Source organism: Phaeobacter sp. JH20_26, from assembly GCF_048056275.1.
GTDB classification, from domain to species: domain Bacteria; phylum Pseudomonadota; class Alphaproteobacteria; order Rhodobacterales; family Rhodobacteraceae; genus Phaeobacter; species Phaeobacter bryozoorum.
This window is the reverse complement of the sequence record NZ_JAYMWL010000008.1, coordinates 1-57,153: the sequence shown is the minus strand read 5'-3', so window position 1 is coordinate 57,153 and position 57,153 is coordinate 1. Positions and strand designations below refer to the sequence as shown.

Here is a 57,153-nt window from a genome sequence, read left to right as displayed (position 1 = left end):
CTGCTGCACACCGGGTATGCCGGGGCGGATCATCCACAGCTGCCTCAGCTGGCCGAAAGCGGCTATCTGAAGGCCGTGTTCTTCCGGCTCGACTGATCTGTTGCGGTTGATCAGGCCATGAAACTGCTGCTGGACGCCTGTGTCCTCTATCCGACCGTGATGCGTGAGATGCTGCTGGGGGCGGCCCGGATTGGCCATTTCACCCCGCTGTGGTCACAGCGCATCCTTGAGGAATGGGCGCGGGCGGCGCGCAAGATCGGTCCTGAGGGGGAGCCGCAGGCGCGGGCAGAGATCGCGCTGATCTCTGCGGCCTGGCCAAAGGCTGCCGTCACCCCGACAGCGGCGGTTGAAGCACGGCTTTGGCTGCCGGACGTGGCCGATATCCATGTGCTGGCCGCCGCCATTGCCGGCCATGCCGACGGGATCGTGACCGTCAACAACAAGGACTTCCCGCGCCACACGCTTGCCGAGGAGGGGTTGGAACGGATCGGCCCGGACCAGCTGCTTTATGATCTGTGGCGACAGGATCCGGACGGGATTTCGGGCGTGGCTGCGGCTGTGCTCGCCGAAGCAAACCGGCTGTCAGGCGGCGGCTGGGAGCTGCGCCCGCTGCTGAAGAAGGCGCGGCTGCCAAGGGTGGCCAAGGCGCTGTCGGCCTAGCGTGCTCAGCCGCTGAGACCTTGGCGCGGCTCAGATGTCGCCCAGCACCTCAGCGGCGATCTCAAAGGATCGCAGCCGTGCATCGTGGGCATGGATCTGCCCGGTCAGAATGATCTCATCCGGTTGATACCGCTCAAGAATACCAGACAGTTCGGCGGCCACCGTGGCCTTGCTGCCGGTCGCGGAAATCCGCAGCGCCTCATTCACCCCGTGCAGCACCGGCGGGGCGATATGCTGGGTGATATCCTCCACCGGAGCCGGCAGCTTGCCGGGTTTGCCTTCGTGCAGCCGGGCAAAGGCCTGCTGCATGGTGGTTCTCAGCCGCTGCCCTTCGCGGTCGGTATCGGCGGCAAAGACGTTGACCGCGATCATGGCGCGGGGAGCGTCGAGATGCTCTGATGGCTGAAAGCCGCTGCGATAGGCGGCCAGCGCCTGCTCCAGCGCGGCGGGGGCAAAGTGCGAAGCAAAGGCATAGGGCAGCCCCAGCTGTGCCGCAAGCTGCGCCCCATAAAGGCTGGAGCCGAGGATCCACAGCGGCACCCTGGTGCCCTGTCCCGGAAAGGCCCGCACCCGCGCTTCGGGTGTTTCGGGGCCAAGGTAGTTGATCAGCTCGATCACATCATGCGGGAAGGTATCGGGATTGCGCTCACCGGTTTGCAAGCCCCGACGCAGGGCGCGGGCCGTTTGCAGATCGGTGCCGGGCGCGCGTCCCAGCCCAAGATCAATGCGGTTGCCATATAGGCTGGCCAGCGTGCCAAAGGCTTCGGCCACCATATAGGGGGCGTGGTTGGGCAGCATGATTCCCCCGGCACCGACCCGGATCGTTTTGGTCTGTCCGGCGATATGGCCGATCAGAACAGCGGTGGCGGCACTGGCGATCCCCGGCATATTGTGATGCTCCGCCAGCCAGTAGCGGTGATATCCCCAGGCCTCGGCCCGCTGTGCCAGATCAGTGCTGTTGCGCAGCGATTGAGCGATGTCATGGCCTTCGGGTACGGGGGCAAGGTCAAGAACGGAATAGCGCATGGTAGGTCTCCGGGAGCCCGCCCAGGCGGGTTGTTAGGTCTTGTGTCCGCAGGGACATATCTGACTGAAACGCCTGCAACGGGGGATTGGTTGCCCACAGATGGGGATGGCGGCCGCACGGGCCAAGGGGGATGACGCGCCCGGCTGCGCTTGATCTTGTGTAAATTTCAGTGAACCAATGGTTTGCGGCCTGATCTTCAGCTCTTTCCCTTACTCCAGCGCTGTTCGAGCCGGTCCAGCGCGGCAATACGCTCCTCGGTCTTGGGGTGGCTCATCAGCCAAGCGGGTGCCATGCCGCTGCGGGCCTGTGTCAGCTCTTCCAGCTTGCGAAACAGGCTTTTCTGCGGAGCGATGCCGATCCCTGCCTTGGTCAGCAGTGCTGCGGCATATTCATCGGCCTCATATTCATCGCTGCGCGACAGCCGCGCCGCCAGCAGTGAGGTCAGCACATTGGCAATCCAGGGCCCGACAAAAGGCACGAAACGGCCGATGATAAGCATCAGCGCCGTGCGCAGCGCGTTCTGCCCGGAAAAATCAATCATGCGTTTTCGCGCGTGCCCCAGCGCCACATGGCCCAGCTCATGTGCAATCACCGACGCAAGTTCAACATCGCTGACCTCGCCATTGCGGTATTTGCGATAGAACCCACGGGTGATGAAGATCCGCCCATCCGGCGCCGCCAGCCCGTTTACCGGATCGACCTCGTAGATATAGACCGGGATATGGCTGATGCCGAGCGCCGCTGCCATTCGATCCGTCAGCTGGCGCAGGCGGGCATCGGCCAGCTCGGTCGATTGCTGATCAAGGGCCCGATGGGTGCGCCAGACCGACAGGCGGTACATGACCAACCCGTAGATCACGGCGAGAAGGATGGGGGTTAGACGCAACATGCTTTAGGATATGGGGCTGGCGGTGAGAGCGGACAAGGCGCGTGGCCCGACAGGCCGCGCGGTGGGCAGCGCGTCAGTCATCGCAGGATGGCGTGGCCGCGCGCGCCTCTGCCTTTACCTCGTCCCAGAGCGCGTCCATTTCCGCCAGGTTGCTCTCTTCGGGACGTTTGCCGCGGGCGGAGAGTTTGGCCTCGACCCCTTCAAAGCGGCGGGTGAACTTGGCATTGGCGGCCCGCAGGGCGGCTTCCGGCTCCACCCCCAGATGGCGGCCCAGATTGGCCATCACAAACATCAGATCGCCGAATTCCTCCTCCACCTCGGCCTGGCTCAGGCTATCGCGGGCTTCAACCAGCTCTGCGGCCTCTTCAACGATCTTGGCGATCACATTGTCCGCCGACGGCCAGTCAAAGCCGACACGTGCGGCGCGTTTTTGCAGCTTGTAGGCGCGCAGCAGGGCGGGCAGGCCGACCGCCACACCGTCCAGCGTCCCCTGTTGCGCCTTGCCTGCGCGCTCCGCGGCCTTGATCGCCTCCCAGTCAGCGGTCTGCTGGTCGGCGGATTTCTCGCGGCTCTCGTCACCAAAGACGTGCGGATGGCGCGCGACCATCTTGTTGGACATGGTGGTGACCACATCCTGAAAGGTGAAATGCCCGGCCTCCGCCGCCATCTGCGCATGAAACACCGACTGGAACAGCAGATCCCCCAGCTCGCCCTTCAGCTCATCCCAGGCCTCGCGCTCAATTGCATCGGCAACTTCGTAAGCTTCTTCAATGGTATAGGGCGCGATGCTGGCAAAGTCCTGTTCAATATCCCAAGGGCAGCCATGCTGTGGGTCGCGCAAGCACGCCATGATCTGCAGGAGCCGGTCGATACCGGCGGTTTCATCGTGGATCAGGTTGGTATCGGGCATTGCGGCGGCTCTTGTTCCTGTGTCAGATGCATCAATCCCGAGTCTGACCAAGGAGTCCACCCCCATGCCGGTTGTGAACCGAATTGCCGATTACGCCGAGGACATGACAGCCTGGCGGCAGCATCTGCACCAGATCCCCGAGCTGGCGCTGGATCTGCCGAAAACAGCGGCCTTCGTGGCGGAACGGCTGCGGGACTTCGGCGTTGACGAGCTGCATGAAGGGATCGCAAAGACCGGCATCGTGGCCATCATCAACGGTCAGCAGAGCAGCGCGGCGGATGCCCCCTGTATCGGTCTGCGCGCCGACATGGACGCCTTGCCAATCCCGGAGGAGACCGGTGCGGCCTATGCTTCGACCCATGCCGGCAATATGCACGCCTGCGGCCACGATGGGCATACGACGATGCTGCTGGGTGCGGCGAAATATCTGGCGGAAACACGCAACTTCAAGGGCCGGGTGGCGCTGATCTTCCAGCCCGCCGAGGAGGCCATCGGCGGTGCGCGCATCATGGTCGAAGAGGGGATCATGGAACGGTTCAACATCGGTGAGGTCTACGCGCTGCACAATGCGCCGGGTCTGCCAGAGGGGCATTTCATGACAACTCCGGGTCCGCTGATGGCGGCGGTGGATAGTTTCCATATCCATATTCAGGGCGTTGGCGGCCATGGCGCGATGCCCCATGAAACCCGCGACCCGGTGATGGCGGCCTGCGGCATCGCCCAGGCGATCCAGACCATCGTCTCGCGCAACCATTACGCGCTGGATGATCTGGTGGTGTCGGTGACGCAGATCCACACCGGCACGGTGGACAATGTGGTCCCCGATACGGCCTATATCAACGGCACCGTGCGCACCTTTGATCCCAGGGTGCAGGAAATGGTGATACGGCGCATGGGTGAGATCGTGGCCGGGCAGGCGGCCAGCTACGGGGTCGAGGCGGAACTGGACTATGAGATCGGTTATCCCGCGACCATCAATGACGCGGCCAAGACCGATTTTGCGGTCTCCGTCGCGGCCGAGATCGCAGGCGCGGAGCATGTCGAGGCCGAGGCCGGCCGCGAGATGGGGGCGGAAGATTTCTCTTATATGCTACAGGCCCGTCCCGGCGCCTATCTGTTTCTGGGCCAGGGCAATAGTGCCGGGCTGCACCATCCAAAGTACGATTTCAACGACGATATCGCACCGGTCGGTGCCTCGTTTTTTGCCCGTCTGGTCGAGAAAGCACAGCCCGCAAGCTGATCTGGCGACAGCGCGGGGGCTTTCAGATGACAAGGCCACGCGCATTCGCTAGGAGATGGCCACAACCCGAGAAGAGGGAGCAGTCTGCATGGCGCTAGAAGACGCAAAGAAACAGGTCGATCAGGCCTTCACCCGCGACGACCTGAAGGGGTTGAGCTTTGAGAACACCTTTGGCGGGGCGACGTCCTTTCTGCGGCGCCGCTACACCAAGGACCTGACCCATGCGGATATTGCCGTCACAGGCATCCCCTTTGATCAGGCGGTGACGAACCGCCCCGGCACCAGGCTTGGCCCCCGTGCGGTGCGTGAAGCCTCGGCCCTGCAAAGCCCCGATGCCCCCTATGGCTGGGACATTTGCCCGGCAAGCGAGCTGGCGATTGTCGACTACGGCGATCTGGCCTTTGACTACGCCAATGTCGCGGCCTTCCCCGACACGCTGACCGAGCATATCCGCGGCATTCTGGCGACCGATACGGCTTCGGTGGCCATCGGTGGCGACCACTATGTGTCCTTCCCCATCCTCAAGGCCTATGCCGAGAAATACGGCCCGATTTCGCTGCTGCATTTCGATGCCCATAGCGACACCTGGCAGGATGATGATTTCAGCCGCGTCGATCATGGCACGATGTTCTACAAGGCGGTGAAATCCGGCATCATTGACCCCAAGACCTCTGTTCAGGTGGGTATTCGGACCACCAATGAGGACAATCTCGGCGTGCCCACCATCGACGCGCCCACCGTGCATGAGATTGGCCCGGACGAGACCGCGCGCCGTATCCGCGACGTGCTGGGTGACCGGCCGGTTTACCTGACCTTCGATATCGACTGTCTGGATCCGGCCTATGCGCCGGGCACCGGCACGCCGGTCTGGGGTGGTCTGACCTCGGCACAGGCCGAAGCCATCCTGAAAAACCTGCGCGGTATCAACATCCTGGGCGGCGATGTGGTCGAAGTGTCGCCCCCCTTTGACACCACCGGCGCCACCGCCATCGCAGGCGCGCATGTCGCCATGAGCATTATCTGTCTTCTGAGCTGGAGAATTACGGGCCGATGACTGACTTTAATCAGCCGATCAGCGGCAATGATCTGGCGCGGTTCTCCGGGCCGAACACCTTTATGCGGCTGCCGCAGGCGACCTCTCTGGAGGGGCTGGATGTGGCCATTCTGGGTGTGCCGATGGATATCGGCACCTCCTGGCGCTCAGGGACCCGCTTTGGGCCAAAGCAGATCCGCGCCGAAAGCGCGATGATCCGGCCTTATAACATGACCAGCGGTGCGGCGCCCTTTGACAGTCTGAACATTGGCGATATCGGCGATCTGGCGATCAACACGTTCTCGCTGCCCGACAGCCTGCGCATCATTCAGGAAAGCTACAGCGCCATCCTGTCCAGCGACGTGACGCCGGTCGCGATGGGTGGCGATCATTCGATCACCCTGCCGATCCTGCGCGCGATTGCGGAAAAATACGGGCCTGTCGCTTTGGTCCATGTCGATGCCCATGCGGATGTGAACGACGATATGTTCGGTGAGCGCGAGACCCATGGGACGGTCTTCAGGCGCGCCTATGAAGAGGGGCTGATCGTCGCGGACAAGACCTATCAGATCGGCCTGCGCGGCACAGGCTACGGGGCGGATGATTTCAAGGAGGCGCAGCGCTGGGGGTTTCAGCATTTCCCCGCAAGCGAGCTGTGGAACCGCTCCCTGCACGGGATGGGTGCGGAAATTCGTCGCGATATCGGTAATAGGCCGGTCTATGTCTCCTATGATATCGATAGTCTGGACCCGGCCTATGCACCGGGTACCGGCACGCCGGAAATCGGTGGGCTGACCACACCGCAGGCGCTGGAACTGATCCGCGCCCTGCGGGGTTTGAATATTGTGGGCTGCGATATGGTCGAAGTATCGCCGCCTTATGACACGTCGGGCAACACGGCGCTGACAGCGGCCAACCTGCTGTATGAGCTGCTCTGTGTGCTGCCGGGTGTGACAACCAAATAAGGCCGGCTGTCCAGTGGCAGCCGCCACGAGGGAGAGCGGACCATATGGGTCGAGTGATGATATTTGTCTGGCTGAGCATCGCAGCAGTCGTTGTGGTGCTCGGGTTTATCCGGCTGGCGCCCAGCGATCCGCTGGACTGGAACACCCAGCCTGAATTCACCGAAGACAAGACCTTTCGCGGTGGCGTGTTCCGGGTGCTGCGCAGTGGCGAGGACGGGCTGGAGCGGTTCCACAACGTTGCCAGCAACGCTCCGCGCACCCGTGTGCTGGCCGGTTCGGTTGAGGATGAGATGGTCACCTATGTGACGCGTACGCGGTTTCTGGGCTTTCCCGATTACACCACCGCGCGGCAGGATGGCGATCTGCTGAAAGTCTATGCCCGTCTGCGGTTTGGCCGCTCCGATCTGGGCGCCAACAATGACCGGATCAACAGCTGGATCGCGCAGATGGCGCCCACACCGCAATAGCGCCCTGATGCGGATCTCCCGGCCGCGTATGCTGCCCGGTCTGATATGACAGGCCAATCTCAACAAACGCATATCGGTGGGATCAGATCCGTGGCAGCGGCTCCGCCGCCGTCGAGATGGCCGGCGCCGTATCAGCCTCAGCCGCAAGGCAGCCCGCCTGAACTTCGCGCCACATCGGCACATTCAGCGACATCTGACATTGGGCCGTGAACATGCGCCCGTCGACCTGCAGGCAGACAAATTCGCCCAGCTCAACCCGGCCGCCGCTCTTATCGGTGCAATAACAGTCGATCGTGCGCCCATTTGGCGCGACAACATCGGCCTGAATGGGCGACGCGGTTGCGCTCCACGACAGCGCAAACCCCAGCAGATACAGCAAAGAGCGGGGCAGGCCTGGTGTCGCAGGGGGCAGCCACCCAAGCTCAGGCAGGCGGCGCTGCGCATGATCCTTTCCCGCAATATGAGGACTGGCATGTTGCATGACCCTAGCATATCACAAGGGCAGCCTTGCGCAAAAGACAGATCGATACGGATATTGCACGCATGATCCCCGAAGACCGCCTCGAGCAGATTTTACAACGGTTTCAGTATCTTGAGGCCGCAATGGCAGAGGGTGTCGCAGGCGGCGATATTGCGGCTCTGGCCAAGGAATATTCCGATCTGCGCCCGGTTGCCGAGCAGATCAGCGCCTATCGCCGCCTGCTGTCCGATCTTCAGGAGGCAGAAGACATGCTCGCCGATCCCGATATGGCGGCGCTGGCGGAGGAGGAGCTGCCCCAGCTGCGCGCGGCGTTGCCCGAGGCCGAACATGCGCTGCAACTGGCGCTGCTGCCCCGGGATGAGGCCGACAGCCGCCCGGCCATTCTGGAAATCCGCCCCGGCACCGGCGGCGATGAGGCGGCCCTGTTCGCCGGGGATCTGCTGCGCATGTATCAGCGCTACGCCGAGGCGCGGGGCTGGGGGTTTGACATCATCGAGGAACAGACAACCGAACTCGGCGGGCTGAAAGAGGTGGTCGCCCATGTCAAAGGCGAAAACGTCTTTGCCCGGTTGAAATATGAGTCCGGTGTCCACCGCGTGCAACGCGTTCCGGTGACCGAATCCGGCGGGCGCATCCACACCTCTGCCGCCACGGTTGCGGTGCTGCCCGAGGCGGAGGATGTCGATCTTCGCATTGATCCGGCGGATCTGCGGATCGACACCATGCGCGCCTCCGGGGCCGGTGGCCAGCATGTGAACACCACCGATTCCGCTGTGCGGATCACCCATATTCCCACCGGTATTATTGTGGTCAGCTCCGAGAAATCGCAGCACCGCAACCGCGAGATCGCGATGCAGGTCATGCGCACGCGGCTTTACGATCTGGAGCGCCAGCGCATCGACAGTGAACGGTCCGCCGATCGCGCCAGTCAGGTCGGCTCTGGCGACCGGTCGGAGCGGATCCGTACCTACAACTTTCCGCAGGGCCGGATGTCGGATCACCGTATCAACCTGACGCTCTATAAGCTTGATCAGATCATGCAGGGCGATCTGGACGAGATCATCGACGCGCTGACGGCGGACGATCAGGCGCGGCTGCTGGCCGAGATGGGCCAATGAACGCGCCGCAGACAGCCGCTCAGGCGATGGCTGCCGCTGCGGCCCGGCTGCGCGCGGCCGGTGTGCCGGACCCGGCGCGCGATGCGCGGATCCTGCTGGCCCATGCCGCCCGGATCGAGGCCAGCCGCGTGACCCTGATCGCGCCCGAAGATCTGGCGCCTGAAATCGCCGAGCGCTATGAGCAGCTCATCGCCCTGCGCGCCATCCGGGTGCCGGTGTCTCAGCTGATTGGCGAGCGGGAGTTTTATGGCCGCCGCTTCAAGGTCTCCGGCGATGTGCTGGATCCGCGTCCTGAAACCGAAACCCTGATCGAGGCGGCGTTGGCCGAACCGTTCTCGCGGGTGCTGGACCTCGGCCTTGGATCGGGCTGCATTCTGGTCACCCTGCTGGCCGAGCAGCGTGCCGCGACCGGCGTTGGCGTCGATCTGAGCGAAGCTGCCTGCCTTCAGGCGAGCGCCAATGCGGTGCTGCACCGGGTTGAGGCGCGTGCCGAAATCCTGCAGTCGGACTGGTTTTCCGCCGTCGAGGGGAAGTTCGATCTGATTGTCTCCAACCCGCCCTATATCGCGCTTGACGAAATGTCGGAGCTTTCGGATGAGGTGCGCGCCCATGAGCCGGAGATGGCGCTGACGGATGGCGGCGACGGGCTTGGCGCCTATCGGACCATCGCCGCCGATCTCGGCGATCATCTGGCCGCAGGGGGGCGGGTCTTTCTGGAGATCGGCCCGACGCAGGGTACGGCGGTCAGTGATCTTCTGCTGTCGGCCGGGTTGAAAGAGGTCCGCATCCTGCCGGATATGGATGGGCGCGACCGGGTGGTCTGTGGCCGCAGCTGTGGCCAAAACAGCTCCTAAACCCGTGAAAATGGCCTGAATTTGTAGTTTCGTAAGAAAAAGCACCGATAATCGCCTGGACCCCCTTGTCTGAAAGGGCGGAACATGATTACTCAAAGAAGTCGCTTTAGGGTGAGGTAAAGAATACCTCCCGGCGACATCAAGCCCAAAATGGTCGATGATCCGGCGCAGAGGCGCGCTGGTATGGATCCACGACAAATACAATCAAGGCTGACGTTAGGCATATGAGATCGTCCAAATCACGTTCGCGTTCCAAGTCGAACCGGAACCGCCCAGCAGGCGCAAATGTTGTCAACCGCGTGTTCGACAGCTCCGGCCCCGAAGGCAAGGTACGCGGAACGCCGCAACAGATCATCGACAAATACAATCAGCTGGCGCGCGATGCCCAGCTGAGCAATGATCGCGTTGCCACCGAGAATTTCCAACAGCATGCTGAGCATTACCTGCGCATGCTGAACGAAGCGCAACGCGAAATTGATGCGCGTCGCGAAGAGCAGGAACGCCAGAACCGCGAGCGTCAGGCTGAGCGGGACCGTGAACGCGCAGAGCGTCTGGAGCGCCAGGAACGCGAGGCGGACAGCCGCTCCGACGATCCGTCCGCCGCGCCCCAGCCCGACGTGATGGATCCGCGCGATGGCAATGGTGACAGTGGCCTGGTGGAAACACCCGAGAGCCGCGATCAGTCCGCCGCCGACAGCGACGGCGACAGCAAACCGGCAAAGCCAGCAGCGCGCAAACCGCGCAGCCGCAAGCCCAAAGCTGAGGGCGACAAGCCTGACAGTGGCTCGACAGATGAGGCAAACGCGGACGCGCCCAAGGCGGGCGCCGATGCCCCGGCAGCAGATGGGGCCGCGGCACCGGAACGCAAACCAGCACCTCGGCGCAAGCCCAAGCCGAAACCCACGGCTGAAGACGCTCCCGAAGCGGCCGAATAATCCGCAGACCGGCCGTTCGACCGGATCGAAGGATACAGGGATAGATAAAAAGCCCGGTCTCAGCTGAGACCGGGCTTTTCTCTTGTCAGTCACATTGCGGACAGACTGGGATGGATGTCGTTGCCTGTCTGGTGTGGCTGGTCAGGATTCGTTCTTCAGGCTTCGCGCCAGCGCGCAGAAGGCTTCCAGCCCGACCTGTTCCGCCCGCTCGGTTGGTGGAATGCCCACCGCCACAAGGTGATCCTCAATATCGGGGCTCACGCTCTTGAGACTGGCGCGCAGCATCTTGCGGCGCTGGTTGAAGGCGGCGGCCACCACCTTGTTCAGGGTGCCGGCATCTGCCGGATACCGGGGTGCCTCCAGCGCTTTCAGATGCACCACCGCGCTATGGACCTTAGGTGGCGGGCTGAAGGCCTCCGGCGGCAGCGACAGCACGATGCGGGCATCGGCGCGCCACTGCGCCAGCAGCGCCAGTCGTCCATAGGCCTTGCTGCCGGGCTGCGCGACGATCCGTTCGGCGACCTCGCGCTGGAACATCAGCGTCAGGCTCTGCCAGAAGGGCGGCCAGGCCTTTGGTGTCAGCCAGCGCACCAGCAGTTCGGTGCCGACGTTGTAGGGCAGGTTGGCGGCGATACGGATGGGCGGTGTCAGATGGGTGAGCGGGTTCACCTCCAGCGCGTCACCTTCGATGACCTGCAACCGGCCCGGATAGGCCGCGGCCACCTCTGCGAGTGCGGGGATGCAGCGGCTGTCCTTCTCCACCGCCAGCACGCGCCGCGCGCCTTCGGCCAGCAGACCGCGGGTCAGACCGCCGGGACCGGGACCGATTTCCAGCACGTCGCATTCGCTGAGGTCGCCGGCCTGGCGGGCAATTTTTGCCGTCAGGTTCAGATCCAGAAGAAAATTCTGCCCCAGCGATTTGCGCGCCGAGAGCTGGTGGGTCTCGATCACCTCACGCAGGGGAGGAAGGGAGTCGATAGCGCTCATATCATCTGTACCTTGGGACGGGGCGCAGCGGCTGCGCCTTAGATTTTCATGCCTCCGGCGGGGATATTTCCGGCCAGAAGAAGTTTCAAGTGCTGCTGGCCGCGTTCGGGGTCCGGCGCTGCGCCATGGATTGCGCCAGCCGCAGCGCCTCGATCAGGCTGGAGGGGTTGGCGATCCCCTGACCGGCGATATCGCAGGCAGTGCCGTGATCCGGCGAGGTGCGGATGAACGGCAGCCCCAGCGTGACATTGACGCCGCGATCGAAATCGAGCGTCTTGATCGGGATCAGCGCCTGATCGTGATACATGCAGATTGCCGCGTCATAACGCGCGCGTGCGGCGGCATGGAACATCGTGTCGGCAGGGTGCGGCCCAGAGAGTGTATAGGCGCCGCCCTGCATATCGGCAATCAGCCCGCGCATCCAATCCAGCTCTTCGTGGCCCATGGCGCCATCTTCACCGGCATGGGGGTTCAGCCCCGCAACCGCAATCCGGGGGTGGGCCAGGCCAAACTGGTCCCGCAGCCCCTGCGCGGTGATTTCAATCGTGCGGCGCAGGCCGTCGGCCGTCAGCTGCTGCGGGACCTGTGACAGGGGGATATGGATGGTGGCGGGCACCACCCGCAGCTCCGGGCTTGCCAACATCATGACGACATTTGGCGAGCCGCCCAGATGGGCGAGAAACTCGGTATGGCCGGGGTAGGCAAATGCGGCGCCGTCAATCAGCGCCTTCTTGTGGATCGGCGCGGTGCAGAGCGCGCTGGCCTCGCCGGATTGCACCAGCGCGACACCGGCCTCAATGGCGCGGATGACACCGGCGGCATTGTCGGGGTTGAGCTGTCCGGGCACGGTTGGGGCGGCAAAGTCGACCCGCAGCACAGGCATAGCGCTGGCACTGACATCGACGGCCTCAGCGGCATTATCGATCTCTTGCCAGTCTGTTCCCGTGGGCAGGTGTCGCGGATCGCCCAGCCACAGGAACGGGCAACTGTCGCGCAAGTCCTGCCAGGCTTTGACCGCCAGTTCCGGGCCGATGCCCGCCGGTTCCCCACAGCTGAGCGCGATGGGCAAGGGGCGGGCAGGGCGGCTCATTCTCCGCTGATCCGCGCGTCGGCTTTCAGCTGTTCCAGAAGGCTGTCGGCAAAGGCGCCGAGCCGTTGCTGGGTCAGCGCATTGCCGACGCTTTCGCGGCTGGCTTCGGCGTTCACTTCAGCGGTGCGGCCACAGAGCATCAGCAGCATCAGGGTCTGGCCATTGTTGCGGGTCAGCGCCAGCGAGGTCTCATTAGGGTCGAGCTTGGCAAGTTCAATGGCGATATCCTGCGGGATCTCACCCGGCGCCAGGGTTTCGCGGTCCAGTACAGAGGGATCCTGACCCTTGGCCACACCATAGAGATCATCGCAGCTGTCAACCGCATTGACCACCTTGGTGCCAGCGGCCAGCGCCTCGGGGGTGCGGCCTCCGGGCAGATAGTAGGCCGCGTATTCGATGGCGGCGTAGCTGGGTGCGGCGCCGCTGGTTTCGCGCAGATCACGCAGCTGGAACAGGGCAACCGCGCCATCCAGCGGCAGCGGCGCAGTGACTTCACCGGGGCGCAGCGCCAGGACGACCTGTTGCAGCTGGGGGGGCAGGTTGGTCAGCGGCATCCAGGGCAGCCGTCCGCCGCTCTGCCGGGTGGCCGTGGCCGAATATTGTTGCGCGGCCTGCGAAAACGCGCCGGTGGTGGTGATCCGGCTGACCTGTTGGGCGATATCCTCGACCTGGGCGGCATTCTGCGCGTTGATCGGCATGATCAGCTCGGACAGGAGCACCTCGACACCACCGGAACCGGCAAGCCCCATGGCGCGGTCGATCTCTTCCTCGCTGGGGCGGGCCTGTGCAAGGTAGCGCGCAGCGATATATTCGCGCCAGGCAATGCCGACGCGGGTGAAATCGCGCAGGGTTTCAGGCGCCACGCCATTCTGACCCAGCACATTCAGGAATTCCTGCAGGCTGAGATTGGCGCGGCCGGCCAGTTCGGTCATACCTGCGACAATTTCTTCTTCGGTCGGCTCGATCCCGGCCTGGGCCAGAACGTCGAGTTTCAACCGGTCCTCGATGAGGTCTTCGCGGGCTTTTTCCAGCGGATCGCCCGGATCGCGCAGCAGGGTCAGGAACCGGGCGCGCTGTTGCAGCTCGTAATTTGTGACCACTGCGTCATTCACCGTCACCGCCGGGGCAAACAGCCCCTGTGCCAGGGCGGCGGGGGCGGGGGCGAAGATCACCGCCGCTGCCAGCGCCACGGCTGTTGCGGTCTGGGTCAGTCGCTGAACGAAGGGGGCCGCATCTTGGGGCCGGAAACTCAGGTGTTTTTGCATGATCGCCTGTACTTCTTGCTGCCGCTGTCCACGGAAAACCCGTTTAACGCGATGGTAAAGCCGAAATCCGTTGTCGGCTCAACACTTGTTGTCGATGTATAGCGCCGGTTGACCGAAAGATCGACCGTCACGCATTCGTTGGAATAGACCAGCCCGAGGCCTGCGCGGGTGGCCCGGGCGTCAGAGATGTCGTAGCGCAGATTGGCGCTGGCGGTCCAGCCGGGGCTGACCTCATAGGCACCGTCGAACCAGAGTTCGGAGACCTCCTCGGCGCGGCCTTCGGCGGGATCGGTGCCCAGCCACATATAGGTGCCGGTCAGGCGGCTGCGGTCGGTCATCCAGTCGCCGCGCACCTCCGCCTTGGAGAAGTTGAGTGAGCCGTTCAACAGGCCCCGCGTGGTGATCGCCAGATCATCGTTCAGCTTCAGCTGCGCGGCCATCAGGAGGTCGGAGGAGGTGCCGCCGAGGCCGGAGCTCTTGGTGAACCGACCATCGTCGCTGTCGCGGAACACCTGCCCGATGGTGGCAGAGGCCTGCCAGCCACTGGGCGAGAACCGCGCCCAGTTCAGCCCGAAAGCCACCGTCACCCCGTCCTCGCGCGCATCGGTGGCCGGAAACCGCGACAGATCCAGCAGGTTGCCCCGGTCGAACTCCACGAAATTGCTTTCGTCGTTGGGGACAGCGGTATCGCCGGTATCAGTCCAGCCGATCTGCAGGATCGGTTCCAGAAACTGCGTGGCGCCGGATTGCTCCCGCCGGGTCATCGGCAGGCGGAAGGTGAGCGCGCTGCGTGGGCTGAAGCGCGAGGTGTTATTGGCAAAGACATCGTCGTCATAGACCGCAAAGGCATCCGCCGCAGCGCCCAGCGACCAGTCCGCCACCAGCCCGTTGGCAAAGCGCCAGCTGCGGTGCCAGTCCACATCAAATGTCGCCCGGCCAATATCGCGGCCGCCCGGATCGGTCAGGTTGCCCCGGATGTCGGAGGTTCGGTTATGACCGTGGGTTTCCAGTGACAGGCGCAGCTCGCCGCCGATCTGCGTCGGGAAAAACCGTCGTTCATAGTAGAGGTTGCCGACGGAGGACGGGATCAGATCCTGATTTTCGCTATCGCGCAGTGTCTTGTAGGAAATCGCGCTGGCGCGGAACAGGCTGTCGCGCTCGACCTTGGTCACCACAACCTCGGAGCGGAGGCGGTCCAGATCACGCAGGCCGTAGTCGACCAGATAGGCATCATCCGACACCGTCTTGAGATCGAACCGCAGCTTGAACGCATTGGGCAGATCAAAGGTCCCCTCGGCAAAGACATAGCCGCGATCCTCGCCCCGGTAGAGCTCATCCCGGGTATAGGCGCCGTTGATTTCGATCTCGCCACGGCGGAAGGCCTGACGATAGCGCATGTCCAGCGTCCGGGTACGCGACGACAGATAGGGCGACAGCGTCAGGTCGCGATGTGGGCCGATGGTCAGGAAATACGGCAGTTTCACCCCGGTGCCGAGGTTCGAGGTGGTGCGGATCGACGGAATCAGAAATCCATTGGCCCGCTCCAGCGTCGGGTCGGGCAGGCGGATGCCGGGGAAATAGAACACCGGCGTGTCCAAGATCCTCAGCTGGGCGTTCTCCAGATAGAGCTGGCGCTCCTGCTGATCGTGGGTGATCCGTTCGGCCCGGATCTGCCAGAGCGGCGGCCGCCCGTCGGTGCAGACATGGCAGGAGGTGACGGCGGTTTTGTAAAGCTGCGTGTAGCGGCCGCCAACGCGGGTCATCTGCAGGGAGGCCAGTTGCAGCTGCTGCTGAAACACCATGCGCGCGCCGACCAGCAGGCCATTGCGCATATCCCGGTCCAGCTCGGCAGCATCAGCCAGAATGGTGATGTCGCCGCCTTCGTCGATGCGAATGGGGCCTTCGATCTGCAGGGCGCCTTGGGTCTGATCAAAAGTGATCTTCCGCGCCCGGAGCCTGACATCGCCCTGGAACGCTTCGACATTGCCTTCGGCCACTAGGGTACGATCCGGGGTGATGAACAGCTGGTCGGCCACCAGAATTGCGGGCGTATCAGCCGATTGCGCAGCGGCGCCGGGGCGGGCGCTCTGGGCATGGGCGACATCGCTCAGCGCCAGCTGGCCAACCGCCAGCCAGGGCAGAACCGTCGAGAGTAGCAGGGCGCGGCGCATGTTATCCGTCCTCGGCATGTAAGAGTAACCCCATCGTCAGCAGGATCGCCGCCACCGGCGGTGCCCAGCCGGCCAGCGCCACGGGGATCTGGCCGTTTTCCCCCAGGATCTGGGCGAAATTGCGCAGAAAATAAAGCCCGAACCCCAGCAGCACCGCTGTCAGAACCGCCAGACCGGTGCCGCCAAACCGCGTATGGCGCATGGTAAAGGCGGCGCCAACCAGCGCCATGGCGATCAGGAACAGCGGTCGCGCCAGTTCCACCTGCAACCAGACCTCATAGCGCTTGGTGGAGAACCCGGCCTCGGACAGCTCGCGGATCGTGGCGGGCAGATCGTAGACGGAGATCCCGGTCGCAGTGCCCAGCGTGTCGCGAATCCGCTCCGATGTCAGCGTGGTCGAGAGGCGCAGTGTCGGGTGCCGCTCGGCGTTGGTCTCGGGGTTCACACCCACGATGAGCGGCCAGACCTTGGCCTTGGTCAGCACCCAGTCGCCGCCATCCAGCGTCGCCTGTTCCGCAAGCGTCTGGCGGATCGGGCGGCCTTCGGGGCCGTAAGAGAGGATCGTCACATCATGGAGCGTGATATCGCCGGTATCGCCGCTGTAGCCGGTGGCGTGGATGACCGATTGCCCCAACGCGCCGCCCTGCCGCAGCCACAAGCCCTCACCGGTAAGCGACAGCGCCGCCGGGCCGCCGTTGCGGTAGGTCTCCGCCAGATCGCGGTAGCGGTTGGAGGTCGCCGCCACGATCGGGTTCAACGTGCTGACAGCCAGCACCCCGATCAGCGCCGCCAGCAGCACCGGAGCCGCCAGCGCGCGGATGCCCGAACGGCCAATGGCGCGGGTCACCACCAGCTCGCTGCTGCGCGCCAGCCCGATGAATAGCACGATGGTGGTGAGGATCATGATCAACGGCAGAAATTCACTCAGCGCCGCAGGGGTATTGAGCAGCGTCAGGCCGAACAGCTGGCCCAGCGACAGGTCCTGCGCCTCAAACCGGCGGATCTGCTCATTCAGGTCGATCAACATCACAAGCGTTAACAGGACGCCGCAAATCACTGCAAACCATTGCAAAAAGCGGCGCGCGTAATACAGGTCCAGGGTCATGTGGCGCGCTCCCTGCGGGTTTGGCGGCTATGGCGCCGCCGCGCCAGCAGCGGTCCCAGCGGCTTGGCCGCCAATTGCAGAAACGCCAGCCCGACCAGCAGCCCGATCAGCGTCGGCAGGTAGATCAGCGGCCAGAAATCGGCGTTGCGCAGCACCGGCTCGGAGACCACGCCGCGCAGCCCCTCGACAAAGATCAGCAGCACAAAGGCAAGAAGCGCCTGCCGCCAGACTCCAAATCGCGAGAAACCGCCCAGCATCAGGGAGGCAAAGCCGATCAGCACCACAGCGACACAGACCAGGGCACGGGCAAACCGCAGGTGCAGCTCTTCGGCCAGCGCGCCGGCACTATAGGGGCCATCGGCGATCAGCTTCGGCATCTCGCGCAGCAACTCAAGGCTGGGGATGGCGCGGATATTGCGGGTCTTTTCTTCAGCTTTGTTGGCAAGGCTACTGATATCATAGGAAAAATCGGAAAAAATGGTGGAAGACAAGCGCTGGGTCTCAGCGTCGATACGCTGTGACATGCCATCAACCATCACCAGATGGGTCCTGTCGTCGTCGCGCACCAGATAGGCCTTGCCGCCGGTATAGGTGACGCTTTCTGCCGGGTTGCGGCGATCGGACAGGAACACGTCATTGAGCGTCCCATCGGGGTCAATCCGACCAATGTAGAAGGTGACGCCACGCGCCGGATGCAGGAAATCACCCTCGCTCAGCAGCTTGGCTGTCACATTGCGGGCGACCTCGGATTCGCGCTGCTCCAGCGTTGCGATGGAGGCAGGCAGCAGAACATGGGTCAGGATCGACATCATCAGCGCGGTGATCAGGCCAAAGGCCAGCGCCGGTTTCGCCATCTGCCAGGGGCTGGTGCCGGTGGCCCGCAGAACCGTCAGTTCGCTTTCGCTGTTGAGCCGGTTGGTCACCCAGACCGATGCGGCAAAGGCCGCAACCGGCAGCACCATACGCACCAGATTCGGCAGGGCAAGGGCGGTGAATTCCAGGAAAACCAAGGCCGACTGCCCGTCGCCGATCAGCCGGTCAAACAGCACCACCGCGCGGTTGATCCAGAATACGGCCACCAGAATCAAGGCAAAGAACCCGAAAAACAGTAGGTATTGGGACAGCACATATCTGTCGTATCGTGACACGCGATCCCCCCAGATCCTACTGCCCTTGTTTTGAGGAGACCTTAGAGGATTTGTTGGCCGGGGAAAACTGCATTCTGCGGACGCGCGACAGTCGGCCGGTGGCCGCCCGCTAGCCCGTTCTGCGCATCCTTCGACGGCGGTCAAACCATATCTGGCCCTAGTCATTGTCGCACAGGCAGGCTACCTGTTGGGGATTGAGGAATTGACCCTGACAGGAGCCCCGCACATGCGTCCGCTGACCCCTACACGTTTTGTCGAATTTGATCCCAAGACCCTCTCCGAGATTGAGGGCCGTGTGGTGGTTCAGATCACCCCGGAGGGGACATTGGGGCAGGCAGCGCGCACGGCAAACCGGCTGACCAAAGGGGCGCTGGCACGTCTGGTTGAAGCAAAGGGTTTTGAGAAGACCAAGGCGGGCGATGTGATTTCGCTGGCCTGGCCCGCTGGCATGAAAGCCGAGGCGCTGGATATTCTGGTCACCCCGCGCAAGATCAGCGCGATCGAGGCGCGCAAGGCCGGCGCCAAGCTGGCCGCGCGCAGCGATGGAAAATCGGTGACGGTGATGGCAGGCTCCATGCCACGCGCTGCGGATCTGGCGCTGGGGATGGCTCTGCGCGACTATCGCTTTGACGATCACAAGACCGGCGACAAGGCCCCCTCCGACGCTGAGGTGGTGATCGCCCATAAATCCCCCGCCGATGTCGAGGCCGCCTATGGCCCGCTGGCAGCCGTGGCCGAAGGTGTCCACATGACCCGCGATCTGGTCAATGAGCCTGCCAATGTGCTGACCACTACAGAATTTGCCAATCGGCTGGCGGAGATGGAAAGCCTCGGACTGAAGGTTGAGGTGCTCGACGAGGACCAGCTGGAAGAGCTGGGCATGCGGACGCTGCTCTGCGTGGGGCAGGGGTCCGACAGCCCGTCGAAAGTGGTGGTGATGCAGTGGAACGGCGGCGAAACCGACTCCGCACCGCTGGCGCTGGTGGGCAAGGGCGTGGTGTTTGACACTGGCGGCATCTCGCTGAAACCGGGCGCGGGCATGGAAGACATGACCATGGATATGGGCGGTGCCGGCGTTGTTGCGGGCACCATGCGGGCGCTGGCCCTGCGCAAGGCGAAAGCCAATGTGGTCGGTCTTGTCGGGCTGGTCGAGAACATGCCGTCGGGCAATGCGACCCGCCCGGGCGATGTCATCAGATCCATGAAGGGTGACACCGTCGAGGTGATCAATACCGACGCCGAGGGGCGCTTGGTTCTCTGCGACGTGATGTGGTACGCGCAGGAGCGCTTCAAACCGGTGGGCATGATCGACCTCGCCACCCTGACTGGCGCCATTATCATCGGCCTTGGCCATGAAAACGCGGGCGTCTTCTCCAATGACGACACCTTCTGCAACCGCTTCCTGAAAGCCGCCGAAGCCGAGGGCGAGGGCGCCTGGCGGATGCCTCTGGGCAAGGCCTATGACGACATGCTGAAATCGCGCATTGCCGACATGAAGAACATCGGTGGACGCCCGGCCGGGTCGATCACCGCCGCGCAGTTCCTGCAACGTTTCGTCAAGGAAGACACCCCCTGGATCCATCTGGATATCGCAGGCGTCGCCTCGGTCAAGACAGACACCGACTACGCCCCCAAAGGCGCGACCGGCTGGGGCGTCATGGCGTTGAACCGGCTGGTGCAGAATATGTTCGAGACGGACTGAGACAGGCAGAGATACAGACCATGGGGGCGGCCTATTTCTACCATCTGACCCGGCGTTCGCTTGAAGAGACGCTGCCGGTCCTCCTCGACAAGGCGCTTGGCGCCGGGTGGCGCATTGTCGTGCGCGGGGTGGACCTGCCGCGGATCACGCAGCTGGACGAACGGCTGTGGCTTGGGCCGGAGGAGCAGTTTCTTCCGCATGGTATTCTCGGCGGCCCCCATGATGCGCTTCAGCCCGTTCTGCTCAGCCATGAGGCGACGCCGGTGCCCGGTACCAGCTGCCTGATGGCGGTGGATGGCGCCGAGGTCACGGCGGAGGAGGTTGCCGCGCTGGAGCGGGTCTGCATTCTGTTTGACGGCACCAACCCGGACGCGGTGGCCCGCGCACGGGTGCAGTGGAAATCCCTCACCGATGCGGGATGCTCAGCGCAATATTGGTCCGAAGAGAGCGGGCGCTGGGAGAAAAAGGCCGAGAAAACCGCCTAGGTATCAACCCGCGAAAGGGGGGCGGCGCTGGCCTCAGCGCGTCAGGATCAGCGATCCGTTGCGGATCTCGATGCTGGACCAGCGTTGCAGGTAATCCATCCCCAGGAGCGACTGATCCATCTGCCCCTCGTTCACCGAAAGCGTGATATCGCGGTCGGTGATGTCGCCCAGCGACATGCTCTTGACCGTGGCCAGCGCAGTGCGCACCTCGCCATTGGCGGTGCGCGCCCGTCCCAGATAGGCAAGGCTTTCGGGATCAATGCCAACCCGCCGCGCATCCTTTGCATTCAGCACCACGGCGCTGGCGCCGGTATCGACCAGGAAGCGCACCGGCACCTCGTTGACATCGACGGTCAGATAATAATGCCCGTCGCGCGCACGCGGCACATCCACGCGCCCCTCGTCGCGCATCACCACCTGCTGCGGCTGCACCGTGCTGCGGATGTCCTCCCACAGGCCGTAACCGGCTATCACGCCAAGAAAGATGAACGCCCAGATCGCCAGCTGCTGCACGGTTTTGCCCAGCCCCTGCCGGTTCTGCACAAACACCCAGGAGCCAACCGCGACCAGCAGCAACACCAGATAGATCAATCGTGGAGTTTCGATGCCGTCCAACCTGTTTCTCCTGCCTTGCGCCGATCTCTCCCCTCAATATGGGGAGGCACCCGGAAAGTTTCGAGAGGCTCAGCCCCCGGCAAATCCAAAGGCCTGCAACCCGTCCAGCACGAATTGCACCGACAGCGCGGCCAGCAGCATCCCCAGCAGCCGTGTCACAACAGTAATGCCGGTCTTGCCCAGCAGCCGTTCAAACAGGCCGGAGAACAGGCACATCAGCAACAGGATGCTCAGCACTGCAAAGACCACCGCCATCACCATGGCAAATCCGGCAAACCCCGGCTGCTGACCGGTCAGCAGGATCACCGTGGCAATTGAGCCCGGCCCGGCAATCAGCGGGATCGCCAGTGGAAAGACCGAGGGATCGTCAAAGTCATCTTCCTCGCTGCGGTCCTCGCGCCGCTTGTTGCGACGTTCAAACAACATGTCGAGCGCGGTCAGGAACAGCAGAACGCCGCCCGCGATGCGAAAGGCGGCCATGGAAATCCCGGCAAACCCCAGCACCGCCTCGCCAAAGGCCGCAAACACCGCCAGCAGCACTGCAGCGGTGATGGTGGAGCGCAGGGCAATCGCCCGCCGCTGCGCTGGCGTCATGCCCTGGGTCAGCGCCAGAAAGATCGGCGTCAATCCAATCGGATCGACAATCACGAACAGCGTCACAAAGGAGGTGATCAAAAAGGCGGTATCGATCATAGCGCTTCTGCCTTTTCCAGTTTTTCAACCGCCTTCAGCCACAGATCCTCTGCCCGGTCCTGCGCCTCCATCACCTCGGCGTATTTGCGCTGCCAGACCAGCGCCTCATCCTTGCGATCTTCGTCATAGAGGGCAGGATCGGCCAGTTTCTTGGCCAGTTTGTCGCGCATTTCGCTGACCTTCTCCAGCCGTGCCTCGCCTTTGCGCACCTCGGCGCGCAGCGCCTGTAGCGCATCGCGCGACGGGCGTTTGGGCTTTTCCGCCTTGGCCTTGGATTTGCCCGCCGGTTTGTCCCGTGTGAGCAGCAGATCGCGGTAGGAGGGCAGATCGCCTTCATAGGGTTTCACCGTGCCGCCGGAGACCAGCCACAGCCGGTCGGCAACAAGGCTGAGCAGGTGCATATCGTGGCTGACCAGAATGACCGCGCCGGAATAGGCGGTCAGCGCCTCCACCAGCGCCTCCCGGCTTTCGATATCCAGGTGGTTGGTCGGCTCGTCGAGGATCAGCAGATGCGGCGCGGGCAGGGTGGCCAGCAGCAGCGACAGACGCGCCTTTTGCCCACCAGAGAGGCGCCCGACCTCGGTATCCGCCTGATCCGACCCGAGACCAAAGCCTGCCAGCCTTGCGCGCAGACGGGCCTGGCCCTCATTGGGGCGTTCGCGTTGCAGATGCTGCAACGGGGTTTCGTCAATATGCAGCTCATCGACCTGATGCTGGGCAAAGAAGCCGATCCGCAGCTTGCTGGACTGGGTCATCTTGCCCGTCATTACATCCAGCCGGCCCGACAGCATCTTGGAGAGGGTGGATTTGCCCTCACCGTTTTTGCCCAGAAGCGCAATGCGGTCGTCCTGATCAATGCGCAGGTCCAGCCGACTCAGGATCGTGGTGCCGTCATAGCCCACCGATGCGCCCTCGGTGGCGATGATCGGCGGCGACAGTTCTTCGGGTTCGGGAAAGGTGAAGACCGTGCGCGCGGCGTCTTCGGGCGCGCGGATGGTCTCCATCTTCTCCAGCATCTTGACGCGGCTCTGCGCCTGTTTGGCCTTGCTTGCCTTGGCCTTGAACCGATCGACAAAGGCCTGCAAATGCGCCCGGCGGGCGTCCTGCTTCTTGGCCTGTGCCGCCTGATTGGCGCGGTTGGCGGCGCGCTGGCGGGCAAACTGATCATAGTTGCCGGAATAAAACGTCAGCCCGAGATCTTCGAGATGCAGGATGCCATTCACTGAGCGGTTCAGCAGCTCGCGGTCATGGCTGATGATGATCACGGTGTGCGGATACTTGACCAGATAGGCCTCCAGCCACAGCGCGCCTTCCAGGTCCAGATAGTTGGTCGGCTCATCGAGCAGCAGCAGATCGGGTTGCGAAAACAGCACCGCCGCCAGCGCGACCCGCATCCGCCAGCCACCGGAGAAATCCGAACAGGGGCGCTGCTGCGCCTCATAGTCAAACCCCAGCCCCTTCAGGATCGAGGCGGCGCGCGCTTCGGCGGACCAGGCGTCGATATCGGCAAGGCGGGTCTGGATTTCGGCAATCCGGCCCGGATCCTGTGCGGTCTCGGCCTCCGCCAGCAGCTCGGCGCGCTCGGTATCGGCGGCCAGCACCGTATCGATCAGCGACACACCCGAGGCTGGCGCCTCCTGCGCGACACCGCCAATGCGCGACCGGCTGGGCAGCGAGATGCTGCCGGATTCCAGCGAGAGCTCATTGCGGATGAGGCGGAACAGGGTGGTCTTGCCGGTGCCGTTGCGGCCCACCAATCCGACCTTGTGGCCTGTGGGGATCGTGGCGCTGGCGCCATCGAACAATAGACGGCCTTCGACCGCATAGGAGATATCGCTGATACGTAACATGGCAGCGGTGTGACCCAGTGACCCGGTGCTGTCAATTGGCCTCGGGGCGTCCAATGGGCCAAAGCGTGCCGCGATGCGTCCAAACGGACATATATGTCGCGACTCTGGCCTGCTACTTTGGCCCGCCGATGGCCCGCACGGGGCAGCGGCAGTGCAACAACCCCCTTCCCATGGCGCGCAAGCCATGCTAGGCGGCGCGCGAAGTTTCCGGTCCCGGGAGGTCCATCCCGCGACCCAAATTGCAGGAGTATGCCAAATGGCTCTGGAACGTACCTTTTCGATCATCAAACCCGATGCAACCCGTCGCAACCTGACCGGCAAGATCAACGCGAAATTCGAAGACGCAGGTCTGCGCATCGTCGCGCAGAAGCGCATCCACATGACCAAAGAGCAGGCCGGCGTGTTCTACGCTGTCCACGCTGAGCGTCCCTTCTACGACGAACTCTGCGAATTCATGTCCTCCGAGCCGGTTGTTGTGCAGGTTCTGGAAGGTGAAAACGCCATCGCGAAAAACCGCGAAATCATGGGCGCGACCAACCCCGCAGACGCGGCTCCCGGCACCATCCGCGCCGAATTCGCCGAATCCGTCGGCGAAAACTCCGTTCACGGGTCCGACGCACCGGAAACCGCAGCGGTTGAAATCGCCTATTTCTTCTCCGGTCTGGAGCTGGTCGGCTAAGCCACCGCTGTTTCAGCCTGACCAAAATTGGAAAAGGCCGCTCCGGATCATCCGGCGCGGCCTTTTTCTTGCGGTCACGGGTATCAGATGGTCATGATGCCAGTAAGCGGCAGCGATCAGCCGTGGCGCGGCTCTGCGGCCGGGCGCGCGCGGCCCGCGTGCAGCCGACGCGGCAGATCACGGGCGGCCTTCAGTGTTCTGCGGGTTGGGGCGTTGATATGGTCGAACCCCCTGCGGGCCAGCCGTTTGGCCAGAGGCTCGCCCGCCATCGTCTTTTTTTCGAGATGCCGCCTCAGCAGGGCAACATTGCGCAGGTTGGCCTTCCAGCCGATGTCGAAAATGTCACCGATCAGGGGCACGGTGCCGATCAGCGCGTCGATGCCGATGTTGCCGACCATCCGCGCCAGCGTCCCGGATGAGGCCCCCATGCGATAGCCCGAGAGCACGATATACCCCGCAGGCGCCAGCGCCAGCGCGTCGCCGACGCCGGGGACCAGCCCCAGGATACTGTCCCAGCCGATCCGCGTGCCGATCACCGGCAGGCGAAATGCGCGGTCCATCCCATGGGCCAGCCGCTCAAGCGATTGCAGGCGGTCTTCCTGCGGGATCTGCAGGTTAGGCATGCTGCGGCTCCCGCGCGATGACCCAGACGGCATGGACGATACCCGGAATATAGCCAAGCAGGGTCAGCAGGATGTTCAGCCAGAAATGCTTGCCCAGACCGACCTGTAGAAAGACGCCCAGCGGGGGCAGGATGACGGCGGCGATGATACGGATAAGATCCATGAGAATTCTCCCGGATGTGCGGTTGCTGTTGCGAGGACAACGCGCATCATTCGGCAAATGTTCCCGGATTCAGCGCCGTTCGATCACGCCGATCTCGTCCAGCGCCCGCTCCAGAGCCGAGCGATTGGCATCGAAACTGCCCGCCTTCAGCGCATCGAACCGCTTGCGCAGCGCCGCCTTCTCCGCCCCCTTGCAGTCGTTCCAGGGCCGCCCCTGAAGCGCCATCACCAGAACATAATAGCCGATGAAATGCGGTCTGTTGCCAGCCTCCAGCAGGCGGGTGTAGGCGGCATCGGCCCCCAGGGCGCGCAGCGCCTCGGCCGAGGTGATCCCTGCCTTGCGACAGGCCTCTTCAAAGGCGGGGCCGAGATTGCGGATCGACGACACAGGGGTGGAGGCAGGTGCGGACATATCGGGAACATACTCAAGGCATCTCTGCCTGTCACGACCGTATTTTAAGGAAATTTGAAACATTTCTATGGTGAATTGTGCCAAGGCCCAACGCTAAGGTTGTGCGGGTACTATCCTTTTTCGCGCTTCAAAACGCCCACTGGATAGAAGATCGCAAGCACCGACTTCCCTAGTGTGAGATCAACACGTCATCCCTGGTTCAAGCCAGACACGCCACGATACGCCGAAAGGAATGCAGCATGATCTATCCCATCGTTCTCGCCGGAGCCACAGACGCCGATGTCACCAATGGCGCCGACATGGTGCCGATGCACTTTGAGGATGCTGCCGGTGTCCAAAGCCGCTTCCAGACCCTGCTGTCGGCCGTTGCCACTGCCGAGTTCCACGCCCCGACCGTGCTCATCTGCGGCGCTTTTGCCGAGGTGGCGGCCACCCAGATGGAGGCGATGAAGGTCGCGGGCCAGCTGCTGCTGGAGCCGGGCGCCACCAAAACCGCTGCCGGCACAATTGCAGCGCTGCACAGCCTGAAAGCGGCTGCCGACAGCCTGGTGCTGATCCTGCCTGCGGATCAGGATTTTGACGATGCGGATCAGCTTCAGGATGCTCTGGCTCAGGGGATGCAGGCGGCCCAGAACGGCGATATCGTGATGCTCGGCGTGCAAACCGATCGCGCCTGCCGCAGCCACGGCTATATCGAATGTGCACGCAGCCTCAACGCAGAAGGCGCCACCCCGGTCAGCAGCTTCCTCGATCAGCGCAACCCGGCCTTTGATGGCTGGCGTGATCAGCCTGCCGCCAAACTCTGGAGCACTGGTATCTATCTGGCGCGGCTCGACACTTTGATGGCCGCCTACAAGAAACACGCCGCCCGCATTCTGATGCCCGCAAAGGCTGCCGCCACCCGCGGTATGAAGGTCGACGGGATCCTCGCGCTTGATGCCGACAGCTACCGTCGGGCCCGCAGCAGCACCTTCGAAAGCGCGATCCTGTGCCATGCCGCGCGCTTGTCCGTGGTCGAAATGGATGCAGGCTGGGACGAGATGTCGGCCTGGCAGGTGGAACCGGAAGTTGCCAGCGACGCCGAGTGGGAGGCCTGGTTGGCCGGCAGCGTCTCGGGCGAGGCGACCTGGTGCAAGACCATGCCGCACAGCCGCAAGGATGGCGCGCAGGGCCCCGCCGAGTTGACCCAGACCACAACCGGTGTCAGCGACGCTGCGAGCCTGGCCAGCTGGTACGCCGATCAGCTGAGCGAGGGCGCCTCCCGCAACAGCAGCGAAATCGAAACCGAGAGCTGGGGCCGCAGCGAGACCCTCGACACCGGCGCCCATCACATTGTCAAACATCTGACCGTCTTGCCGGGGCAGAGCCTGCCGCTGTCTGTTGCGACCCTTGGCACCTACTGGCGGGTGGTCGAAGGCTCCGCGATGGTGACCTCGGATGAGCGGGTGCGGATGGTCTGGCGTGATCAGAGCCTCACCAGCGGTGGCGAAATCCAGCGAATCGACAATATCGGTATCCGTCCGCTGCGCTTGGTCGAAGTGGCCCCGGCGCGCAGTGCCAAGATGTCGAAGCGCAAGTTTGTCCAGGTGGTTGCCTGACCCGATCAGAGCGGCGCGAAAACCTCTCGCCGGTCGCAATCCGCGCATAGCTAACCGCCGAACAGCAGGCCGCGACAGTCAGCGGCCCGCTGTCTGTGTCCAGCACCAGATTATCCGCCGTGCAGCCCTGGGACTGAGATTCGCATGGCCGCATCTTTCGGGCATAGGGCTTCTATCGCGTCGTGCTGACTGAGGAAGACCTGACCGCTCAGATGCGTCAGAAAATCGCCGCGCCGCAACCGGTCCATCACCGGTCCTTTAACCTCCGACAGATGCAGGGTGACCCCCATCTCCGACAGCCGGTGCATGATCTCCTCCAGCGAGTCCAGCGCGCTCAGGTCAATGTCATTGATTGCTGAGCATTGCAGCACCACATGGTCGATCTGCGGATCATCGGCGACCCGCCGGTGAATGCAGTCCTCCAGAAATCGCGCATTGGCGAAAAACAGGCTCTCATCCACCCGCAGCGTCAGCAGGCTGGGATGGGTTTCCACCTCGTGACGCAGGACATTGCGGAAATGCTCAGTGCCCGGCACCCGCCCGACCTCGGCAATATGCGGGCGCGAGGATTTGTAAAGATGCAGCAGGATCGACAGCAGCACCCCGGCGGTGACCCCGGCCTCAACCCCCAGCAGCAGGGTCAGCGCGATGGTGGCCAGCACTGCGGCAAAATCCGCCTTCGAATAGGCGCAGCTCCGCCGCAGGATGGAGAAATCGACCAATCCAAGAACCGCCGTGATGATGGTCGCCGCCAGGGTCGCTTTTGGCAGGAAGTAGATCAGCGGCGTCAGCGCCACGGCGGCTATGGCCAGCCCGATGGCGGTAAACGCCCCCGCAGCCGGGGTTTCGGCGCCGGCATCAAAATTCACGACGGAGCGGGAAAACCCCCCCGTCACCGGGAAACCGCCGGTAAAGGCCGCGCCGAGATTGGCGCTGCCAAGGCCGATCAGCTCCTGATCCGGGTCAATACGCTGGCGCCGTTTCGCCGCCAGGGTCTGCGCCACGGAGATGGATTCGACAAATCCAATGACCGAGATCAGCACCGCCGGCAGTATGAGCTGCGCCAGCAGCTCATACGACAGATCCGGCAGGGTGAAGGGCGGCAGCGCCTGTGGGACGGCCCCGACAATTCTGACCCCGCGCTCCGCCAGATCCAGCCCCCAGACCGCAAGTGTCGTGGCAATCACGGCGGCGACCGGTCCGGCCTTGGTCAGGAACCCGGCCAGCGGTGCGCCGACCCCAAGCGCACGCAGGGCGGGGTTCAGCCCATGCCGGACCCAGACCAGAAACCCCGTCGCCCCAACCCCGATCAGTGCCGTCGGCCAGTTCAGCTCAGGCAGGTTCTGTGCCAGCGACAGGAGCAGTTCGGGCAGCGTGTGCCCGTCGGCATTCACCCCCAGCACATGTTTGATCTGGCTGGTGGCGATCAACACGCCGGAGGCGGTGATAAAACCGGCAATCACCGGATGTGACAGGAAATTGGCCAGAAACCCAAGCCGCAGCAGCCCCATCGCCAACAGGATCGCGCCGGATAGCGCCGCCAGCGACAGTGCTGCAACCCCGTAGCCGATGCTGCCCTGCGCTGCGATCTCGCTCAGGCTGGCGGCCGTCATCAGCGAGACCACCGCCACAGGTCCGACGGCCAGCGCCCGGCTGGTGCCAAACACCGCATAAAGCAGGATCGGCACGATAGAGGCATATAGCCCGGCCTCGGGCGGCAATCCGGCCAGCAGGGCATAGGCCAGCGATTGCGGGATCAGCATGATCGTCACGATCACCGCAGCGATCAGATCATTGGTGAGGTTCAGGCGGCTATACGCCCGCCCCCAGGTCAGCAGCGGCACATAGCGGATCAGCAGAGGAGGCATTCAGGTCTTTCTTCGCGTGACACCGGACCGGGGGGCGGTTCGGTAGCGTTTGGCGCTCAGGGCGCTTGGCATGATGTTGAACAGTGATCATCACGTCGGGTCAAGGGCGCGCTAGACGCGACAGGCCCGCGCGCCGCAACCGGTCAGCGCCGACAGCTGCGCAGGCCAAGAATCGTATAGATCGGGCAGCTCCGCGTCAGCGCCACCAGCAGCATGACACTGCCAAGCGCCACCGACAGCAGTTTCGCCCAGCCTGCGGCAAAGATGGCATAATCACTGAGAAAGGGGGCGGCGATCAGCCCAACACCGAGCATCAGCCGAATGGCCCGGTCAAGCGTACCTATGTTTCTGGTCATCTGGTCACTCCTTTGCGATGTCTCGCACCAGAAAACGCCGGTTCTGCGCAGATGTCTGTGACTAAGTCACCCTTGCTGCGCGCCACCCGCAGCCAGCCGCCAGCCTTGGGTTCTGAAGGGACGCCCCACCGGGGCGCGACGCTGATCCGTCCAAGGATCAGTGCCGGGTCAGCGCCGGATCAGCCGCTGCAATGCCGCGCGGTCGAGGATATCGACACGGCCGCGTGCCAGTTGCACCCAGCCGCGACGCTGGAACTCCTGGATCTGCCGCGAGACCACCTCGCGCGCGGTGCCCAGATCGACCGCCAGCTGTTGATGGGTCACGGCGAGGTGATCGCCAGCCGCGGCCAGATCCAGCAGCGCCTGTGCCAGTCGCACATCGACGCGCTGAAACGCGACCTCGTCGATCACCAGAAACAGATCGGTAATCCGTTTGGAGAAGGCCGAAAACACAAAGCTGCGAAAATCCGCAGAGGCGGCGACCAGCGCGTCAAACACTGCACGGGGCAGGATGGCTGCGGTTACTGCGGTTTCGGCAATACCCTCTGCTGCATAGTCCTCATAGGCCAGCAGGCAGGCGGTGGTCAGCACGCAGCTTTCGCCCGCGTTGATCCGATACAGCAGGATCTCGCGGCCCGTCTCGGAAACCTGCTGCACCCGTACGGTGCCATCCAGCAGGAACAGCATGTTTTCCGGGGATTTGCCGGGGCCAAAGATCACCGTGCCGCGGGGCAGGCTCAATTGAGACGACTGCGCAAGAATATGCGCCTTGGTCTTGTCATCCAGTCGGGCCAAGCCGGGAAAGCGCTCTATCCAGGGGGTCTGTGCCTCGGTCATATCTGCATCTCCGTTTCTGCCTGCGCCATTGTGCCGCCGCCCGCGCTCCGCAGGTCCGGTCTGGTGGGGGCGGGGGAACCGGCAGGTAAATCCGCCCCTGATGGTCCTGAACCCGAGCTTGCCGCGTGGCTGCGCGAGGCCTAGCATAGCGGAATAGGCTTGGAATAACTGAGACCTGTCGCCGCGCTGCGGCTTTCTGCCACCTGCAACTTCTCCACCGCGTACTAACTTCTGTGCCAATGGATCGCTCGCTCCGGCACTGTCCGGCAGGCCAGACCGAGGCGGGCGGCGCAGTTTCTAGGAAAGTGACCAGATATGTTCGATGGGCTGACAGCCGAGACACTGGCACGCATGCAATTTGCGTTCACCGTCTCGTTTCACATCATCTTCCCGGCGTTTTCCATCGGGCTTGCCAGCTACCTCGCGGTGCTGAACGCGCTGTGGCTGCGGACCCGGGACGACACCTATTACACGCTGTTCGAATACTGGAAAAAGATCTTCGCCGTTGCCTTTGGCATGGGGGTCGTCTCGGGCATCGTGATGTCTTACCAGTTTGGCACCAACTGGTCGGTGTTCTCGGACAAGACCGGCCCGGTGCTCGGGCCGCTGATGGCCTATGAGGTGCTTTCGGCGTTTTTCCTGGAGGCCGGGTTTCTCGGGATCATGCTGTTTGGCCGTGCCCGCGTCGGCGATGGGCTGCATATGTTTGCAACCGCCATGGTGGCCTTTGGCACGCTGATGTCGGCCACTTGGATCCTGAGCGTGAACAGCTGGATGCAGACGCCGGCGGGCTATGCCATCAACGAGGTGGGCCAATTCGTACCGCAGGACTGGTGGCAGATCGTCTTCAATCCGTCCTTCCCCTATCGTCTGGTGCATATGGTGCTGGCGGCCTTCCTGACCACGGCACTGGTGGTGGGCGGTGTCGGCAGTCTGCACCTGTTGCGCGACAAGACCGATGTGGCGGCGCGGCGGATGTTCTCCATGGCGATGTGGATGCTGGTTCTGGTGGCGCCGATGCAGATCGTGGCCGGCGATATGCACGGGCTGAACACATTGGAACACCAGCCCGCCAAGGTGATGGCCATGGAAGGCCATTTTGACAGCCATCCCGACGGCGCCCCGCTCATCCTCTTTGGTCTGCCCAATGCCGAGACCAAGACAGTCGACTATGCCATTGAAATCCCCAAACTCTCCAGCCTGATCCTGAAACATGACCTGAACGCACCGCTGGCAGGGCTCGATACGATCCCCGATGAAGATGAGCCGCCGGTAGCCATCGTCTTCTGGAGCTTCCGGGTCATGGTCGGCCTTGGCTTTGCCATGCTCGGCCTTGCGCTCTGGTCGCTCTGGGGGCGTCTGCGCGGGCAGCTCTATGAAAACCGCGGGCTCCAGCGGGCCTCGATCCTGATGGCACCGATGGGCTTTGTTGCGGTTCTGGCCGGCTGGATCACCACAGAGGTCGGGCGGCAGCCCTTCACCGTCTACGGGCTGCTGCGCACGTCCGACAGTCTGGCACCGGTGGCAGCGCCGGCAGTCGCCGCCTCACTCACGGCCTTCATCGTGGTCTATTTCTTCATCTTCGGCGCCGGAACTTTCTACATCCTGCGGATGATGAACAAGGTGCCTGCCACCCGGAACCTGGGGCTGCGCGACGGGCCGATCCGGGCCGCAGGGATCACCCCGGCGCAGCAGGTTGATCCCGATGTCACCGATGAACCCACCCCACAAGGCAACTGACAGAGGTCCTCGCTATGCTGTTTGAACTCTCCTTTATCTGGGCCGGAATCATTGCCTTTGCGGTGCTGACCTATGTTGTGCTCGATGGGTTTGACCTTGGCGTCGGGATCCTGTTCCCCTTCGCCGGTTCCGAACGCGATCGGGCCACCATGATGAACTCCATCGCCCCGGTCTGGGATGGCAATGAAACCTGGCTGGTGCTGGGCGGCGGCGGGCTGTTTGCGGTGTTCCCGCTGGCCTATGCGGTGATCATGCCGGCGCTCTACGTGCCGATCACCCTGATGTTGCTGGCGCTGGTGTTCCGCGGTGTCGCCTTTGAATACCGCTGGCGCACCACCCGCTGGCGTGGCGTCTGGGACGTCGCGTTCTTTGGCGGCTCTGTTGTGGCGGCGATCATGCAGGGCATCGCGCTGGGCGCGCTGGTACAGGGGATCGAGATCGAGGGCCGCGCCTACGCAGGCGGCTGGTGGGACTGGCTGACCCCGTTTTCGCTGATCACCGGCCTGGCAGTGCTGACCGGCTATGCGCTGCTTGGTGCGACCTGGCTCTACATGAAGACCGAGGGTGATCTACAGCATCAGATGCGCGGCTACGCGCGCTGGCTCGGCGTCGTCACATTGGCGGCAATTGCGCTGGTCAGCCTGCTCACCCCGTTTCAGGACCCGGAGTATTTCCGCCGCTGGTTCAACCTGCCGGGCAGCCTGTTCAGCCTGTTGGTACCGGGGCTGGTTGTGGCGTGCAGCTACGCGCTGTTTCAGGGGCTGAAGGGCGCGCGCGACGCCCAGCCTTTTCTGGCAGCACTTGGGCTCTTTGTGCTGGGTTTCATCGGCATCGGCATCAGCTTCTACCCGTTCATCGTGCCGCCGGGTCTGACCATCGCCGAGGCCGCCGCCCCGGATGAAAGCCTGATGTTCACGCTGGTCGGCGCGGTGGTGCTGGTGCCTCTGATCCTGGCCTATACCGCCTATGCCTATTGGGTATTTCGCGGCAAGATCAACCCGGAGGAGGGCTATCATTGAGCACCTCCGAACAGCCTCCTGAGCGGGCAACCACACCCCGCGGCAGCGCCAGTCCCGAAGCAAAGGTCAGGCATCACCCACTGGGGCGGCTGCTGTGGTTTGCGGTCATCTGGTGTGTCAGCGTCGGGGTGCTGGCCTGTGTCGCGGCGCTGATCCGCTGGGCCATCACACCTTAGGCGCGCGCCGGTTTTCTGAGTGCAAAGGCCAGCCGCGATGCAGCCAGGTCACGTCAAGTGGTCGGCCACGTCATGTAATCGACCACCGCATAGGTGGCCACCGGCTGAGGTTGCAACTGTATCGGGGCCGTCGCAGGCGCCTACTCGCAGGATGGGCGCCGCAACAAGTGGCAGCTGCCGAAGGCGGCTTTCCACCTCCTGGCAGATCGGGCGGACACGATTCGTCGCATCGGTTTCGGGATCAACAGCCCTGCGACACAGACCTACGGCTCAGACCCGGCGTCTGGTCCTGACCCGGAGACTGGTCCCGACCCGGACACCGATCCATAGCCGGACACCGATCCAGCTCCGACATAGACGCGGACCCAGACACAGCTCTGCACGCCTGCGGCGTCTCACGACAGGCCGACCTCGCTGGGCAGAGCCAACAGTTTTTACCGGATACGTTTCACCAACCACAGGCCCCACCCATCGCAGCCCCTTCAAGATGGATCCAGCGATCATGCCCCCCATAAAGGCGCAGTCATTTGTGGCGCCGAGAGCTGCCCGTCAACGCAGCCCTTAGAACAGGCCTGCTTCCTTCGCGGTGAGAGCGGCCTGGGTGCGGTTCTTGGCCTCCAGCTTGCGGCACAGCGTGCGCACATGCAGCTTGATCGTCACCTCCTGCAACTCAAGCTCGCGGGCGATTTCCTTGTTCGACAGGCCGCGGCACAGCCCGTCCAGAACCTCGATCTCGCGCGGGCTGAGTTTTTCGGCAAGCGGATGGGCCGGGGCCTCGGCCTCCTTGCGCATCAATTCGACGGGCACATAGATTTCGCCGGCGCTCATGAAGCGGACCGCGTTCAGCAGCGATTGGGCGCCCATGGTTTTGGGAATGAAGCCAATCGCCCCGGCATCCAGAGCCTCCTGAGCAGTCCGGGTCGGCGCGCTGCCGGAGATGATCGCAACCCCCTTGCCGCCATTGGCCTTCAGCGCCGTTCCCAAACCATCCAGCCCCTGCATTCCTGGCATATTGTAATCCAGCAGGACCAGATCATAGGGGCCGTTCTCTTCGATCTCGCTCAGCGCGCCGGGCAGATCGACGGTCGAGGTTACTGCCGCGCCGCCTTCTGATGTCAGATAAGCGGAAATGGTTTCACGCACCATGTCGTGGTCGTCCGCCAATAGAATACGCATGTAAGCTCCTGCAAAGTACCGGCCTGAACGTCAGCATACCCTCAATTTGGTTGATAAAAAGTCAATTCCACGCAACCGCAGCGCGTGCAGGGGCGCCTTTTGAGGTTACCGGAACATTGTACAGGCAGGTATTCCCCGCATCATTGCGGCCGTGGAGGCATAAAATCGGCCGGAATTGCCAAAAAAATGCAGCGCTGGTTACGAATCCTATACCAAAGAATAGCAGTCTATCCGCAGGAACAGATGCTCTGGACGGCGGTTTGTGACAGGTTCGACCCAGATCAAGAATGTGCATCACCCGGTAGCGGGGCCGCAATCGGCGGAATGGCACAGGCAAAAGGATAGACGCGATGAAATACTGGCACCTCCACATTGTAGCCCTGCTTGCAGCGGTCACATTGCTCTGCGGTCTGGCCCCTCAGAACGCCCGGGCGTCCCAATCCGGCGAGACGGTTCTGACCGTTGCCGTCAAACCCCAGAACGGCGGCGATACGCAGCAGTTCGTATTCTCGATGGATGAATTGCGCAGCCTGCCGGTCGCCCAGTTCGATACCCGCACCATCTGGACCTCCGGCGAACAGGCCTTTACCGGTGTCAGCCTGGCAGCGTTGCTGGCCCATGTCGGTGTGGATCAACATCAGGCCGGTGTCGTCGTGGCACGGGCAATCAACGATTATGCCGTGGAGATTCCGGTTTCAGACGCCACCAATGGCGGGCCAATGGTCGCCTATGAGCGCAATGGCGCAACAATGTCGGTCCGCGACAAGGGCCCGTTGTGGATTGTCTACCCCTACGACAGCGATCCGACCTACCGTACTGAGGCGGTTTATTCCCGCAGCATCTGGCAGCTTGAGGAGATCACGATAGGCGAATGACCCGAACAGGCATAGGCACAGGTCTTTCATAGGTGCGGCTCAGGGAAAACCCTCTGCTGTCGCGCAGCGTCCTCATCACCGTGGGCTTGGTTCTCGCCTTGCTCGCGGTGCAGTCCGTTCGGCTGGGGCGCGAGGTGCTGGTGCGTCTGGATGGCCTGTCAACCGCCGCTACCGACAGCCTGCAATGGACCCTGTCACAGGCCGAAATCGAACAGCTGAAACTGGAAAACGCGGTGCTCTCCGCCCGGAGTGAGCAGGATCTGTCTCAGGTCCGCCGCGAATTCGACATCCTCTACAGCCGGGTCGCCACCATCCGCGAAAGCCGCACCTTCAAACCGGTGCGGGACGAACCCGAAAACGCCCGGGTTCTGGCGCGGGTCATGTCGCGGATCGACCGGCTGATCACCTATATCGACGGCCCGGATGAGGCGCTCCTGTTCGGGCTGCCCCAGGTGCGGGACATGCTGCGGGACAATCGCGCCGATCTGCGTGTCCTGGCGCTGGCCGGGTTGACGGAACATGCCCGCACAACCGAGGAAAAACGCCTCAACCTCTTTGCGATCCTGTCCCGGCTGGCGTGGGTGGTCCTCGCGCTCTGTGTGGCGCTGGGGCTGACGGCATTGATGATGGGGCGGCTTTACCAGCGCGGCAAGCGGCTGGCGGAGCGCACACGCTTTGCCGTCAGCCGGATGCGCGCCATGATCACATCATCGCTGGATGCCATTCTGGTGGTTGGTGACGACGGGCGCATTCAGGAGGTCAACGGCGCCGCCGAGACGATCTTTGGCTATTCGCGGGGCGAGGCGACGGGCGCCGATATGGCGGATCTGATTGTCCCCGATCACCTGCGCGACGCCCATGAGCAGGGCATGCAGGCCTATCGGTCCGGGGCGACGCCCAAGGTCATCGGGCAGGGGCGTATCCAGCTGGAAGCAAAGCGTAAATCCGGCGAGGTCTTTCCGGTGGAGCTGTCGATTACGGCCAGCCAGTCGGCAGAAGAAACCGTCTTTGTCAGCTACCTGCGCGATATTTCTGACCGCATCGCCGCGGAGGAGGCGCTGACGCGCGCCCGCGATGAGGCGCTGGCCGGTGAACGGGCAAAGGCGGATCTCCTCACGGTGATGAGCCACGAAATGCGGACGCCGCTTACCGGTGTTCTGGGCGCGGTTGAGCTGCTGGACGGCACGCCGCTCACCGCTGATCAGCGTGAATACCTGTCGGCGATCCGCGACTCCGGCGATCGCCTGATGGCCCATGTCAACGACGTCCTGCAGCTGTCACATCTGGAAACCGGCGTCGAATATGAACATCAGCGCATCTTCGATCTTTGCGATCTGGTGCAGGAACTGGTCGATTCCCATCAGGCCGTGGCGCGCCGCGGCCGCAACGATCTCAGCCTGCATTGCAGCCTTGGCCCCTGTGACGAAGTCCTCGGCCGCCCCGTCGCTCTGAAGAAGGTGCTGGTCAACCTTGTTGAAAACGCGTTGCAGTTCACCACCGATGGCGCGGTGTCAATCGACGTGCTGCGGGTGAGGGGCAGCGATACCGTGGAGATCTGCATTGCCGACACCGGGGCTGGCATCGCTGAGCATGATCTGGACCGGATCTTTGAAGATTTCATCCGGCTGGACGCCAGCTATGCGCGCAGCAGCGAAGGCACTGGTCTGGGTCTTGCGATCACCCGTCGTATCGTGGTGTCGATGGGGGGCGAGATCACCTGCGAAAGTGAGCTGGGGGAGGGCAGCCTGTTCACCATTTCGCTGCCACTGCCGGCCTCGGACGGGCGCGGGCGGATCGGTCAGGCGACCCCCGATACGCCGCTGATTGCGAATGCGGCACAGACGTCTCCGCAGCCCGGCGATACAGCCGCGGATGAGGCACTGTGCGCGCGGATCCTTGTGGTCGAAGACAATGAAATCAATCGCATTCTTGTCGAACGGATGCTGATCACGCTTGGGCATGAGGTGGTGCTGGCCGAGGGGGGCGCCGAAGGGGTGGAGGCCGCACGGCGCGAGGATTTTGATCTGATCCTGATGGACATCAGCATGCCTGAAGTGGACGGGATCGAGGCTACCCGCCGCATCCGCGCCGAGGCGCTGGCGGAGGGCACGCAGATTGTCGCGCTGACGGCCCATGTCGGGCAGCAGGATCACGCACGGATCCTGGCAGGCGGGCTTGCCGAAGTGGTCACCAAGCCGGTGAGCAAGCAGGCATTGGCAGAGGTGATTTCACGCCGCGCCAGAATGCAACGCAGCGCCGCAAAAGAGGTCGCCGGACAGCCGCCCGCACAGCTGCCTGCCGCGCCTCCCAGCCCAATGCCCATGGCGCAGCCTGCACCGCAGCCAGCCGAGGGGCAATCGGACATAACGCAATTTTTTCATGCACTTGGTGCTGAACGTGGGGCGCAGTTCCTGCACAGCTACAGTGACGAGGTCGATCAGTTCCTGACCGATCTGCGCGCGGCAGATGAGCTGGGGCAGGCGCACCGGCAGGAGGCACACAGGCTCGCTGGTTCCGCCGCGGTGCTGGGCTTTACCGCGCTGCGGGAGGCCCTGCTGACGCTTGAACATTCGGAGATGGACGCCATGCCCGATCTGATGCCCCTCATGGCCGAGTGGGAACAGGCGAGCGCGGAAATCGGTGGATATCTCCCCGGCAAGGCGGTCGGCTGAGCAACCGCGTGTAAAAGCAAAAACGGCGCGCCGCTGACCCAGAAGGGGCATTGGCGCGCCGGGACATGTAACACCGGCTATCAGGTCATGAGATGCCAGCCCATGCGGGGCGTAAACCGGCGGCATTTGGCCAGACGGCGTTTAGACCGGCGGCTTACCCTTGAGTGCGCGCATGACCATGGCCACGACGAACAGCACCAGGAATATGAAGAACAGGATCTTGGCGATGCCTGCCGATGCCCCGGCGATGCCGCCAAATCCGAGTAGGGCCGCGATCAGCGCCACGACCAGAAATGTAATTGCCCAACCAAGCATTCTATCTCTCCTCCAAAAGGTTAGTCCACGATCCGCAGATGAGGGGACAACGTTTCAGCTTGCGAATTGTTCCCGGCAGGTTTCCTGGCCCCCTTGCGCCGCGGCGTCAGCCAGCTCTTGATCATTGACGCCGAAAACGGGCGAAACAGCACGGGCCAGGGGTAGGTGCCTATGTCGGCAAGCTCCAGTTCAGCCTCGGCCCGGGTGCCCATCAGAACCAATGTGCCAGACCGCGCCGCAATGATCTGGTCCAGTTTCAGCTGGTCGATCTGTGCACTGCCGACCTCGGCAAAGACCACGGCCAGGGTGTGGCTCTTGCAGATATCCGGCATGGCCACGTCGATCGACGGATGGCACAGCACCTCGGCGTTGGTCTCGCATTCATGAATTGTATCTGAGATATCGCAGGTGGTCAGATGATCCTGTGTTGCAATGATATAAATTGGGGTTTCCGCAGCGGTCGTATTGACCGGAACATCGTCTTGCATAAGCTGATAGACCTTCGTTTCGTGCATTCTGCGCCGAATTCAGCCTGCTCGCATTAATCTGTGACATACCATTTAGGGAATAATCCAGTGTCGACCACCGATTGCAAAGATTGTCCCCTGCGGCATCGTGATGTGTTCACGCCGATGACGGAGCAGGAGCTGGCGTTTACCCAAGGGTTCAAGACCGGCGAACTGGTTGTCGATCCGGGCACCACGATCCTGCTGGAAGGGTCAAACAGCCCGCAGCTCTACACCGTGCTAAAAGGGATGGGGACCCGCTACACCACGTTGGAGAATGGCCGTCGGCAGGTGATCAACTTTATTTTTCCTGGTGATTTCATTGGTTTGCAGGCCGGTCTTATGGGGGAGATGAAACATTCGGTCGAGGCGACAACAGCAATGACGCTCTGCGTGTTTCGCCGGTCCGAGACCTTTCGCCTGTTTGAACAGAACCCGGCGCGGGCCTATGATCTGACCTGGATCGCCGCCGTGGAGGAGCATTTCCTCGGCGAGACCATCGCTTCGCTCGGGCAGCGCGACGCTTCGCAGCGGATTGCCTGGGCGCTGGTGAAAATCTACCTGCGGCTGCGCGCTGTCGGTCTTGAGGTCGGCAATACGGTTCCGCTGGCCTATCGTCAGCAGGATCTGGCGGATGCCCTTGGTCTGTCGCTGGTCCACACCAACAAGCGGCTTAAGGTGCTGCGGGATGCGGGCCTTGCCGAATGGCAGAACGGGCTCTTGTCGATCACGGATCTTCAGGCGCTGGCAGACCTGGCGCTTGTCGATCTGGAAAAACCCGAAACGCGCCCGCTGATCTGACCGATCAGCCGCCTGGACGCAGGCAGGGTGCGGCGCCTACCGCGACCGCAGCAGCTTTCGAACCCTGCCTGCCATTATCCCGATCAGAAGATGAAGTCTTCTTCCTCAAGCTCCTGATCGGACTGGATCGTCACCAGTCTGGTTCCCTCATCAAGCTCAATATTGAAACTGGTCTGCCCGTCAGAATGGCTCAAGGCTGCCATCAGGGCTTGGGGATCGGCGAAGAAAGATGTCAGAGCAGAGACATCAATCTGATCAGCGTCGCCGTTTTGCCCAAAGTCGGTGATCTGCACTGACCCGGTATCCGCCGTCACGGCAAAGACGTCGTTCCCTGCGCCGCCGGTCAGAACATCATCACCCGCGCGGCCATTGAGGATATCATCGCCGTCGCCGCCATTCAGGTAGTTGTCCGCATCGTCGCCACGCAATGTGTCATCGGCGCTGCCGCCCAGAATGTTTTCAATGCGGGTGTAGCTGTTGTGGTACTGATCCGTTCCCGTGTTGAGATCAATGTTGAAGCCATAGCCGCGAACATCTGAATTCGCGATGTCATAGGTATCGCTCCCCGCACCACCATCAAACACGTCGCCGGTTCCGTCGTCAAAACCCGCGCGCAACGTGTCGTTGCCGTGGCCGCCACGCAGGATGTCCTTGCCGTTGCCGCCGTCGAGCACATCGGCGCCATACCGCCCGGAAAGCGTGTCATTGCCATCGCCGCCATGCAGATAGTTGCGCGAGCCGTTGCCAAGCAACCGATCATTCGTATCGCTGCCCAGAATGTTCTCGATACCGGAGTAGGTATTGCCGTATTGATCCGTGCCATCCCGGAGATCGATATTGAACCCATAAACGCTGACATCGGAATTTGCGATGTCATAGGTATCTCTGCCCGCGCCACCGATAAAGACATCGCCGGTGCCATCGTCAAAACCGGCACGCAGGGTGTCATCGCCAGTGCCGCCGTCCAGGGTATCCTTGCCGCCCTGGCCGTCCAGCAGATCATCGCCCGCCCCTCCGGAAAGCAGATCATTGTCATTGCCGCCGATCAGGATATCTGCACCATCGCCGCCGGCGCCGGGCACCCAGTCATCAATCTGCGTGGTCAGGCTGCCATCCGGGTCAGCCACCGGCAGCTGCGTCGGCAGGTCGGCTGCAAAAGACGCGAAGTTCGGCAGCCAATGGCCAGGCCCGATGTTGGCGCCCATTTCCGCAGCATAAGTTTCGGTCCATTCCACAACATTCGAATAGGCATGATAAAAGGCCGGGTTCTCTGTTTCGGCAAACATCGCCCAATAGCCATAGGCCGAAGAGATCGCGATACCAGCCGAATGCGAAAACCCGACCCCCGCATCCAGACGTGCACCTTCGGTATCGAGCAGCTCTTGAAGCGAACCATCGGTGACGCTCTGCAACATCTGGGCATGGATGTCGTCAAACAGCGCCGTATCTGTTTCTCCCGCAATCACATGGGCATAGGCCGAGAGCGAAAGCGACGAAAAGAAATCGCCCTCATCAATTTCCGTCTCCCCGGATACATTCGTATCCGACTGAATTTGCTCAAATATCTGCATGTAACGCGCTTCAGCCGGTGCATCGTTCTGATGCTGGGCGTATTGGATCAGATTTGCGATCTGCCAGTTTGCATCGCCGTAGGAGCCCGTACCCGCATCGGATGTTCCGGCTTCAATGCGCTGGGACAGACGGGCCTCCAGTTCGGCGGCAAAATGATCACCGGCAGGTGCCAGGTTGTCGATGCCATTGTCCTGAAGCTTGGTGTCCAGTTTCAGCAGCCACGCCCAGCCATAAGGGTCGTTATGGGTAAGGTCGATTTCGCCCTGCACGTCCTCGGCGGAAAAACGGTCATCGGCAAAGGCCTGCAACCCGGCTTGATCACCTGTGGCCTCGTAGGCCGCAACATTGGCCAGATGGGCATGCACGCTGGAATGCCAGTCAACCGAGCCATTGAAAATCGGCGCTGTGGCATGACCCCGTGCGTCAAGATACCGCTCGGCCAACGCATCGAAGGTGGTCAACAGCTCATCATCGGCATCGCCATTGAGGTAATCCGTCTCCAGCACAGGATCACCCGGATCGGTAACACCGTCGTCAGGATCGGAGGTGTCTCCTCCGACTTCCTGCCAGGTGGCACCGGTTTCGCTGACAACCAGTTCCAGGTCCTGCTGGCTGACTTCGGCACCATTTGCATCGGTCCCGATGACGGAGATTTCATAGATATGGTCCCGGTCCAGATCCCAGACCTCTTCGTAATTTGGCGTGAACCAGCTCTGATAGGAGACATCGCCGCTGTCAGGATCAACCAGGAATATCGCGGCGTCCTGCTCCGTCAGCGTGTAGGTTACACCGGCAGCGTTATCTCCCTCCCAGACGCCTGCACCGGGGTCTTGCTGATCCGAGCCGCCGTTGCCAGGATTGGGGATGTCGCCAGTGGCGTCCTGCCAGGTGGCACCGGTTTCGCTGACAACCAGTTCCAGGTTCTGCTGGCTGACCTCGGCACCATTCGCATCCGTCCCGATGACAGAGATTTCATAGATATGGTCCCGGTCCAGGTCCCAGACCTCTTCGTAATTTGGCGTGAACCAATCCTGATAGGAGACATCGCCAGTGTCAGGATCAACCACGAATATCGCAGCGTCCTGCCCGGCCAGCGTATAGGTGACGCCAGTTCCGCCTGTGCCGGTGCCTGTGCCTGTGTCGACATCAGGCGGAGGTGTGTCGGGGCCTGTGCCACCGCTGCCGGTATCACCGCCGCCGAATTCGGTCGGACCTTCGCCGGTGTCGGTACCGGTCAAGGCGCCAGACAGCCCAAGATCCGCCGCCGTCAGGGGTGTTTGATGCTGGATCGTGATCACCAGCTCCCCACCGGTGACATTGAGGTTCAACGTGGTCTGATAGGGACCGAAGGTCATGCCGGACGACACCGCCTCCGCTGAACCATAGCCAGTCAGCTCCGACAGATCGATCATATCCGCAGCGCCATTTGCGCCGAAATCGGTGATCAACAGGCGGCCCGGCACGTCTTGGATCAGAAAGATATCGTCGCCATCCCCGCCGGAAATTGTATCGCTGTCGCCGCCACCGGAAAGCAGGTCATTGCCGCTGCCGCCGCTCAGCAGGTCATCACCGCTGCCGCCCAGCAGCGTGTCGTTGCCAACACCTGCGGTCATCGTGTCGCTGCCCGAGCCGCCTTCTGCATAAAACGACGAACCGGCCAGGGCGCCATCGACAATATCATCGCCCGCATCCATGAAAATCCGGTCGGAGTCTTCGAACGTACCGATGAACGCGATGTCGTTTCCGTTCCCGCCATGGATCTCATCATTGCCTTGGCTGCCGGCCAGCACGTCATTGCCGTCGCCGCCATAGACAGTGTCGGTGCCAATGCTGCCAATCAGATGGTCGTCACCACTGCGCCCAAAGATAAGATCATCACCGTCGCGGCCAAAAACATGGTCATTGCCCGCGCCTGTGTCGATCACATCATTGCCGTATAGGCCCTCGATTTCGTCATCGCCGTCACCGCCTATGAGGGTATCGTCGCCGTGTCCCCCCCGCAGCGTGTCATTCCCGCTGCCGCCGACAAGTGAATCATTGCCCGCATCTCCGATCAGGCTGTCGTCGCCCCCCAGCCCAACGAGCGTATCCGCGTCCGCCGTGCCCATGATCGTGTCTGCGTTGACTGTTCCTCTGACGGGGTTCACCGGATTTACTGGCATCATCTTTCCTTCGTACAACGGAAATCGTGAATTAACGGATTTCAAATCGTCTAGCACGAAAGCAGGGCATCAATAGATTTATGGAGAAAATTGGGCCAAATTGCCCGGAAATGGTTAATAATAATGATCAATGTTTAGCTAAATTTTTCTAGAAAACCCGGACTGTTTCCAGAACGCGCTCAATCCATTTGATCGGCCCGAGCTGATCAGTCCGCTTTCGTCGTCAGGGGCAGAACAGATGGGGACAGTGGCTTAGCAGCGCTTGCAGGCGGGTGCTGGAACTTTGGGTGGAAACAGTGCTACACGGCGCCGTCGGTGCTACAGTCTGTAGCGCCGCACCCGATAACGGGGCTGAATCGGGCCAGATCGAGGGAAACGGTGACAATGGAAAACTCGAAAAACCAAGAAGAAAAAAGGTTTTCCGAAGTTCGGAACGCGGCGCGTCTTTCCGTGGCTCCCATGATGGATGGAACAGGCAGTTCGAAATTTTCTTATTTATGTAAATACTTTGCGGGCCCAAAATAGCCATGTTGAAAAAATGTTGTAGCTATCGGGCTCTTGTTCAGGAACGCTCCACTCCCCTATCAATACAAGCGCTCTCGTTATCATGTGCGTTGCCCGCTTGATCGCTGTCCACGGCGAGAGGCGTAGTCGGATCGCGCGTGTTCCAAGCATCTTCGGCCATGCAGATTTTTCACGGGGTCATCACATATGAAAAAGGCGGAAGCGGTGCGCGCATCATGTCAGCTTCCATCTGGACCAACAGTGTCTACCTGCATGCGCGGATGGAGGTGCGGGCCGAGTGCATGCTGGTCATTCTGGGCGCCGCGCCCAAGGGCAAGAATGAGCTGGTCAGCTTGCACGTCGACGTGCGCGAGAGCGCCCAGAGCTGGCGCAAACTACTGATCAACATCAAGGTCCGCGGCCTCACGGTTCCGCCGGAGGTCGACGTGGAGAATGGGGCGATGGGGTTCTGAAAGGCGGTCAAGAGGGTTTTCCCGGCACGCGCCACCTACGCTGTTGCGTCAAGATCGCCAATGTCCTGAACACGTTCCCGAACTCGATTTAGCCTGCGGCGAAGGCCGACTTGCGCGAGATATGGGAGGCCGGAAGTCGCGCCGTGGCAGAAGCCGCCATGGACATCTTCGCCGAGAAATACTGCGCCAAATACAAGAAGGCCGTGACCGGCCTGACGAATGACCGGGAGGCCTTGCTCGCGTTCCACGACTACCCGGCCGAAAGTTGGGATCAACTGCGGACAGGCAACCCGATCGAGAGCGTGTTCGCCACCGTCCGGCATCGGACCTTCCGCACCAAGTGCGCGCTGACGCAGAAGACCGCGAAGCTGATCGTCTTCAAGCTCCTACAGGCCGCCGCGAAGACCTGGCGCCGCCTGGCGGGCGCGGAAAAGTTGCCTCGGGTCATCGAAGGTGACCCATTCACCGATGGCGTCGCCGCAAACGACACCGAGAACCGCGCCGCCTGATCAGGCCGCGTCACCCAAAATCCAGCATAGCTCCACTCCTTCCACATTTAAATGTTGACGGAAGCAACCCCGATCCAGTCTACTTACTCTTGTCATGTACAGCGGAGTGGCGTCGATAGCGACACAGCGTGCAAAAAAGTCCCGCACCTGTTCTGATCTGAAGAGCAATAACATGGCCGGATCATCCTGCAAAAGAACAACAACATATGAGTACTCTTCGACATTTTTTTTCCTTGCGAGCGTCCGGAGATTTCCGCGTAGGTGACATTTTACTTCTCATCCTTTTCGCCATTATCGGCTTGCAAGGATACGCAAGATTTCCAGCATATCGTCTTGTATTGGAAGATATTAGTGCGGTGCCGTTTACTTGGACTATAGCCATCGCAACGTTCAATTACCTGCTAGTCCACAAGAAAATTAGGATATGCTATATAGCTGATCTAGAGGCTTACTTGGTAGCGGCTATTTTATTCTTTCTGCTGTCTATATGTCTTCATGCTATATTGTCTGCAGGCGTAGCAGACTTTAACTTTTTTTCGAAGCCAGCTCTTTTGTCAACTCAAGCAGGCTTGGCAACACTTCTTTTGATTGTTCAAGGATGGTTCACATTCTCACCGGACCTATCCAAGGTTCGGCACAGAAAAAAAGATTTGGACAGGCTGCTTGGGCAGATCGCGACTGGTCGGGTCGACACTGAAAAGGACAAACGAAAAGCTCAAGAAATTTGCCAAGATCTTATCGCCGATCTTAAAGCAAGTATCAGTGGTGTTGGCGTATCAGAGGAGACCAGATCCCGTCTGGAAGGACTTGATGCCTACTACTCTAAAGTGAGTTCTATACTGAGAAAGCCAACCGGAGCACTAAAGAATGATGTCAAGAAGCTAATAGGTGATCATCAAAATGGATAAGGAGTTTTTCACAATATTCATAGTCCCAAGCCCAAAGGGTTCTTCTACTGGAGGTGAGAAGTCTGAATTGACAGGAGACTTTATTCCACCGCCAGTAACCAACAAGATACCACCACCTACTCGTCAAATACACTTGAGAGTCCCTACGTCATCCATTGGTTCTTTTTTCGATGAAGACTTGTCTGAAGTCGTCGGGTTGGTGTTTCGTGGAGATACAGTGTTCTTTGATGGCGCTCCTTCCATTGATAACTTAAAGAACATTCATGCGGCTACAAAGAAGCTGGCATTGCGAAGCAAAATCGCAGATATGGGTGGCGCAGTGGTGGGAATCTATTTGAATGGTCGCGGGCACGAAGAGTGCTATCAGGTCTATGCTAGTTTTCGTGAGGAAATCGAGGGTAGGGAAGGTGTCAGTGTTTTCGACGTCTTTGGTGACGAAGATGGCCTGAAGATTTTTTTAAGAAATGCCCAGTATCGTTCAGCTTCTTTTGAAGAAGCTCTTGCTTTGGAAGAGCGAAGCTAGTGGCTGCAAAGGACGTCAAATTCGACACCGATGCACGCAATCGCATGCTTAAGGGCGTCAACATCCTCGCCGACGCGGTCAAGGTCACCCTCGGTCCCAAGGGCCGCAACGTCGTTCTCGACAAATCTTTCGGCGCCCCGCGCATCACCAAAGACGGTGTGTCCGTGGCGAAAGAAATAGAACTGGAAGACAAGTTCGAGAACATGGGCGCGCAAATGGTGAAAGAAGTCGCCAGCCGCACCAGTGACGAAGTAGGCGACGGTACCACCACCGCCACGGTTCTGGCCCAGGCCATCGTCCGCGAAGGCATGAAGGCGGTTGCCGCCGGCATGAACCCGATGGACCTGAAACGCGGCATCGACATGGCGACGTCGAAAGTCGTCGAGGCGATCAAGGCGGCGGCGCGTCCCGTCAACGATTCGGCCGAAGTGGCGCAGGTCGGCACGATTTCCGCCAACGGCGAATCCGAGATCGGACGCCAGATCGCGGATGCGATGCAGAAGGTCGGCAACGAAGGCGTCATCACGGTTGAAGAGAACAAGGGTCTGGAAACCGAGATCGAAGTTGTCGAAGGCATGCAGTTCGATCGTGGCTACTTGTCGCCTTACTTCGTGACCAACACGGACAAGATGACTGCAGAGCTAGAAGACTGCATGATCCTGCTACACGAAAAGAAGCTCTCCTCTTTGCAGCCGATGGTATCACTCCTCGAGTCAATTATTCAAAAACAGAGACCCCTTCTTATCCTAGCTGAAGACGTGGAAGGCGAAGCGTTGGCGACCCTTGTGGTTAACAAGTTGCGCGGTGGCCTAAAAATTGCCGCTGTCAAGACCCCAGGATTTGGCGAGCGACGTAAGGCCATGCTGCAGGACATCGCGATCCTGACTGGAGGCCAGGTGATCTCGGAAGACCTCGGCATGAGGCTTGAGTCAGTCACCTTTGACATGCTCGGTTCGGCAAAGCGAGTTGAGATCACAAAGGACGAGACAACCATCATCGATGGGGCAGGCAGAAAGGCAGAGATTGAAGCGCGAGTTTCAGAAATCCGGACGCAGATCGAAGGCGCAACGATCCGTGAAGAAAGGGTGACAAAGCTGTCTGCAATTGAGATAATAAAAGCTGCTCAGAGCGAACAGCCTTCAGATACTAGCCTCATTTTCGAACAGTTTTTGGCCGACACTCCCGAACGAGAAGCTTTTGTGAAAGAAATCGCACAAGCCATCTTCTCGGGAGGAACTGATGTTGTTCCAAGTGGTTTTATTGCCCGAGGTAGAATGGCCGGCTTCACGGCCAAAGAACTAGAGGGTATCCAAGACTTCTTGTGGCGTATGCGCAATGAGGCTGTAGCGGCTCTCGCCTCCAGACCAGATAGCTTAAGGCGACGCGATACTTTCACTCGGCACATTAAAGGGGCTACCTCCGACTATGATCGCGAAAAACTACAAGAACGTGTCGCAAAGATCGCTGGCGGCGTCGCTGTGATCCGTGTGGGTGGCATCACCGAAGTAGAAGTGAGAGAGCGCAAGGACCGTGTCGATGACGCGCTGAGCGCGATCCGTGCGGCCGTTCAGGAAGGTGTCGTCGCAGGTGGCGGTGTTGCCCTAGTGCATGCGGGTAAGGTACTTGACGGGTTAGAAGGTGCTAATAGCGACCAGAACGTGGGCATTGCTATTGTCCGGCGGGCAATAGAAGCACCTTTGCGTCAAATCTCTGAAAACTCTGGCGTCGACGGTTCTGTTGTTGCAGGTAAAATTCGAGAGAGCAGAAATGCCTCCTTTGGCTACGACGTACGGATCGATGAGTATGGCGATATGTTCAAGTTCGGCGTCATAGATCCAGCAAAAGTGGTGCGTACTGCTTTGCAAGACGCAGCTTCCGTGGCTGGCTTGCTGATTACGACCGAAGCAATGGTGGCAGACAAGCCTACGAAGGGTACCGGGGCGTCCACTGGCGGCGGGATGCCCGACCTGGGCGGTATGGGTGATATTGCTTGATATTCCTCGATCAACGGAACAGCAGAGGCACTCAAACTCGAGAGATTTTGAGGTACAAGCACATTCTGCTGACCTGCTCCCCGCCGATCACATGCCGATTTTCCGGCATATCCAGCTTCATATATTGCTACATGCCGTCGAAATGCGCGCGATGCATTGGATGTCGATAGAGTGCTATGTTGGTGGTTTATCCCGTAGACTATAGGTTCAAAGCACTGGACGTATTGGAGCCGCCGCGAATGGCCGGTTTTAATGGCCTCAACGCAGAATGATTGGTTCACGACGAAAGGCATGTTTGGGTCGTTTCGTGTTCGTTCAGCAAAACGACCAAAGGATCGTATAGGCCGCATCTCGTTGAAACTCTGGCGACCTGGTGCCAAGGGCGGCAAGATTGCGCGTAAGCTTCTGAATCTAATGCAAAAGTTTGTATGGGGGTGTTGGCCTAGCGACAGCGTCGCGTTCCCTTTGCGACAAATCTGTAACTTGATCGAAAACGGACTCGAATGGGCAAGAAACGGGCTTGAAACATGGTCTAGCGAAACGGCCCGCGCTGCTATAGGTGTCTGGAATGGAGAGAAGATCGCAGATTATCGTACCATGGCGTATGTCTTGCGCACCTATGATGGATTGGACCAACGGTTCGAAAAGTCTGTTATTTTTCAGTTTCTTGAGGTCATGTTGTTGCTCGTGTTGTAAATCATGTTGTAAGTCCGTCCCGGTCATGCGCGCAAAAAGTAGGCAGAAAATCTGACAGGCCATCGCCTGATAGTTCCATTTTCGGATTTAATTTCAGAGGTTTGGGATAGGGCTGGAAGGCTTTTGCCCAGTTTTTCACCTAAGAAGCTCTGGTCAGCTGGATTGGACGGATCGATGCGGTGACAAAACCCCTCGCCAGATCACGTCTAGAGGGTGTTTTTGGGCAACTGAACGGCCCTCATTTGAAGAGCTGCAGGCCGCTACTTGAAGGCGTCCCGCTCGCACAGCGCGACCTCGCGACGCTTGTCGAGATAGGTGGCTAGATCCGACAGGTGGACGCCCTTCGCGCTCTTCTGGCTGCGTTCCGATCGCACCAAGGGCAGATCAATCTCACCGGAACTGACCTTCCTGAGAAACTTCGGCAATGTCAGATGGGAAAAGTAGTCCTTGCAAACCGTATCGACTGGCACGACCGCGCGGCCATCATATTGAGCCATCAGAAGGAAAAGCGTGTTCATCGGTCAGTCTCGGTGGTTTCTCTGCTCCACATCCTCGCCTCAGCCACGTTCTCCATCAATGCGAGCGGGCGGCGGCGTTTGGCGGGATGAGGGACCTTGATCGTGAAAAGGGCGGCAAGCGGCGGCGGAAGGGGGGAAGAAATAGGACAGAAGGCGATCAAATCGGCGGACTTCCTGCGGACGTTCACCGGTTTTCCGAGAGTCAGAGGCGGGCAGGGAGGGCCGTGATGGGTTGAAGGCTGGAGGAGAGGCCTCCGGCGCCCGTCGCGGAGGTTTCCCAATGAATACCGAGATTATCGATGCCGGGCGTGACATGAGCGGCGGCTACAAGGTGGATGTGTCGCGCGGCACGAACGTGGACCGCGTGTCGTCCGAATGGTTCTCGCGACCGGATGACGAGCGGTATCTGTCGCTCGACGACCTTTTCGCTTCGGTCAAGGGCCGGGCGGGGCGGAGCCGGACGCGCACGGTGGAGAGTGCGGCGATCCGGGTCGAGGCCAATCGCGACGATCCGGAGAAGCTCGGCCTTGTCCTGCCGGGCACGGATGAGCCGGTTGCGCCGACCCATTGGTCCTTCGGCCAGCTCTCGAGCCTCGCCGGTGCGCCCGCAGCCTATCTGCGGCAACTGCCCGCGCCGCTGGCGGGGATCAACCTGCAGTACGGTCTGACCAACCACCGGGCCGAACAGATCAAGACGATGGAAGTCGCAGATGGCCGCACGGAACTGCGCGCGGTGACGGGCCCCGACTACGGCCGCATCTACGACCATGAACTGGTCTCCGCCGTGCAGCGGATCGCGGGCAACGGCATCGGCGACACGCGCTGGAAGGTCCCCGGTGTGCTCGACTGGTCGACCGGCATCTACAACCCGCGCGTGGATGTGACGAAGGAGACGACGACGCTCTACGCCTCGGACCGCGACGTCTTCCTGTTTCTCGTCGACGACCTGAACCCGATCGAGGCGGGGCTGCTGCTCGATGGCTCGCCCGACCTTTATTTCCGAGGGTTCTATTGCTGGAACTCGGAGGTGGGTGCCAAGACCCTCGGCATCGCCAGCTTCTATCTCCGGGCGGTCTGCCAGAACCGCAACCTCTGGGGCGTCGAGGACTTCCAGGAGATCACCATCCGCCACTCGAAATACGCCGCCTCCCGCTTTGCCCATGAGGCCGCGCCTGCACTCAGCCGCTTCGCCGAGTCCTCGCCCACGCCCTTCATCGACGGCATCCGCGCGGCGCGGGAGAAGATCGTCGCGCGGTCGGACGAGGACCGTCTGGACTTCCTGCGCAAGCGCGGATTCTCCAAGGCGGAGACGGGGCGGATCGTCGAGACGGTGCTGGCCGAGGAAGGCCGCCCGCCCGAGAGCGTCTTCGACTTCGTGCAGGGCATCACGGCGGTCGCCCGGTCGAAGCCGCAGCAGGACGCGCGGCTGGTTATGGAGGGGAAGGCGAAGGTTTTGTTGGAGAAGGTACGCTAGGAATAGAGCATGCGCGCGCCTTCCTTTTCAAGTCGCGCGCAGTCCTTCAATTCGTGATCCATCAAAGCCAGTAATTCGGGACAGCCCGCCTTGCAGGAACACCGCGTTTTTCAATCTTTGCAATCGACATCGCGATAGACTTTGCGGTTCCGTCCTGCTTTTTCCCGAGTGTACTCATTTTTCTAGCGCCGCCAGCGACAGCAATTCCGAGGCCAGCGGTCCCGGCCGCCGCTAGTGGTCCGCCCCAATGTGCACCTAGCGCCGCAAGACCGATAGTTGAAGCCGCTTCAAATGCGAATAGAGTTCCAGCGGTGAAGCGCTGGCGGCCAATTTGTCGCTTGATGCTGGTTAGTTCGTCGTCGATGTGATTTCGCGCATCTTCCAGACGTTCCAGAAGAGTTTCTTGATCTTTCACCTCCAAGTCCAAATTCTGTTCTCTAGATATGTCGTCCAGATATCGCCAAACCAGCCGCCGAACACCCTCATATTCCTGATGGATCGAAAAGAAGTCACGGATATTGCTGCTTCCGACATTGTTCGGAACAAACAAGTCCATAGCGCTCTGGAGGAGCTTAAACCGATCCGCGCGATGCGTCTGATCACCGTCGAAGAGGTGATTTACATAGTTGATGCCACCGAACGTAATGCTCGGGAGACCGTCAACGATTGAAGCCTCACGCGCCATTCTCGCCAGAACGAAATCTGCCAGAACGGGATGACACAAAACACCGTTGTGCTCGATCACGTCACCAGTCTCTGGATTTCTAAAATGCCCCACGCGCATGGCCATTCCGTCAGTGAAGAAAATGTCGCGGAAATTTGGAGGGAATTTCTCCTCGGCAACATACTTCCAGCCCTTTTGTGACCAACGCATGGCTATCTCATCGTCTTGACCAGGACTTACGTGGCCGTACTGGTCGAAGTGGATTGGGGTCAGGTCTCCCTCTTGTTCAGTGTCTTCAACCAGCTTGGCAATAAGGTTCTCTGTCGCCTGCGCTACCCCATCTTTGTCCATCCACCCTGAGTAGCGGTATGTAGGATCTTTCATTTCGATCAAGCTGTCGTCGTGAGAAAGAACCTCTTCAACGTGTTGGCGACGCTGTACCCCGAATTGATCAACATTCGGAACAATCAGAGAGACTTTGTCGCTGAATAAAAGGAGCGAACGCAGCCTTTCTTGGCTTGGTGTATAATGCGGATAATAAAGCATGATCTCAATTCCTGAAATTGCACTGGCGGGCCAACAGCGCACCGTCTCTAGCTCCACTCTAAGGTGATTTCTTTGCGGCGGAAACACTGCATTCCTGTCCGGAAGCGCCCAAGAGTGAGAGGGTGGCCGGGTTTTCCGTGACGGGTTTGGAGGTCGGGAGAGAGGCTCCCGGCTGGCCTGTCGCGGAGATATCCCGATGACCAAGCAACAGAAGATCACACTCAGCGCCTCGCGCGACATCCCCTTCAACAAGCTGATGCTCAGCCAGTCGAACGTGCGCCACGTCAAGGCGGGCGTGTCGATCGAGGAACTGGCCGAGGACATCGCGCGGCGGACGCTGCTCAGCTCCATTACAGTTCGGCCCGTGCTGGACGAAAACGGTGCAGAGACCGGCATGTACACGATCCCTGCCGGCGGGCGGCGGTTCCGGGCGCTCGAACTGCTCGTCAAGCAGAAGCGCATGAACAAGACAGCACTTGTCCCCTGCATCGTGCGCACAGACGGGCTCGCCGAGGAAGACAGCCTCGCCGAGAACGTCCAGCGCGCGCCGCTGCATCCGCTCGACCAGTTCCGAGCCTTCCAGGCGATGCGCGAGAAAGGCCGCTCAGAGGAGGAGATCGCCGCGGCCTTCTTCGTCTCGGTCAGCGTGGTCAAGCAGCGGCTGAAGCTCGCCGCGGTCGCGCCGTCGCTGCTCGACGCCTATGCCGAGGAGGAGATGACCCTCGACCAGCTCATGGCCTTCACCGTCAATCCCGATCACGCGCGGCAGGTGCAGGTTTGGGAGACGCTGCAGCGGCACTATTCGCGGCAGCCCTACGAGATCCGCCGCATGCTGACCGAGGGTGCGGTGCGGGCCTCGGACAAGCGGGCTCAGTTCGTCGGGCTCGACGATTACGTCGAGGCCGGGGGCGAAATCCTGCGCGACCTGTTTCAGCAAGACGATGGCGGCTGGCTGCAGGATGCCGCCCTGCTCGACGTGATGGTGCGCGAGAAACTGGCCGAGGAGGCCGAGGCGGTCCGCGCCGAGGGCTGGAAATGGGTCGAGGTCGACGCCGAATTCCCCTACGGCCACACCTTTGGGATGCGCCGGGTTCATGGCGAGGCGGTGCCGATGAGCGACGAGGAGGCTGCCAGCTACCAGGCGCTGAAGGCCGAATACGACGCGCTCGAGGCCGAGCATGCGGAAGCCGACGAGTTGCCCGACGACGTCGATGCCCGGCTGGGCGAGATCGAGGAGGCGATGGAGGCATTCGAGGCGCGCCCCATCCGGTTCGAGTTCGAGGATCTGGCGCTGGCCGGGGCCTTCGTCAGCATCGACAGCTCTGGCCGGCTGCGCGTCGAGCGGGGCTACGTGCGGCCCGAGGATGAGCCTGTGGAAGAGGTGGAGGACCTCGGCGAGGTCGCACCGGAAACGGCGCCGGTCGAGGACGCCGATGACACCGTCGCGTCTTCCAAGGACGAGGAGGAAGAGGATGACGGCCTCAAACCGCTCTCCGACCGCCTCGTCATGGAACTGACGGCCCATCGGACACTGGCGCTGCGCAACGCACTGGCCCAGGACCCGCAGGTCGCCTTCCTCGCGGCCCTGCACGCGATGGTCCTGCGGCTCTTCTACCGCTACGCCGTCGACAGCTGCGTCGAGATCGAACCGCGCAACGCCGGGTTTGGATCGCAGGTGCCGGGCCTCGGCGACACGGCCTACGCGCGGGCCATCGACCAGCGCCACGAGACGTGGGCGCGGAACCTGCCGAAGGCATCCGAGGACCTCTGGGAGGCGCTAACCGAATTCGACAGCTGCAGTCGCGAGGCGCTCTTCGCCCATTGCGTGGCGATGAGCGTCAATGCCGTCCACGATCCCTACCAGCGCCGACCGCGCGCCATCGCGCATGCGGATGTGCTGGCCGGGACGGTCGGGCTCGACGTGGCAAAGGCGGGCTGGACGGCCACGGGTGACAGCTACCTCGGCCGCGTGACCAAGGCGCGCATTCTGGAGGCCGTGCGCGAGGCAAAGGGTGAGGACGCCGCCGACCGGTTCACCGGGCTGAAGAAGGCCCAAATGGTGACCGCCGCAGAGGACCTGCTCTTGGGCACCGGCTGGCTGCCCGAACCTCTGCGCACGCCGCCGCTGCCGGAAGAGGACGCACCGGAGATCGAACTGGTCGACGAGGCGGACCGCTCCGACGATGACCCTTCGGAAGACGATCCCGACAGTGGCGAAGCGCAAACGGCGGAAGACGGCGGCGAACCGGCTATCGGAGACTCCGACCCGATGGAGGAAGATGATCCCGTCGCCGGTGACGCCTTCGCCAAGACAGTCGCCGAGTGACCTACGAGCAGCACGGGACCTTCCCCCAAGGTCCAAATTCAGGGGCCCGTCAGTCATGGCGGGCCCCTGATTGCGTCTAATCCTCTTGGAGACCGCCATGACGAGCCCCGCCACCGAGCTTTCGCACCAGCTTTCCCAGAACGCCGAAACGGTGTGCCGGCACTATCTGTCGAACGGCCGGAAGCAGGGTCATTACTGGCTGGTGGGAGACGTTCATAACACACCGGGCCGATCCATGTTCGTTCGGCTGTCCGGGCCACTGTCCGGCAACCGTGCCGCTGGAAAATGGACCGACGCAGCCACGGGACAGCATGGCGACCTGCTCGATGTCATCCGTGAAAGCTGCGGGCTGGTCGACTTCAAGGACGTTGCCGATGAGGCCCGACGCTTCTTGAGCCTGCCCTTACCTGATCCAACCCGACAGCATTCTCCACATTCACAGCCACCAGCTGCCACCGGATCTCAGGAGGCGGCACGACGCCTGTTTGCAATGGGTGTACCGATCCGCGGCACTCTGGTAGAAGCCTATCTGCGCAGGCGTGGCATCGGAGCGCTTGACCAAATGCCAAGCCTGCGGTTCCATCCCGCCTGCTTCTATCGGCCCGAAGGCGGCGGGCCGATCGCGCGGCTTCCGGCCATGCTGGCCGCCATCACCGATCTCGAAGGCCGCCAGACCGGGACCCATCGCACCTGGCTGCGGCCGGACGGGAGCGCCAAGGCCGATATCGACACACCGCGGCGCGCGATGGGCGCTTTGCTCGGGAACGGGGTGCGGTTCGGCGCGCCCGCAGACGTGCTCATCGCGGGCGAGGGGATCGAGACGGTTCTTTCCGTGCGCTCGGCCCTGCCTTAGTTGCCCGCCGTCGCGGCGCTGTCATCGGGACACCTGGCCGCCATCCGGTTTCCCGCTGGCCTGCGGCGGCTCTACGTGTTGCGCGACCGTGATCCCGCAGGCGCGGCGGCAAGGGATCGACTGGAGGCGCGCGCAGCCGAGACCGGGATCGAGGCGCAGACCCTCACGCCGCGACTGGGCGACTTCAACGATGATCTCCGGCGCTATGGGCTGGCGGCCTTGCAAGCGCGGTTTCGGCTTCATCTCCACGCCAAGGACGCCGCGCGGTTCGTGCCGGTGTGACAGGGCGGCAATCGGGCTGGCGCTGTACGGCTCACAGCATCGTTTTCGCAGGGGCATCCCGCGCGCGGTTCCCATCCACGGGAAAGGCCGGCGCGCGCGGCCTTCTCAGAGGGCAGGAGGCCCACAATCGGGACGGCCCGGCAATGGCCGCGCTCCGGCTATTTTCCGCCGCGCCCCGTTGGGGCGCTTTGCATCGCGAGGCAAAATAGCCGGGCTTGGCCATCAAGGCCCTCGCGAAAGGCTCGGGCTGCCCGGCCGCTCCGCCCGTGGGCGCGTTCCTGCCACGAAGGCCGCGTGTGGCGCGCGGCTCCCCCCGAGGAAGGAACCCGCAGATGACCCTCGATCCCGAAACCGATGCCCACGAGCCCCATCACAGCACGTCCTCGACCGCCCATGTCCTGACCGAACTCCAGCTCTACGGCTGGCGCCCCTACGAGGATGAACCCGATCCGCGCCCCTTGCCCGAGGGCAGCCAGATCGCCGGTGCCGTCGCCGATATCCTCGACGCCCTTGTCGCGACGCTCGGCGATACACGTCTCGAACCCGATCTCGACGAACTGCTCTGGGGCGCGGTCAACCTCTTCCATCGCGCACTCGCCCGGGCCGAACGGCAACTCGACGACAACGAACAGGCGCAGCGCCGCCTGCAACGGGAACACGATGGCTCCGAAGTTAAATCCCTGGAACTCGAACGCCTTCTGGCCGAGGGGCTGAGCATGGTCGAACGGCGCACGGCGCTGGAACTCTTCCGCGACCTCGCAGCCGAGGGCTTCGAGCATCACCTCGGCAAGCCCTGGCATCCGCGGACCGGCTCGCGCGTCAGCCATCGCAACCTGACCGCCGCGATGATCGACAGCCGAGATTTCATCGCCGCCCGCTGCCGGGCCGAAGCGCAACTGCTTCTGCCCGAAGGCCCAAAGGTGGCCGTGACCGGCGGGACGGACTTCAACGATCACCGCCTGATCTGGGCGCGGCTCGACCGGGTCCATGCCAAGCACCCGGACATGGTGCTGCTCCACGGCGGCTCACCCAAGGGCGTAGAGCTTATCGCCTCCCGCTGGGCCGATCACCGCAAGGTGCCGCAAGTCGCCTTCCGGCCCGACTGGACCAAACACGGTCGCTCGGCCCCGTTCAAGCGCAACGATGCGATGCTGGACGTCCTGCCGATCGGCGTGCTGGCCTTCCCAGGGTCTGGTATTCAGGAGAACCTCGCCGACAAGGCACGAAAGCTGGGCATCCCGGTTCTGCAGCATGAGTGCGATGCTAAGAAGCCGACTCCTTCGGTAAGGAATGTATAAACAATGGCCAAGCTAACACTTCGCGCCAAGCGGCAAACAGCACTCACCTTCGGTCGTACTATGGTCATGGACCCGTTACTCGGATTTTTCTTCGATGCAAGACTGAAAAATTTGATGTGATCTGGCGGCACTTATGTATGAATGCGCCTTGTATTCAGGGAGATCGAAGCAACTGCGGACGTGATCGCCGGACTGCTATGCAGATGGAGGCGAGAAGAGGCGAGTGAGCACGCCCTGTAGCTTGATGGAAAGGGTTTTTAGTCGAATGAAGCGACCAAATTTCAGGCTAAGAGCATCACCAAATTCTGCGAGCCGATATTATGAAGTTTTGGTGAAGGTTGTTGCT

Annotated in this window: 50 protein-coding genes and 2 pseudogenes (1 of these 52 only partly in view); 27 read left to right on the top strand and 25 right to left on the bottom strand. The window is 61.7% G+C overall.

Translation table 11 applies throughout. The annotated features are described in order from the left end of the window. Positions 1-96, top strand: partial view of an RSP_2647 family RNA methyltransferase gene (locus tag VWY60_RS02850; protein WP_416539769.1) — the 3' end only. Its footprint begins 1,119 nt before the window's first position; 96 of the gene's 1,215 nt are visible here — the last part of the coding sequence; its start codon lies off the left edge, out of view; its stop codon occupies positions 94-96. A gap of 21 nt (positions 97-117) precedes the next feature. Continuing rightward, entirely contained in the window at positions 118-660 is a 543-nt protein-coding gene (locus tag VWY60_RS02845) for an RSP_2648 family PIN domain-containing protein (RefSeq protein ID WP_416534225.1), read from the top strand. Positions 661-690: 30 nt separating this feature from the next. Here VWY60_RS02845 and VWY60_RS02840 read toward each other — a convergent pair whose 3' ends face one another. The 3 genes from VWY60_RS02840 to mazG all read right to left on the bottom strand — a co-directional run bounded on the left by VWY60_RS02840 (position 691) and on the right by mazG (position 3,486). Then, positions 691-1,686: an LLM class flavin-dependent oxidoreductase gene (locus tag VWY60_RS02840; RefSeq protein ID WP_416539768.1), complete on the bottom strand. Its 996-nt coding sequence runs from the start codon at positions 1,684-1,686 to the stop codon at positions 691-693. Positions 1,687-1,883: 197 nt separating this feature from the next. After that, positions 1,884-2,576 carry a M48 family metallopeptidase gene (locus tag VWY60_RS02835; protein ID WP_340545896.1) on the bottom strand — a complete coding sequence of 231 codons (693 nt, stop codon included), beginning with the start codon at positions 2,574-2,576 and terminating at the stop codon, positions 1,884-1,886. 73 nt (positions 2,577-2,649) lie between these two features. Next, positions 2,650-3,486, bottom strand: a complete 837-nt coding sequence (gene mazG, locus VWY60_RS02830) for a nucleoside triphosphate pyrophosphohydrolase (RefSeq protein ID WP_416539767.1) — start codon at positions 3,484-3,486, stop codon at positions 2,650-2,652. A 64-nt stretch (positions 3,487-3,550) separates the two neighbouring features. Here mazG and VWY60_RS02825 point away from each other — a divergent pair, with 64 nt between their 5' ends. The 4 genes from VWY60_RS02825 to VWY60_RS02810 all read left to right on the top strand — a co-directional run bounded on the left by VWY60_RS02825 (position 3,551) and on the right by VWY60_RS02810 (position 7,191). Beyond that, on the top strand, positions 3,551-4,726 hold the full coding sequence (locus VWY60_RS02825) for a M20 aminoacylase family protein (protein ID WP_416539766.1): 1,176 nt from the start codon (positions 3,551-3,553) through the stop codon (positions 4,724-4,726). 88 nt (positions 4,727-4,814) lie between these two features. After that, the gene (gene speB / locus VWY60_RS02820) at positions 4,815-5,780 is read left to right on the top strand and encodes an agmatinase (RefSeq protein ID WP_416539765.1); all 966 of its coding nucleotides are present in this window, start codon (positions 4,815-4,817) and stop codon (positions 5,778-5,780) included. Next, a complete protein-coding gene (gene speB / locus VWY60_RS02815; protein ID WP_340545892.1) occupies positions 5,777-6,724 on the top strand; it encodes an agmatinase in 948 nt (315 codons plus the stop codon). The genes speB (VWY60_RS02820) and speB (VWY60_RS02815) overlap by 4 nt, the downstream gene beginning before the upstream one ends. Positions 6,725-6,768: 44 nt before the next feature. Continuing rightward, positions 6,769-7,191 carry a DUF1499 domain-containing protein gene (locus VWY60_RS02810; protein ID WP_416539764.1) on the top strand — a complete coding sequence of 141 codons (423 nt, stop codon included), beginning with the start codon at positions 6,769-6,771 and terminating at the stop codon, positions 7,189-7,191. Between the two features lie 82 nt (positions 7,192-7,273). Here the strand turns inward: VWY60_RS02810 and VWY60_RS02805 are convergent, their stop codons facing one another. Then, positions 7,274-7,561, bottom strand: a complete 288-nt coding sequence (locus tag VWY60_RS02805; protein ID WP_416539826.1) for a hypothetical protein — start codon at positions 7,559-7,561, stop codon at positions 7,274-7,276. Positions 7,562-7,734: 173 nt separating this feature from the next. Here VWY60_RS02805 and prfA point away from each other — a divergent pair, with 173 nt between their 5' ends. The 3 genes from prfA (at position 7,735) to VWY60_RS02790 (ending at position 10,579) form a co-directional block, all read left to right on the top strand. Beyond that, positions 7,735-8,790 carry a peptide chain release factor 1 gene (prfA, locus tag VWY60_RS02800; RefSeq protein WP_340546327.1) on the top strand — a complete coding sequence of 352 codons (1,056 nt, stop codon included), beginning with the start codon at positions 7,735-7,737 and terminating at the stop codon, positions 8,788-8,790. Then, the gene (prmC, locus tag VWY60_RS02795) at positions 8,787-9,644 is read left to right on the top strand and encodes a peptide chain release factor N(5)-glutamine methyltransferase (RefSeq protein ID WP_416538953.1); all 858 of its coding nucleotides are present in this window, start codon (positions 8,787-8,789) and stop codon (positions 9,642-9,644) included. Before prfA ends, prmC begins: the two co-directional genes overlap by 4 nt. Before the next feature lie 224 nt (positions 9,645-9,868). Then, positions 9,869-10,579: a DUF4167 domain-containing protein gene (locus VWY60_RS02790; RefSeq protein WP_416539763.1), complete on the top strand. Its 711-nt coding sequence runs from the start codon at positions 9,869-9,871 to the stop codon at positions 10,577-10,579. Between the two features lie 141 nt (positions 10,580-10,720). On the opposite strand, the gene rsmA is transcribed toward VWY60_RS02790, so the two are convergent. From rsmA to lptF, 6 genes are all read right to left on the bottom strand, one after another. Continuing rightward, positions 10,721-11,566, bottom strand: a complete 846-nt coding sequence (gene rsmA / locus VWY60_RS02785; protein ID WP_340545888.1) for a 16S rRNA (adenine(1518)-N(6)/adenine(1519)-N(6))-dimethyltransferase RsmA — start codon at positions 11,564-11,566, stop codon at positions 10,721-10,723. Positions 11,567-11,651: 85 nt separating this feature from the next. After that, positions 11,652-12,656: a 4-hydroxythreonine-4-phosphate dehydrogenase PdxA gene (gene pdxA / locus VWY60_RS02780; RefSeq protein ID WP_416539762.1), complete on the bottom strand. Its 1,005-nt coding sequence runs from the start codon at positions 12,654-12,656 to the stop codon at positions 11,652-11,654. Continuing rightward, entirely contained in the window at positions 12,653-13,921 is a 1,269-nt protein-coding gene (locus VWY60_RS02775) for a peptidylprolyl isomerase (RefSeq protein WP_340545886.1), read from the bottom strand. Before VWY60_RS02775 ends, pdxA begins: the two co-directional genes overlap by 4 nt. Then, positions 13,906-16,092, bottom strand: a complete 2,187-nt coding sequence (locus VWY60_RS02770) for an LPS-assembly protein LptD (RefSeq protein WP_416539761.1) — start codon at positions 16,090-16,092, stop codon at positions 13,906-13,908. Before VWY60_RS02770 ends, VWY60_RS02775 begins: the two co-directional genes overlap by 16 nt. A gap of 1 nt (position 16,093) precedes the next feature. Then, positions 16,094-17,197: an LPS export ABC transporter permease LptG gene (gene lptG, locus VWY60_RS02765; protein WP_340545884.1), complete on the bottom strand. Its 1,104-nt coding sequence runs from the start codon at positions 17,195-17,197 to the stop codon at positions 16,094-16,096. Further along, on the bottom strand, positions 17,194-18,345 hold the full coding sequence (gene lptF, locus VWY60_RS02760; protein WP_416538949.1) for an LPS export ABC transporter permease LptF: 1,152 nt from the start codon (positions 18,343-18,345) through the stop codon (positions 17,194-17,196). Before lptF ends, lptG begins: the two co-directional genes overlap by 4 nt. Before the next feature lie 226 nt (positions 18,346-18,571). On the opposite strand from lptF, the gene VWY60_RS02755 reads away from it, so the two are divergent. Together VWY60_RS02755 and VWY60_RS02750 are read left to right on the top strand one after the other, a co-directional pair. Next, positions 18,572-20,047, top strand: coding sequence for a leucyl aminopeptidase (locus VWY60_RS02755; protein ID WP_416539760.1), 1,476 nt, complete (start codon positions 18,572-18,574; stop codon positions 20,045-20,047). A 20-nt stretch (positions 20,048-20,067) separates the two neighbouring features. Continuing rightward, the gene (locus VWY60_RS02750; RefSeq protein ID WP_416534212.1) at positions 20,068-20,532 is read left to right on the top strand and encodes a DNA polymerase III subunit chi; all 465 of its coding nucleotides are present in this window, start codon (positions 20,068-20,070) and stop codon (positions 20,530-20,532) included. A gap of 33 nt (positions 20,533-20,565) precedes the next feature. Here VWY60_RS02750 and VWY60_RS02745 read toward each other — a convergent pair whose 3' ends face one another. From VWY60_RS02745 to VWY60_RS02735, 3 genes are all read right to left on the bottom strand, one after another. Continuing rightward, entirely contained in the window at positions 20,566-21,147 is a 582-nt protein-coding gene (locus VWY60_RS02745) for a retropepsin-like aspartic protease family protein (protein ID WP_416539759.1), read from the bottom strand. A 69-nt stretch (positions 21,148-21,216) separates the two neighbouring features. Continuing rightward, a complete protein-coding gene (locus VWY60_RS02740) occupies positions 21,217-21,840 on the bottom strand; it encodes a MarC family protein (protein ID WP_340545879.1) in 624 nt (207 codons plus the stop codon). Further along, positions 21,837-23,690: an ABC-F family ATP-binding cassette domain-containing protein gene (locus VWY60_RS02735; protein WP_340545878.1), complete on the bottom strand. Its 1,854-nt coding sequence runs from the start codon at positions 23,688-23,690 to the stop codon at positions 21,837-21,839. Before VWY60_RS02735 ends, VWY60_RS02740 begins: the two co-directional genes overlap by 4 nt. A 256-nt stretch (positions 23,691-23,946) precedes the next feature. Between VWY60_RS02735 and ndk the strand changes: the two genes are divergently transcribed. Continuing rightward, on the top strand, positions 23,947-24,369 hold the full coding sequence (gene ndk / locus VWY60_RS02730; protein WP_340545877.1) for a nucleoside-diphosphate kinase: 423 nt from the start codon (positions 23,947-23,949) through the stop codon (positions 24,367-24,369). A 116-nt stretch (positions 24,370-24,485) separates the two neighbouring features. Here the strand turns inward: ndk and VWY60_RS02725 are convergent, their stop codons facing one another. From VWY60_RS02725 to VWY60_RS02715, 3 genes are all read right to left on the bottom strand, one after another. Beyond that, positions 24,486-24,992 carry a DUF4112 domain-containing protein gene (locus VWY60_RS02725; protein ID WP_340545876.1) on the bottom strand — a complete coding sequence of 169 codons (507 nt, stop codon included), beginning with the start codon at positions 24,990-24,992 and terminating at the stop codon, positions 24,486-24,488. Next, positions 24,985-25,155 carry a YqaE/Pmp3 family membrane protein gene (locus tag VWY60_RS02720; RefSeq protein WP_014874958.1) on the bottom strand — a complete coding sequence of 57 codons (171 nt, stop codon included), beginning with the start codon at positions 25,153-25,155 and terminating at the stop codon, positions 24,985-24,987. Before VWY60_RS02720 ends, VWY60_RS02725 begins: the two co-directional genes overlap by 8 nt. Before the next feature lie 69 nt (positions 25,156-25,224). Continuing rightward, positions 25,225-25,566 carry a TfoX/Sxy family protein gene (locus tag VWY60_RS02715; protein ID WP_416539758.1) on the bottom strand — a complete coding sequence of 114 codons (342 nt, stop codon included), beginning with the start codon at positions 25,564-25,566 and terminating at the stop codon, positions 25,225-25,227. A gap of 239 nt (positions 25,567-25,805) precedes the next feature. On the opposite strand from VWY60_RS02715, the gene VWY60_RS02710 reads away from it, so the two are divergent. Next, a complete protein-coding gene (locus tag VWY60_RS02710; RefSeq protein WP_416539757.1) occupies positions 25,806-27,164 on the top strand; it encodes an alginate biosynthesis protein in 1,359 nt (452 codons plus the stop codon). Between the two features lie 110 nt (positions 27,165-27,274). Here the strand turns inward: VWY60_RS02710 and VWY60_RS02705 are convergent, their stop codons facing one another. The 3 genes from VWY60_RS02705 to VWY60_RS02695 all read right to left on the bottom strand — a co-directional run bounded on the left by VWY60_RS02705 (position 27,275) and on the right by VWY60_RS02695 (position 30,225). Further along, positions 27,275-29,032 carry a SulP family inorganic anion transporter gene (locus VWY60_RS02705; RefSeq protein WP_416539756.1) on the bottom strand — a complete coding sequence of 586 codons (1,758 nt, stop codon included), beginning with the start codon at positions 29,030-29,032 and terminating at the stop codon, positions 27,275-27,277. 143 nt (positions 29,033-29,175) lie between these two features. Beyond that, positions 29,176-29,388, bottom strand: a complete 213-nt coding sequence (locus VWY60_RS02700) for a DUF2892 domain-containing protein (RefSeq protein ID WP_340545873.1) — start codon at positions 29,386-29,388, stop codon at positions 29,176-29,178. Positions 29,389-29,556: 168 nt separating this feature from the next. Beyond that, entirely contained in the window at positions 29,557-30,225 is a 669-nt protein-coding gene (locus VWY60_RS02695; protein ID WP_416539755.1) for a Crp/Fnr family transcriptional regulator, read from the bottom strand. 315 nt (positions 30,226-30,540) lie between these two features. Here VWY60_RS02695 and VWY60_RS02690 point away from each other — a divergent pair, with 315 nt between their 5' ends. From VWY60_RS02690 to VWY60_RS02680, 3 genes are read left to right on the top strand one after another with little or no spacing between them, the layout of a single operon-like run. Continuing rightward, positions 30,541-31,965 (top strand): cytochrome ubiquinol oxidase subunit I, encoded by a 1,425-nt coding sequence (locus tag VWY60_RS02690; protein WP_416534205.1) that lies wholly within the window; start codon positions 30,541-30,543, stop codon positions 31,963-31,965. Positions 31,966-31,979: 14 nt separating this feature from the next. Continuing rightward, a complete protein-coding gene (cydB, locus tag VWY60_RS02685) occupies positions 31,980-32,984 on the top strand; it encodes a cytochrome d ubiquinol oxidase subunit II (RefSeq protein ID WP_416534204.1) in 1,005 nt (334 codons plus the stop codon). After that, positions 32,981-33,160 (top strand): hypothetical protein, encoded by a 180-nt coding sequence (locus VWY60_RS02680; protein WP_416534203.1) that lies wholly within the window; start codon positions 32,981-32,983, stop codon positions 33,158-33,160. Before cydB ends, VWY60_RS02680 begins: the two co-directional genes overlap by 4 nt. Before the next feature lie 561 nt (positions 33,161-33,721). Here VWY60_RS02680 and VWY60_RS02675 read toward each other — a convergent pair. Continuing rightward, entirely contained in the window at positions 33,722-34,336 is a 615-nt protein-coding gene (locus VWY60_RS02675) for a response regulator transcription factor (RefSeq protein WP_340545868.1), read from the bottom strand. A gap of 350 nt (positions 34,337-34,686) precedes the next feature. Between VWY60_RS02675 and VWY60_RS02670 the strand changes: the two genes are divergently transcribed. Further along, the gene (locus tag VWY60_RS02670; RefSeq protein ID WP_416539754.1) at positions 34,687-35,211 is read left to right on the top strand and encodes a molybdopterin-dependent oxidoreductase; all 525 of its coding nucleotides are present in this window, start codon (positions 34,687-34,689) and stop codon (positions 35,209-35,211) included. A 32-nt stretch (positions 35,212-35,243) separates the two neighbouring features. After that, on the top strand, positions 35,244-37,883 hold the full coding sequence (locus VWY60_RS02665) for an ATP-binding protein (RefSeq protein WP_416539753.1): 2,640 nt from the start codon (positions 35,244-35,246) through the stop codon (positions 37,881-37,883). Between the two features lie 141 nt (positions 37,884-38,024). On the opposite strand, the gene VWY60_RS02660 is transcribed toward VWY60_RS02665, so the two are convergent. Both VWY60_RS02660 and VWY60_RS02655 read right to left on the bottom strand, forming a co-directional pair. Beyond that, on the bottom strand, positions 38,025-38,198 hold the full coding sequence (locus tag VWY60_RS02660; RefSeq protein ID WP_340545865.1) for a DUF1328 domain-containing protein: 174 nt from the start codon (positions 38,196-38,198) through the stop codon (positions 38,025-38,027). 20 nt (positions 38,199-38,218) lie between these two features. Then, positions 38,219-38,686 (bottom strand): hypothetical protein, encoded by a 468-nt coding sequence (locus VWY60_RS02655; protein WP_416592464.1) that lies wholly within the window; start codon positions 38,684-38,686, stop codon positions 38,219-38,221. Positions 38,687-38,830: 144 nt separating this feature from the next. On the opposite strand from VWY60_RS02655, the gene VWY60_RS02650 reads away from it, so the two are divergent. Then, positions 38,831-39,505 carry a Crp/Fnr family transcriptional regulator gene (locus VWY60_RS02650; RefSeq protein WP_416534243.1) on the top strand — a complete coding sequence of 225 codons (675 nt, stop codon included), beginning with the start codon at positions 38,831-38,833 and terminating at the stop codon, positions 39,503-39,505. 83 nt (positions 39,506-39,588) lie between these two features. On the opposite strand, the gene VWY60_RS02645 is transcribed toward VWY60_RS02650, so the two are convergent. After that, on the bottom strand, positions 39,589-43,242 hold the full coding sequence (locus tag VWY60_RS02645) for a DUF2891 family protein (protein ID WP_416592463.1): 3,654 nt from the start codon (positions 43,240-43,242) through the stop codon (positions 39,589-39,591). A 749-nt stretch (positions 43,243-43,991) separates the two neighbouring features. Between VWY60_RS02645 and VWY60_RS02640 the strand changes: the two are divergent. The 4 genes and pseudogenes from VWY60_RS02640 to VWY60_RS02625 form a co-directional block, all read left to right on the top strand. After that, a pseudogene (locus tag VWY60_RS02640) lies at positions 43,992-44,725 on the top strand (transposase); the annotation flags it as partial. Between the two features lie 206 nt (positions 44,726-44,931). Next, the gene (locus VWY60_RS02635) at positions 44,932-45,633 is read left to right on the top strand and encodes a hypothetical protein (RefSeq protein WP_416539750.1); all 702 of its coding nucleotides are present in this window, start codon (positions 44,932-44,934) and stop codon (positions 45,631-45,633) included. Then, positions 45,614-46,156 carry a hypothetical protein gene (locus VWY60_RS02630; RefSeq protein ID WP_416592462.1) on the top strand — a complete coding sequence of 181 codons (543 nt, stop codon included), beginning with the start codon at positions 45,614-45,616 and terminating at the stop codon, positions 46,154-46,156. The genes VWY60_RS02635 and VWY60_RS02630 overlap by 20 nt, the downstream gene beginning before the upstream one ends. Beyond that, positions 46,156-48,150 carry a chaperonin GroEL gene (locus tag VWY60_RS02625; protein ID WP_416539748.1) on the top strand — a complete coding sequence of 665 codons (1,995 nt, stop codon included), beginning with the start codon at positions 46,156-46,158 and terminating at the stop codon, positions 48,148-48,150. Before VWY60_RS02630 ends, VWY60_RS02625 begins: the two co-directional genes overlap by 1 nt. A 956-nt stretch (positions 48,151-49,106) precedes the next feature. On the opposite strand, the gene VWY60_RS02620 is transcribed toward VWY60_RS02625, so the two are convergent. After that, positions 49,107-49,364, bottom strand: coding sequence for a pyocin activator PrtN family protein (locus VWY60_RS02620; protein ID WP_416539747.1), 258 nt, complete (start codon positions 49,362-49,364; stop codon positions 49,107-49,109). A gap of 280 nt (positions 49,365-49,644) precedes the next feature. On the opposite strand from VWY60_RS02620, the gene VWY60_RS02615 reads away from it, so the two are divergent. Next, the gene (locus tag VWY60_RS02615) at positions 49,645-50,838 is read left to right on the top strand and encodes a DUF932 domain-containing protein (protein ID WP_416539746.1); all 1,194 of its coding nucleotides are present in this window, start codon (positions 49,645-49,647) and stop codon (positions 50,836-50,838) included. Between the two features lie 61 nt (positions 50,839-50,899). Here VWY60_RS02615 and VWY60_RS02610 read toward each other — a convergent pair whose 3' ends face one another. After that, positions 50,900-52,048, bottom strand: coding sequence for a hypothetical protein (locus VWY60_RS02610; RefSeq protein WP_416539745.1), 1,149 nt, complete (start codon positions 52,046-52,048; stop codon positions 50,900-50,902). Positions 52,049-52,244: 196 nt separating this feature from the next. Between VWY60_RS02610 and VWY60_RS02605 the strand changes: the two genes are divergently transcribed. The 3 genes and pseudogenes from VWY60_RS02605 to VWY60_RS02595 all read left to right on the top strand — a co-directional run bounded on the left by VWY60_RS02605 (position 52,245) and on the right by VWY60_RS02595 (position 56,807). Then, entirely contained in the window at positions 52,245-54,374 is a 2,130-nt protein-coding gene (locus VWY60_RS02605) for a ParB/RepB/Spo0J family partition protein (RefSeq protein ID WP_416539744.1), read from the top strand. 97 nt (positions 54,375-54,471) lie between these two features. Further along, a pseudogene (locus VWY60_RS02600) lies at positions 54,472-55,509 on the top strand (toprim domain-containing protein). A 332-nt stretch (positions 55,510-55,841) separates the two neighbouring features. Then, positions 55,842-56,807 (top strand): DUF2493 domain-containing protein, encoded by a 966-nt coding sequence (locus VWY60_RS02595; protein ID WP_416539743.1) that lies wholly within the window; start codon positions 55,842-55,844, stop codon positions 56,805-56,807. The last annotated feature ends 346 nt before the right edge of the window (positions 56,808-57,153 follow it).

Bases quoted from the DNA above. Each gene is read 5' to 3' on its own strand.
- VWY60_RS02845 (WP_416534225.1), top strand. From the start codon at position 118: ATGAAACTGCTGCTGGACGCCTGTGTCCTCTATCCGACCGTGATGCGT.
- VWY60_RS02840 (WP_416539768.1), bottom strand. From the start codon at position 1,686: ATGCGCTATTCCGTTCTTGACCTTGCCCCCGTACCCGAAGGCCATGAC.
- VWY60_RS02835 (WP_340545896.1), bottom strand. From the start codon at position 2,576: ATGTTGCGTCTAACCCCCATCCTTCTCGCCGTGATCTACGGGTTGGTC.
- mazG (WP_416539767.1), bottom strand. From the start codon at position 3,486: ATGCCCGATACCAACCTGATCCACGATGAAACCGCCGGTATCGACCGG.
- VWY60_RS02825 (WP_416539766.1), top strand. From the start codon at position 3,551: ATGCCGGTTGTGAACCGAATTGCCGATTACGCCGAGGACATGACAGCC.
- speB (WP_416539765.1), top strand. From the start codon at position 4,815: ATGGCGCTAGAAGACGCAAAGAAACAGGTCGATCAGGCCTTCACCCGC.
- speB (WP_340545892.1), top strand. From the start codon at position 5,777: ATGACTGACTTTAATCAGCCGATCAGCGGCAATGATCTGGCGCGGTTC.
- VWY60_RS02810 (WP_416539764.1), top strand. From the start codon at position 6,769: ATGGGTCGAGTGATGATATTTGTCTGGCTGAGCATCGCAGCAGTCGTT.
- prfA (WP_340546327.1), top strand. From the start codon at position 7,735: ATGATCCCCGAAGACCGCCTCGAGCAGATTTTACAACGGTTTCAGTAT.
- prmC (WP_416538953.1), top strand. From the start codon at position 8,787: ATGAACGCGCCGCAGACAGCCGCTCAGGCGATGGCTGCCGCTGCGGCC.
- VWY60_RS02790 (WP_416539763.1), top strand. From the start codon at position 9,869: ATGAGATCGTCCAAATCACGTTCGCGTTCCAAGTCGAACCGGAACCGC.
- rsmA (WP_340545888.1), bottom strand. From the start codon at position 11,566: ATGAGCGCTATCGACTCCCTTCCTCCCCTGCGTGAGGTGATCGAGACC.
- pdxA (WP_416539762.1), bottom strand. From the start codon at position 12,656: ATGAGCCGCCCTGCCCGCCCCTTGCCCATCGCGCTCAGCTGTGGGGAA.
- VWY60_RS02775 (WP_340545886.1), bottom strand. From the start codon at position 13,921: ATGCAAAAACACCTGAGTTTCCGGCCCCAAGATGCGGCCCCCTTCGTT.
- VWY60_RS02770 (WP_416539761.1), bottom strand. From the start codon at position 16,092: ATGCGCCGCGCCCTGCTACTCTCGACGGTTCTGCCCTGGCTGGCGGTT.
- lptG (WP_340545884.1), bottom strand. From the start codon at position 17,197: ATGACCCTGGACCTGTATTACGCGCGCCGCTTTTTGCAATGGTTTGCA.
- VWY60_RS02755 (WP_416539760.1), top strand. From the start codon at position 18,572: ATGCGTCCGCTGACCCCTACACGTTTTGTCGAATTTGATCCCAAGACC.
- VWY60_RS02750 (WP_416534212.1), top strand. From the start codon at position 20,068: ATGGGGGCGGCCTATTTCTACCATCTGACCCGGCGTTCGCTTGAAGAG.
- VWY60_RS02740 (WP_340545879.1), bottom strand. From the start codon at position 21,840: ATGATCGATACCGCCTTTTTGATCACCTCCTTTGTGACGCTGTTCGTG.
- VWY60_RS02735 (WP_340545878.1), bottom strand. From the start codon at position 23,690: ATGTTACGTATCAGCGATATCTCCTATGCGGTCGAAGGCCGTCTATTG.
- ndk (WP_340545877.1), top strand. From the start codon at position 23,947: ATGGCTCTGGAACGTACCTTTTCGATCATCAAACCCGATGCAACCCGT.
- VWY60_RS02725 (WP_340545876.1), bottom strand. From the start codon at position 24,992: ATGCCTAACCTGCAGATCCCGCAGGAAGACCGCCTGCAATCGCTTGAG.
- VWY60_RS02720 (WP_014874958.1), bottom strand. From the start codon at position 25,155: ATGGATCTTATCCGTATCATCGCCGCCGTCATCCTGCCCCCGCTGGGC.
- VWY60_RS02715 (WP_416539758.1), bottom strand. From the start codon at position 25,566: ATGTCCGCACCTGCCTCCACCCCTGTGTCGTCGATCCGCAATCTCGGC.
- VWY60_RS02710 (WP_416539757.1), top strand. From the start codon at position 25,806: ATGATCTATCCCATCGTTCTCGCCGGAGCCACAGACGCCGATGTCACC.
- VWY60_RS02705 (WP_416539756.1), bottom strand. From the start codon at position 29,032: ATGCCTCCTCTGCTGATCCGCTATGTGCCGCTGCTGACCTGGGGGCGG.
- VWY60_RS02700 (WP_340545873.1), bottom strand. From the start codon at position 29,388: ATGACCAGAAACATAGGTACGCTTGACCGGGCCATTCGGCTGATGCTC.
- VWY60_RS02695 (WP_416539755.1), bottom strand. From the start codon at position 30,225: ATGACCGAGGCACAGACCCCCTGGATAGAGCGCTTTCCCGGCTTGGCC.
- VWY60_RS02690 (WP_416534205.1), top strand. From the start codon at position 30,541: ATGTTCGATGGGCTGACAGCCGAGACACTGGCACGCATGCAATTTGCG.
- cydB (WP_416534204.1), top strand. From the start codon at position 31,980: ATGCTGTTTGAACTCTCCTTTATCTGGGCCGGAATCATTGCCTTTGCG.
- VWY60_RS02675 (WP_340545868.1), bottom strand. From the start codon at position 34,336: ATGCGTATTCTATTGGCGGACGACCACGACATGGTGCGTGAAACCATT.
- VWY60_RS02670 (WP_416539754.1), top strand. From the start codon at position 34,687: ATGAAATACTGGCACCTCCACATTGTAGCCCTGCTTGCAGCGGTCACA.
- VWY60_RS02660 (WP_340545865.1), bottom strand. From the start codon at position 38,198: ATGCTTGGTTGGGCAATTACATTTCTGGTCGTGGCGCTGATCGCGGCC.
- VWY60_RS02655 (WP_416592464.1), bottom strand. From the start codon at position 38,686: ATGCAAGACGATGTTCCGGTCAATACGACCGCTGCGGAAACCCCAATT.
- VWY60_RS02650 (WP_416534243.1), top strand. From the start codon at position 38,831: ATGACGGAGCAGGAGCTGGCGTTTACCCAAGGGTTCAAGACCGGCGAA.
- VWY60_RS02645 (WP_416592463.1), bottom strand. From the start codon at position 43,242: ATGATGCCAGTAAATCCGGTGAACCCCGTCAGAGGAACAGTCAACGCA.
- VWY60_RS02635 (WP_416539750.1), top strand. From the start codon at position 44,932: ATGAGTACTCTTCGACATTTTTTTTCCTTGCGAGCGTCCGGAGATTTC.
- VWY60_RS02620 (WP_416539747.1), bottom strand. From the start codon at position 49,364: ATGAACACGCTTTTCCTTCTGATGGCTCAATATGATGGCCGCGCGGTC.
- VWY60_RS02615 (WP_416539746.1), top strand. From the start codon at position 49,645: ATGAATACCGAGATTATCGATGCCGGGCGTGACATGAGCGGCGGCTAC.
- VWY60_RS02610 (WP_416539745.1), bottom strand. From the start codon at position 52,048: ATGCTTTATTATCCGCATTATACACCAAGCCAAGAAAGGCTGCGTTCG.
- VWY60_RS02605 (WP_416539744.1), top strand. From the start codon at position 52,245: ATGACCAAGCAACAGAAGATCACACTCAGCGCCTCGCGCGACATCCCC.
- VWY60_RS02595 (WP_416539743.1), top strand. From the start codon at position 55,842: ATGACCCTCGATCCCGAAACCGATGCCCACGAGCCCCATCACAGCACG.